The following is a 56,129-nucleotide window of genomic DNA, read 5'->3' as shown; positions in this document are numbered from 1 at the left end:
ACAGAGAAAAGCGGTCACCGACAGATGCCGGTGACCGGAAGGGGGCTTACCAGTGGATGCCTTTGAAGAGACGCGAAAAGGCTGCCTGTTCGCGGCGGATCTTCTTCGGTGAGCTTTCCTTGTCGCCCAGGGCCGCGGAGGAATCCGAGAATAACTTGTAGCCGGTATTCATGATGGTCTCGGTGACCTTGGGAGTCAGGAAGTGCATCACCTGACCCATCACGCCAAGGTTGGTGGCGATGCGCTTGGGCTGGCGCACGATGGCATCGCAGATCATGTCTGCTGCCTGGGCCGGGCTGATGGTGGGCACATGATTATAGATCTTGGTGGGCGCGATCATCGGGGTGCGCACCAGCGGCATGTTGATGGTGGTAAAGCGAATGCCCTCATGGGCCAGTTCGCTGGAGGCGCAGCGGGTGAACGCATCCAGGGCGGCTTTCGACGCCACATAGGCGGAGAAGCGCGGCGCATTGGTGAGTACGCCGATGCTGGAAATGTTGATCACGTGGCCGCCACCACGCTCAATCATGCCTGGCATCAGCTGCATGATCAGTCTCAGTGCACCGAAGTAATTGAGTTGCATGGTGCGTTCGTAATCGTGGAAGCGTTCAAAGGAATGCACTACGGAGCGACGGATGGAGCGGCCGGCATTATTGACCAGCACATCCACATGACCGTGGTCGGCGATCACCTGCTGAATCAGATCATCCACGCTGCTCAGGTCTGACACGTCGCAGCTGTAGGCCTGGGCGGTGCCGCCCAGCTGGTCGATTTCGTGCAAGGTCTCTTCCAGTTTTTCTGCTGTGCGGGCAATCACCAGCACGGTAGCGCCGGCGCGGGCCAGTTTCAGTGCGGTGGCCTTGCCGATGCCGGAGGTGGCGCCGGTGACCATCACTACCTTGCCGTCCACGCGCTCGGGCAGAGTGGGCAGAGGCTGCAGTTCATCCTTGCGATCGCCGCGATCCGGGTCCAGATGATTCTCCCAGAAATCCCACAGTTGCTGGATATAGCCTTCCAGGTCCGGTACCTGGATGTTGCTGTCGGCCAGGGCCTCCCGGGCTCGACGGTTGTCGTATTCGGTGGGGAAGGTAAGAAACTGCAGTGCCGACGGGGGAATATCCAGGTTCTCCAGCACTGTGTTGACCACCAGCTTCGGGGTCATGGCACTGACGCCTTTCTTGACGAAGCCGGGGACCACATTGAACAGGCTGTTATCCAGTTTCACCGGCCAGCGCGGGGCTTGAGCGGCACCGGCAATAATGTCCATCAGCTCGCCCAGGTTGTAGCTACGATCAGCGGTGAGATGGAAACACTGGCCATCGTGGTCCGGCTGGTGGGCAATGTGGTCCAGGGAGTCAGCGACAAAGTCTACCGGCACCACGTTGAAGTGGCCGCCTTCCACACCGATCAACGGCATCCAGTTGGGAAGCACATCCTTGAGCTTCTGGATCAGTTTGAACATGTAGTAGGGGCCGTCGACCTTGTCCATTTCGCCGGTCTCGGAATGGCCGACCACCATGGAGGGCCGGTAGATGCGCCACGGCAATTTGCTCTCCTGACGCACCAGTGCCTCGGACTCGTGCTTGGTGAGCAGGTAAGGGTCGTTAAGGCCGGTGGCCTCTTCGAACATGTCCTCGGTAAAGGTGCCGTTATAAAGCCCTGCGGCAGCAATGGAGGAGACATGGTGGAAACAGCCGGCCTGCAGTTTTTCCGCCAACTTAAGGGTTTGCCGGGTTCCTTCGATGTTGGTGTAGCGCTGGGTGTTTTCGTCAGCGGTCAGGTCATAGATGGCGGCCAGATGAAAGAAGTGATCCACCTGACCGGTCAGGTCATCCTGATCCCGCTTGCTGACACCCAGTAGTTTTTCGTTGATATCGCCCTGGATGGCCACCAGACGATCGGCATCCACACCCAGGCGACGGCGCAGAGCGTCCAGCTTGTATTCCGAGCCGGAGCGAACCAGGGCAAATACCCGGCTGTCCTCGCGCTTGAGCAGGCGACCAACCAGAAAACGACCAATAAAGCCGGTGGCACCGGTGACGAAGTAGTTCATTGCTTTCCCCTTTTGCTTCCCTGCTGCCCGCTGTAAGCGGGCAGTCTGTGTTGTAGCGCTAGTTGATGATGCGCCGTGAGATCGGTAAGAGCCAAATTTCTTGCCTTACAACTGTAAGGTGAATTCTCTTTCAGCTAACACTTGTTTGTCAAAGATTATTATGTAATCAGTATGTAGTTGCGCGATGAGCGGTATTCATGGGAATATTTAACTAACACTCGTTAGTGACAATGTTATGGCTGAAACCACACGACAGCGCCAGAAACGACAAACCCGGGAGCGCATTCTGGAAGCGGCCCGTACCCTGATGGCCGGCGGCCGGGGTCTGGATAGTCTGGGCCTGCGGGAAGTGGCCCGGGAGTCCGGCCTGGCCGCTACCTCGCTCTACAATCATTTTCCGGACATGGATGCTCTGGGGTTGGCACTGATCGACTCCTGCTGTTTCCGGCTGCGCTCGGCCATGGAATACGAGCGGCGCAGCATGATCGAAATCGGCCCGGCCCGGGCGGTGAAAGAGCTGGTAGGGCGCTTTGTGCGCTACCTGAACGACTATGAAAACGACTTCCGCCTTTTGGTGCAGCAGCGGCTGGGCAGCCATGACCGTTACCGGATGCGTATCCAGCGTGAACTGCAGCTACTGGTGGACGAGCTGGCCGAAGACGTGCGCCAGGCGGTGGCGTCCCAGGGGCGAGAACCGGTGCCGGCGGAGCAGGAAGCGGAAGCCGCCATTGCGATCATGTTCGGCGCTGGCATTTCCATGCTCGACAACACGGTAACCGCGCGCAGGGTGCTGGCGGACCATGCCTGCTTGCAGCTGGAAATGATGGCCCTGGGGGGGCGAATGATGGCTCAGGGCACGCGTCTTTAACTGCCTTCACCGGCTCTTTGAGGCGTGTAAAAAACAGGCAAATGTGACGTGATTCGTGGGTTTTTGACAAAAAATGCATAAAACTACTGACTCACATTCGCTTGATTGCCACAGGAGGTGGCGATGTCATTTGATCCCAGGGATCCCTACGACGCGGCAGCCCTGTATGACATGTGGCTCAATTGCAGCCGCTGTCCTGCCACCTTTGATTTCGAGCCCGGTGGTGACATCAATCTGGATTACTACCACCGCATCGGGCAGCAGGCGCGCCGCGACAAATGGGCGGTATTGCCTGCCCGCAGCAAAGGGGATGAGCTGGTGTTCAATGTGCTCTGCCCGGCCTGTGCGCGGCGTCTTGGCGTGGCTGGCTGCGATGGCCGCATGGAGCTTGCGGCCCCGGTGATTGACCAGATCTGTCAGGCCATGCGTGAGGCTTCCGGCGAAGCGGCCTGAGCGTTTCTGTCATCGTCGCCCTTTTCGTGTCTGGTTAGACTGGCGGGTAATTCAGAGGAGTTACCCATGAACGCCGATTCCATGTCCTTTTCCCATGCGCTTACCGAGCGCCGTTCCGTGCGCGGTTTTCTCGACAAGCCAGTCTCGCAATCAGAGCTTGAAGCGATTTTTTCGCTGGCCCAGCACGCCCCTTCCAACTGCAATATCCAGCCCTGGCAGGTATGGGTGGCCAGTGGTGAAACCCGTAACGCTTTACGTGAGCGTTTGGTGGACAAGGTCAGCCGGGGCGTCCCCTTTGCGCCGGACTATGAAAGCCTGCCTCGCTTCCAGGGGATCTATCGGGAGCGACAGGTGGATTGCGCCATGGCCCTCTACGGCAACATGGGCATCGCCCGGGAAGACCGGGAGGGCCGCCGTCGCGCGGAGCTGCGCAACTTCGAACTGTTCGATGCCCCCCATGTGGCCTTTGTCGGCATGGAGCGGGATTTCGGCGTTACCGTGGCCCTGGACGTAGGCATGTACGTGCAGTCTCTGCTGCTGGCCATGACCGCTCATGGGGTGGGTGCCTGTGCCCAGGGCAGCATGCGCTACTATCCGGATGATGTGCGTGAGCTGCTGGGCATTCCGGACAGCACCGCCATCGTGCTGGGCATCAGTTTCGGCTACGAAAACGCCGATGTGGCGGCCAACCGCACCCGGGTGGGGCGAGTGCCGCTGGGCGACTCGGTACGCTTCTGCGGCGGGGCCTGAGCGGACAGCAGGAGCGGGTTTGTGGTACAATGATCGTTTTCCCATCGCAATGGACCCCCATGATCATCGTCAAAGGCTCTTTCCCCGTGAAACAAGACCAGCAACCAGAGGCGCTGGAGCTGGTGCAGGCGTTGGCGAAATCCTCCCGGGGCGAACACGGCTGTCTGGCTTACGAGGTGTACCTGCAGGCGGATGAGCCGCGGGTGATCGTGGTCTGGCAGCAGTGGAGCGATCTGGATGCGCTGGAAATCCATTTTGGTTCCGAGCATGTGGATGCCTTTCTGGATGCGATCCCGGACATGATCGATGGCGATGTAACGTCCGCGCGCTTTGATGTAAGCAGCCTGGACGGTGAGCCTATTGTTGAAGAGGTGGCCGAGATCGCTCCGCTGGTGCTGGCGGACAATATTACCCTGCACTGAGCGTCGCGCCCCAGGTAACCTGCTGCATGCCTCATGCGTGCAGATGTCATTCCCGCCCCGCGCTTCCTGCGCTACCCTCTGGGTTCTGTTGCAGGAGCCTCCATGAAAACCCGTATTGATTCCGTCGAAGAGATTACTCGCAGTTTTGCCGGGCAGGGCTATATCTGTAGTGAACAGATTGCCCTGGCGATCTATCTTGCTGCGCAGTTGCACAAGCCGGTGCTGGTGGAGGGCCCGCCCGGGGTAGGCAAAACTGAACTGGCCAAAGCGGCGGCGGCGTTTCTTGAGGCGCCACTGATCCGCTTGCAGTGCTACGAAGGGCTGGATGAAAGCCGGGCCTTGTACGAGTGGAAGTATGGCAAGCAGCTGCTCTATACCCAATTGTTGCGTGACAAACTGGGGGGCATGCTTGCTGATACGGACAGTCTGGAAGCCAGCATGGAGCGGCTGGGGGATCTGGGCGAAGCCTTCTACAGCGATACCTTTCTGGAGCCGCGCCCCCTGTTGCATGCCCTGCGCAGTGACGAGCCGGCGGTGCTGCTCATTGATGAAATCGACAAGGCCGACCAGGAGTTCGAAGCCTTCCTGCTGGAGCTACTGTCTGACTTCCAGATTTCCATCCCCGAACTGGGGACGGTGAAAGCCAAGCACCAGCCGCTGGTGCTGCTCACCAGTAACGACCAGCGGGAGCTGTCCGATGCGCTCAAGCGTCGTTGCCTGCATCTCTATATCCCCTACCCGGCGGCGGAGCTGGAAGCGCAGATCGTCGCCACCCGGGTGCCGGATCTGGATGCGCGCCTGCGGGAACAGCTGGTGGCGTTTATCCAGCATCTGCGCGAACAGGACATGAAAAAACTGCCGGCCATTTCTGAAACCCTGGACTGGGCCCGGGCGCTGGTGCTGTTGCACGCGGACAGTCTGGAGCATGCCCAGGTGGCCGATACCCTCAATCTGGTGCTGAAGACCGAGCAGGATGTGACGTTGGCCCGGGAATTGTTGCCCGCCTGGCTGCGCAAGCTCGGTAAGCGCTAGGATTCAGGAACCGCTGATGCCAACTCGTCGCTTATCCGAATTTGTCCAGGCCCTGCGTGGGGCCGGGTTGCGGATTTCTCCGGATGAAGCCAGCCAGGCCATGGATGCGGCGGCCCTGGTGGGCTATGCCCGGCGGCAACGCTTTCATGATGCGCTGGCCGTTACCCTGGTCAAACAGCAACAGGACAGGCCCGCCTTTGAAGAAACCTTTGCCCGTTTCTTCGCGGCCGAGGATTCCGGTGTCGATCCGTCCGGGGACATGGAGCCGGCGATGCCGGCTCCCGCCGCCGATCCGGCTTCTGCGCAGACCCCTGAGGAACAGCAGGCAGAAGCCCTGCTCGCCAGTACGCCGGAGCAGCTGCAGCAACGTATGGCGCAAGCCGCTGCCGAGATGGACTTCACGCAGATGGAAGTGATTACCCAGCAAGGGCTCTATTCCCGCCGTTTGCTGATGAACATGGGAATGGGGGCAGTGGATGACCGGGTATTGCAGCTGGATCAGGGCAACCCGAGTCAGCAGGCACGGGCGGAGCAGTTGCGGCAGTGGCGAGCCCGGGTCCGTGAGCAGGCGGCTGGTCAGGTGCGGCGCCAGTTTCTGTTGCACGGTGTCGGCAAGGGCCGAGCCCTGCGTGAGCAGACCCTGCGGGCGGTGCCATTTCGTGATCTGCGCGAGTTTCGTGACGTGCAGGCGCTGGTGCGCAAGATGGCTCGGCGACTGGCCAGCCTGCATCAGCGACGCATGAAAACCAGCCGGCGGGGAATGCTGGATGCCCGTCGTACCATGGTGGCGAGTATCCGCCATGACGGCGTGCCAGCCAAACTGTTCTGGCGCCGTCGACCGCCCCGCAAGACGCGGGTGATGGTGATCTGTGATGTGTCCAGTTCGGTCAGCGATGCCGCCCGCTTTCTGCTGCAGTTTCTCTACGCCATGAACGACGTGTTGCCACGGGTGCGCAGCTTTGCCTTTGCGTCACGCTTTGACGAAATTACCGATGATTTTTCCCGTTATTCCCCCGAGGTGGCGGTGGGGCAGGTGCTGGATCGTCTGTCGGGTAGTGGCACTGATTATGCGGAGATGTTCCGGGCCTTTCAGGCGCGTTGCGAAAGGGAGCTGGATGCTCACACCACGGTGATCATTCTCGGTGATGCGCGTAACAATTACCTGCCCGATGGTGCTGAAACGCTGCAGGCCATCCGCCGCCGGGTCAAACAGGTCTGGTGGCTGAACCCGGAATCCCGGGGGCGCTGGAACAGCGGTGATGCGGTGATGGATCGCTACTTGCCTCACTGCCGCCTGGCCCGCCAGTGCGCCACCCTCAATGACCTGGAGCGGGTGGTGGATAGTTTGCTGGGGGCGTTGGATTAAGACGCCGCGGACCAGTCCGCGCAAATCGCTTGTCCCGCACTTAACGCAGAGGGCGCCAGGCGTTATCGCGAGCCCTTGCCCGGGTCGCGCAGTACCTGCTTCAGCGTCGCTAACAGGCGTGCCTTGTTGATGGGCTTGGCCAGGTGAGCCACCATGCCGGCATCGTGGCAGGCGTGGATCTTGTCCGGCACGGCGTGGGCGGTCAGGGCCACAATCGGAATCCAGGGCAGACGGCCTTCCTGTTGCAGTTTGATAATCGAGCGTGAGGTTTCGAAACCATCCATGTCCGGCATTTCGCAGTCCATCAGAATCAGATCAAACGACTGCTGAGTAGACATCAACACGGCAATGGCCTCCATGCCACTTTCCGCTACTTCCGTTTCATAGCCCAGTTTCTGGCATAGCCCTTCGGCGACCATCAGGTTGATATGGTTGTCATCCACGATCAGCAGTCGGCCGCCGGAGAGGCTGGGCAAGTCGCTGTCCTCACTTTGTGGCAGGTAGCCAGTATCGTTATGGGTGCCGGGTAGCGGCAGGCGGAACCAGAACCGTGAGCCTTCATTCTGCCGGCTGAAGACCCCGATTTCGCCGCCCATGATTTCCACCAGTTGTCGGCAAATTGCCAGCCCCAGCCCGGTGCCACCGTAGCGTCTGCTGGTGGAGCTGTCGCCTTGATGGAAATGATCAAACAGATGCTTGAGTTGCTCCGGGGCAATGCCGATACCGGAATCGGAGACTTCAAAGTAGACATAGTCCGGGTTGTTTTCATCCCGTTCAGCCATGACCGTGATAACACCGTTACTGGTGAATTTCACCGCATTGCCGATCAGGTTGACCAGAATCTGCCGCAGCCGCACCGGATCGCCCAGGCAGCGCTCACCCAGGTTGCGGTCAAGCTCGGTTTGCAGGGTATTGGAATGCACGTGGGCCTTGTGCTGAAACAGGGCCAGGGATTCGCTGACAAGATCTTCCAGGCTGAAGCTGGTCTGCTCAATGGGCATCTTGCCCGCTTCGATGCGCGAGTAATCGAGGATGTCGTTGATCAGGTTGAGCAGGCTGTTACCGGATTGCTCGATCACATTCAGATTGTGCTGCTGGTCGTCGTCCAGCGGCGTGCCCTTGAGCATGTCCACGGTGCCGATGATGCCGTTCAGCGGGGTGCGAATCTCATGGCTCATTACCGCCAGGAATTCGCTGCGCGCACTCAATGCGCTGTTCAGTTCCCGGGTGCGTTCATCCACGCGTTGTTCCAGCACCTCATTGGCCTCGCGCTGAATGCGGGCATTCTCGCTCTTCAATACCGTCATCCTGTGCGCCAGCGCGAAGGACAGCAGCACGGCTTCGGTGAAGGTGCCCAGCTGCATGGCATTTTCCAGTAGCCAGCCCCCTTCCATCAGCTGAAAGGTTTTCAGTACGTAAAGCACCGTGGCGGTGGCGACGGCGGTAAAGGCGAGCAGGAAATAACGTGCCGGGCTATAGCCCTTGAAGATCAGCCACAGGGACAGGGCGATGGCCACAAAAGGCCAGGGCATGACCACGGCGGTGGTGGCTTGAATGGAAAAATGAAAGTTCAGGAACGTCAGCGGCGTGGCGACCAGTAGAGCCATGGCGCTGAACAGCAACAGGCGGTGAATGCGCGGCGCCCGTTTCTTCAGCTCCAGAAACTGGCTGGCGAACAGCATGGAAAACGCCAGTGTCATCAGGTTCAGCACCGGCAGGGAGTAATGGTTCCACAGGGTGGCGTCGGGCCATAGCCATTGGTAGCTCAACCCTTCCCGGGTAAACAGGTTAAGGCCGAAGGTGCCGAGGTAAAGCACATAAAGCAGATAACTGGGATCGCGGATGGACAGGAAGATCAGCAGATTGAACAGGCACATGGCGACGATGGCGCCAAAATAGAGGCCGTAGAAAAGCGAAAACCGGTTGTCATGGGCGTTGAAGGCTGCCGGTGTCATCAGCGTGGCGGGCAGCTCGATCACGTTATTGCCCTGGGCGCGAAACAGCAGGTAATGCTTGCTGTTCGTGGCCAGTGTCAGCGGTGTCACCAGGTGGTAGTGGGACAGTTCTCGGCTATGGAAGGGTACCCGGTCACCCATGCGGGTGTGCTTGATTTGGTTGCCGTCCTTGTCAAAGACGTAGATGTCCAGGTAATCCAGATGGGGGCGCCCCACACGCAAAAACCAGTAGGGCAACGCGCTGTTGTTTTCCACGGAGATGAGGAACCACTGAAACCCGTCGCGAAACCCCAGGGAAGGATATGGCGTGTCCAGTTGCTGCCCCTGGCCTGCGAGCAGGGCCTGTAATGCCAGGGTCGGGCTGAGGGCGTGATTTTGATCTGTCAGCCACTGCATGCCGGCCGCAGCGTCGTAGCTATCGCGGTCATCCGACAGAGTAAGAGCGTGGCTGTGCAAAGATAGAAAAAATGCGCAAATAAACGCGGCCAGTCGCCCTGCGAAGACGGTTCCCTTTGTCATTCCCGATCCTGTTATCGCTGTTATCTGGATGCGGCATGCTTTCGACACATTTTACAGAGTTTACCGGATTACCCGGAACTGTGCGCCGGACAGCGTCTCGAAACTTGTGATTAAACGGAAAAGGAGAGTTGTATGAAAGTGATGATGCGTAATGTTCTGGTGGCGTCCTGCTCCCTGATCGCTGCCTCGGGTGCTTTTGCGGCTGGCCCATACGTTGGTGGTAACTACAGCCAGATTCAGTATGACAACGAGGAAATAGACAGCGATACTCTGAAAATTGATGCGGCCACGATTCGTGCCGGTTTCGAGTTTACCGACTTCCTGGCACTCGAGGCGCGGGGTGGCATGGGTTTCGACAAGGATTCGCGAGGCATTGTCGATTTCGAGATGGATCACCTTTACGGCGGCTACGTGAAACTGGGTGCGCCGGTGGGTGAAACCCTGCGCCCCTATGTGATCGGTGGCTACAGCAAGGTCAAGGGTGAAGTTTCCGCCAGCGGTTCGGTGGCGGGGGTCAATTATGCCTTCAGTGACACAGAGACTTTCGAGGATGAATCCTGGGGTGCCGGGCTTGATTTCAACCTGACCGATACCCTGGGTGCCAATCTGGAATACATGCGTTATGTGGACACCGATGAGGAAGAAATTTCCGGGGTCAGCGTCGGGTTGCGTTCCGCGTTTTAAGGCGGAGCCGGGCGTCAGCGGTCCGGCGTCACTTCCAATGCCCTTTCCAGGTTAGGTCGGAACGCGGTATTGACGCCCAGTTTCATCATCGTCCAGTAGTGGCCGCTGACCACTCGCTCAATCAGCAGGCTGCGTGAGGACGGCTGGAATTTCAGCATCTGATCCAGGGGCGTGCGTTTTACCTGGCGGAGGATGTCGGTGTGCAGTTCCGAGCGGCCAAAATCGTAGGGCTTGTCATCGAAGGCACGTAGCAGCAAGGCAATCCAGGTGGCATAGAACTGGCCGTTGACTTGGGTATCTTTTTTGCGAGCGCCCAGTTGCAGCAGCAGGGTATCCAGATGTTCCCATTGCTGGTTCAGCGCGCTACGGACGATGTTTCGCAGCAAGTCTGCATCCTGGGGAGGCAACCGTTTTACCGCACCGAAATCGTAAATCACGATGGTGCCATCCGGGCGAAAGGCAAAGTTGCCCGGGTGCGGATCACAGTGGACTGCCCGTAACTGGAAAATCTGCTGGCCCAGGGCGTCGAAAAGGCGCTCGCCAAGCAGGTTGCGGGTAGCCTGATCAAAGCCGTGATCGTCATCTACCTGGTCCAGCGCAATACCGGTTTCCTGGCTAAGGGTCAGTACCTTTTCGCTGGATAACTCATCGAACACCTGCGGGATGACCAGCCAGGGCTGGTCATGATGGAAATCCCGGAAGTGTTTCAGATTGCCGGCTTCCTGTCGGTAGTCCAGCTCTTCATGGAGCTGGTTGCGGATTTCCCGGAACACCGCATCGAGGGCGGCCTCGTCAACCTTGAGCAGGCTGCCCAGGCGCAGGATGCGACGCAGGTGTTTCATGTCGGAATCAATGGATTCCTTCACTGCCGGGTACTGAACCTTGACGACCACGTTGTCGCCATCATGGGTCGTGGCGCGGTGTACCTGGCCGATGGAGGCGGCGGCAAACGGCGTTTCCTCAAAATCGGCAAACAGCTGATCCAGGGTGCCGCCAAGCTCCCGCTCCAGTTGGCGGCGAATCACATGGAAGGGCATGGGCGCCGAGGCGTTCTGCAATACCTTGAGCTGATCGCTGATTTCCTTGGGCAGAATGTCCTGCATCTGCGAGGCGATCTGCCCCACCTTCATCACCGCGCCTTTCATCTCCCCGAGGGTGGCAGCCACCTCCCGACCGATATGCTGAAGCAGTTTTTCCCGGTCTGCGGCCTTGGCAATGTCGGACTGGAACAGCCCTTTGACCTGATGGCCGGCGACGCGGGTGGCAATGGAGGTGGTCATGCCGGTCAGCCGGAACAGGCGGCCGGTGGCAGTGGTGGGGCGCTTGCGACGACGGTCGTCAGCCATGGAGTCCTCGGGTAACGCTGTGGGATAGTCATTCTCGGCACGTTGTGACCGAGTCAGCAGGTGCTATCAGACTCTAGCGCTTGTCCGGCAGGGTGTACATGGTGGGATGAAGCCATAAAGAGGAGGGTGAGGGGTGGTTTTTCGCTAAATAGCAGGCAAAAGAAAGGGGCCCAAATCAGGCCCCAAAGGAGAGTACAACAGAATCAGGGAAACAGAATCAGCTACGTTTTTCCCCGGCAGAAACCAGTTCGTTGAACAGTTTCTCGCCTTCTTCACGTGCGGAGGCTACGGCGCCCAGGCCGGCCAGCACGAATTCGTTGGTTTCTTCAGCTTTCTCGCCGCGCTCTTTCTTGCCGGCTTCTACCAGTTTCTCGTAGAGGGCCTGACGCTTTTCCGGAGCGGTGTCCAGCAGCTGACGGGCAGCCAGCAGGGCGCCACGGCTGGCCAGCAGGGCCTTGGGCTTGCCTTCGGCGTCTTCACCAAAAGCTTCGGTGCCGGCTTCAACATACTTGTTCAGCAGCTCTTCAGAGCCTTCTTCAGCCTTCTCGTAAGCACCCAGGCCGGCCAGATACAGTTTGTTGCCCAGTTCTTTGGCACGGTTTACCAGAGTTTCGCTTTGTTCGCGCAGATCTTTCAGCTCGCCCATGATCAATGATTCCTTTACGTTGTCCGGTGTAAAAAAGAATTTGTTGCAGCGGCTACGTGCGCTGCGTGGGATAAAGAGTAAGGATTCAGGGAGAAGAGAGGGCGGCTAACTGTCCAACAATTGGACATCTACTCAGAGGGAAGGAACCTTCAGGATGTGATATCCATCAAAGTCAGTACGCCAAACTCCGCATGGTCGTGCTTTATTCTCATGCGTACACTGGCTAAAAAGACTGTACCGGCAAGAGAGAACATAATGATAGAAAAATTCATCGCCAAAGTGCCCTCGCGGATCTGGGCTGATGGTCGACCGGCTCGTGCCCGCCAGTGGGAAGCGGAATTCAACGTGGCCTCCTGGGTCCGTATTGCCGGGGCCGCAGGCAAGGTGCAGTTGGTAGTGCGTTACATGGACAGCAAGGCCGACCGGGCTGTGCTGGTGGATACTGCTGACGTTGGGGGCGAGGGTAGTGCCCTGTTGTCCGGGAGTATTCGCCTGAAGCTGACCGCGGATGTGGAGCAGGTGCAGATCTCCCTGCGGCTCAGCGAGCCGGCCATGACCCATGTGGTGGAAGAGCTGTTCATGCAGCGTCGTGGCGCCGCACTGAAATCGTCCGATAAGCTGATTTCCAACTACTGATCAGACAGGAAGATGGATAAGTTGGCTGCTCCGGGCCGATGGCCGTGGCGGCCTTGTGCTGTGTTGGCTGTAGCCAAAAAATAAACGCGTCAGCCCTGCCGGCTGACGCGCTGCGGAAAATCCAGCCTGCCCTCCAGGTCGTCCTGTTCCGTGGACGCCGTGCCGTCACGGTTCACCAGGGACTCCGGCAAGCTCTGAAAATCCAGACCGGTGAGCCGGTTCAGGTTTTCCAGTGCCGTTGTCGGGCGCAGTTTTCGTAATCTCAGAATCTTGCTCATGGCATGTTCTCTCTCGCTTGGAGTTAGCAAAGCGAGAACCGTGCCAGCATTGTGAAAATATTTTTATTGTTTTTGCTCAAAGGGTTACGGAGGAAATGTGAAAAAAGTCACGGTGAAATGGGCGGAACCCGGCAGCAAGTGACAATTTTGGTAACCCTCCTTTCCTGTCAATCCAGAAAGAAATCCGGCAATAGCTTGTCATCGTCCAGATCCGGGTCCACCCGATAGCCGCTGAGATCGCTGATGCCGGCATCGCGTAGTACCTCCTCATCAATAAAGAAGTGCCCGCTAGCGTCGGCTACCGGTCTGGTGAGGATGGCCCAGGCCGCATCGGCCATGATCGATGGCTGGCGAGCAGCCTTGACGGTGGGCGCGCCGCCCAGCTGGTTCTGTACTGCAGCGGTATTGATGACGGTTTTCGGCCACAGGGCATTTACCGCTACCTTGCCGGCGTATTCGTCGGCCATCCCCAGTACACACAGGCTCATGCCGTACTTGGCCATGGTGTAGGCCACGTGGCGGCCAAACCAGTGGGGTGCCATGTTCAGTGGCGGGGCCAGGTTGAGGATGTGCGGGTTGGCGGCTTTCTTCAGATGGGGCAGGCACAGCTTGCTGGCCATGAAGGTGCCGCGACTGTTGATCTGATGCATCAGGTCGTAGGACTTCATGGTGGTGGCTTCGGTGCCGGTCAGGGAGATGGCACTGGCATTGTTGACCAGAATGTCGATGCCGCCAAAGGTGTCTACGGCCTGGTCCACGGCGGCCTGCAGCTGTTCCTCGTAGCGAATATCCCCCACGCAGGGCAGGGCTGTGCCACCCGCCTCGCGGATTTCCTCGGCCGCGGTATAGATGGTGCCCGGTAGTTTGGGGTGGGGCTCTGTGGTTTTCGCAAACAGGACGACGTTGGCGCCGTCACGGGCCGCGCGCAAGGCAATCGCCTTGCCGATGCCACGGCTGGCGCCGGTGATAAACAGGGTTTTGCCTTTGAGGTTGGCGGTGGACATGGTGCTCTCCCGGGGTTGGCGCCATCAAGTGAACGAGAGTTACTTGTCAGCGGCAGGGCGTAACGTTATGGTTGCTTCTTTCGGTCATTTGGGGCCATAGACGGCATCAGCAGGAAACAGCCATGACAATACTAAAAATGGACCCTGCGGAGTACTCGGTCTCCGCCGAATACCTGGCCCTTTTTCTGGATGTGATGTCCAGACGGGGCATTGCCAATGAGGTATTGCTGTCCGACACCGCCATTGAGCCCGGTTGCTGGCGCGATCCAAAGGCGCGGGTAACCGCCCAGGATTTTGAAAGGGTCGTGATGCGCGGTATCCAGCTTAGCGGTGAACCCTGGCTGGGCTGGGAGTTGGGCGCCGCCATGACGATTTCCTCCCACGGGTTTCTTGGTTATGCCGCCATGAGCAGTGCCACCCTCGGCGAGGCCATGGAGCTGGCGGTGAAATACTTCCGTACCCGCAGCACCCTGGTACAGCTGGATATTTTCACCGATGGCGACATGGCGGTGATGCAGATCGATGAGTTGCTGGCGCTGGGTGGGTTGGCGCCGGTAATGATGGAAAGCCTGTTCGCCAGTTTTCACTTCATGGGCCAGAAGTTGTTGCCGGACATGGAGATTATTGGCGAGCTGCGTTTTACCTACCCGGAACCGGAGTACTTTGCGCGCATGCGCCCGGTGATGCCGGTGCCGGTCTATTTCGATTGTGCCTACAATCAAATGCGCTTTCCGGTGGAGCGTCTGGACTATGAGCTGCAGTTTGCCGACCCGCGCCTGGCGCGCATGGCAGCGGACCAGTGTGAGCAGGAGATGGCCTCCATCAAGGCGCCGCCGGCGCTGCTTGGCCAGGTGCGGCGGATCATTCTGGGCGGTGGTGGGCGTTTTCCCGGGGTGGAAGAGGTGGCCAGTGAGCTACATATGTCTTCACGGACCCTAAAGCGCAAGCTGCAGCAATTGGGTACCAGTTACCAGGAGGTGCTGGATGGTTTGCGCAAGGGCCTGGCGGTGGAGTACCTGACCCAGACAGATAAGACCGTGGACGAGATTGCCATGAGTCTGGGTTATTCCGATGCCTCCAATTTTGCCCGGGCGTTTCGGCGCTGGACTCTGCGCAGCCCTTCAGATTATCGATAAGAAACGCTGCATGTTTCACGCAGGGAGTTGCGTGAAGCGTGTTGCGCGTTGTTGTCCATCAAGGAGACATCATGGCCACACTGCATCCCCGTCTTGCTGCTGATACCCGTGACCTGGGGGAAACCGACTTGTGCTGGCTGCGCTGGATGAATGACCGGCGCTTTGCCTGGCTGATCGTGGTGCCCAAGCGTGATGGTCTGCGCGAATGGCATCATTTGCCCAGGACGGAGCAGCAGTTGCTACTGCAACAGGTCAATGGCCTGGCGGCGGAGCTGGAGCGGGTGACCGGGGCGGACAAGATCAATATCGGCGCTCTGGGCAATATGGTGCCGCAACTGCATATTCATATCATCGCCCGCTTTGAGGGAGATCCCTGCTGGCCCGGTCCGGTCTGGGGTCAGGGCCAGCCTGAACCCTGGGCAGAAGGGGAGGCGCCGCAGTGGCTGCAGGGGCTGACCATCGCGGAGGGGGGCTAGCTTATGGCGGGACTGGTACCGGTGACCGTGCAATGCCCTCATTGCTGGGAGCCCATCGAGGTGCTGATTGATACGTCGGTGGCGGAGCAGGAATACGTGGAAGACTGTCAGGTGTGCTGCCAGCCGTTGCTGTTTACGGTGGCGGTGCCGTTCGACAGTGAAGAGCCGCAAGTAGATGTGCGGCCGGAGAATGAATAGCCCGCCCCTGTGAGGTTGACCCGGCGTTGCCGTAGGAGCGTCGCTGGCGGCGCGATAGCCAGGATCATGTTGGCCTGAGCTGTTTCGAAGCTGCTGTAGGAGCTCCTACAGCAGCGTTGTAGAAAGTGTTTTGCGGCGCTGGTTATCGCGTTGTCCGCGACGCTCAGTGGAGTAGTGGGTATCAGGCGTCCTTGCGATCAATATGCCCCAGCTCCCGCTCCGGGCAGACCACATCCCGCACCCGTCGCTTCAACTCGGTAATGTCCGGAAAACCGCCATCTGTCTTGCGTTCCCAGATCGGCTGGCCATTAGCTTCGATGCGAAACGTTCCGCCAGTGCCCGGTTGCAGGGCCACTTCATCCAGTTCGTCGCTGAAGGTGGTCAGCAATTCCTGCGCGTACCAGGCGCTGCGCAGCAGCCAGTTGCACTGGCTGCAATAGTGGATGGCAACACGGTTAGCGGACATCAGGGCTGATCGTTACCCGCCAGAAATGCCAGCATTTCCGGATCCTTGAGCAGGCGGTTGATGGCGCCACTGAGAATGTCGTTAACCATCTGTTGGTTGCGACTGGCCGAGGGGGTCAGAGGCAGGTCATGAACCACACTGCTTTTGTAGGTGCCGGTGTGAAGCACGTCGCCGCGGCTGGCTTCGGCCAGCAGGGTGAGAGTCAGGGTCACTTCATTGACCACTGAGCCTTCTTCGGGCACATAGTCCAGCTGTTCCAGGCGAACCTCCAGGCGAGTGGCATTTTCGCCGGGGTTGAAGGCATTGAAGCCCTGGGTTTGCAGCCCTTTGCGAATGGCATCTTCGATAGCGCTTTTTACATCATTGGCGGGGCGCACCAGGGCGGTGTTTTTATACACGCCGCCGCGGGTGCCGAAGGCTTCCTGGTCACGGGAATCCACCGCCAGAACCTGCACGGGCTGATTCTGGCCAACATTGGTGGCCTCCACATCGGCAACCGGTTTGACGTCAATCATCTGCGGGCTGAGGGCGCAGCCGGCAAAGGTGGCACTCAGGGCAAGAACTAGCACAGCGCGTAACATAGGGACTCCTTGGTGACAGGTTGAGCCAACACGCGGCGCATCAATATTTCGTGCAGCGTGTTGCCTGTTGCGGTTTTCAATAGGTCCGCTTGAGAGATTCTTCCGCCAGGGTGAACAGGGTCTCCTTGTAAGGGGAGGCCGGCACCGCAGCGATGGCGTCCAGGGCCAGGCGCGTATGCTCGGCGGCCTTGTCCACCGTATATTGCAGACCACCGCTGGCCTGAACGGTTTCAATAATATGCTGCAGATGGTCCAGGCCGCCGTTGCGAATGGCATCCTTGATCAGTTTGGCCTGCTCCGCACTGCCGTTGGCGATGGTGTAGATCAGCGGCAGGGTGGGTTTGCCCTCGGCCAGGTCGTCGCCCACATTCTTGCCCAGCTCGTTGGCTTCGCCCTGGTAGTCCAGCACATCGTCGATAAGCTGAAAGGCAATGCCCAGATGGCGGCCGTAGGCGGCGAAGGCATCCACGAAGTCAGTGTTTTCGTCGGCCCCCAGAACGGCGCCGGTTTCCGCCGCCGATTCAAACATCTTGGCGGTCTTGTGGTGGATCACCCGCATGTAGTTGTCTTCGCTGGTGTTGGGGTCGCGCACATTGATCAGCTGCAGCACCTCACCCTCGGAGATGGTATTGGTGCTCTGGGAGAAAATATCCAGCAACCGCGAGTGCCTGAGGCCCACCATTAGCTGCAGGGCGCGTGAAATCAGGAAATCGCCCACCAGTACACTGGCGGCATTGCCCCATACGGCGTTGACCGTGGGGCGTCCGCGACGCAGGTTGGACTCGTCCACCACGTCGTCGTGGAGCAGGGTCGCGGTATGCAGGAACTCGATAATGGCGGCCACATCCACATGGCGCTCGCCATGATAGCCCGAGGCGCGGGCACACAGGATGGACACCAGCGGACGCAGGCGTTTGCCACCGGACTGGACGATATAATCCCCCACCTCGCGGATCAGCGGGACATTGGAATCCAGGTGGTGGTTGATAAACTGGTTCACCGCCGCGAAGTCATCTTCGACGACAGCATAAATGGCCTTGAAATCCATGCACTTGTGTCCAGACAGAAGGTGGGCGCAACAGCGGGCAATGCTAGCAGTGGCTGGCGGCTAGTCAAGGAAAGCCCATTCCCTGTGAAGGCCGCGGCAGCGGGCAGAATCAGGGCTTGTTCAGGGGCGGTGTTTCACGTACACTTCGCGACCCAATTTCATCCTCTGCCTGGCCTGCAAGTGACGATGCTTCTGAACTGGAGTCGTCCGCCTGAGTGGAGTCGTGCTGGAGCACATGCATGTACGCAGTAATTAAAACCGGTGGCAAGCAGTATCGCGTTGAAGAAGGCGATGTTGTGCGCATCGAGAAAATTGAAGTGGCCACCGGCGAATCCGTGGATTTCGACCAGGTGCTGCTGGTTGCCAACGGCGATGACGTGAAAGTCGGCCAGCCGATGCTGGATGGCGCCAAGGTAACCGCTGAAGTGCTGGAGCAGGGCCGTCACAAGAAGATCAAGATTGTGAAGTTCCGTCGCCGCAAGCACTCCCGCAAGACTCAAGGTCATCGCCAGTGGTACACGGCGGTGAAAATCACCGGGATCCAGGGCTGATCCTTAGACATTTGAAGAGAGGATTGAGACATGGCACATAAGAAAGCCGGTGGTAGTACTAAGAACGGACGCGATTCGGAAAGTAAACGCCTTGGCGTGAAACGCTATGGCGGTCAAGTGGTTAGCGCTGGTGAAATCATCGTTCGCCAGCGTGGCACCAAATTCCACGCTGGTGGTAACACCGGCATGGGCAAAGACCACACCATCTTTGCCAAGGAAGCTGGTCGCGTTAAGTTCGAAACCAAGGGTCCGCTGAGCCGCAAGTTTGTGGTGATCGAGCCCGTGGCCTGATCCGAAAGGGTCAGAAAAAGCCCCGCGAGGCTCCTGCCCGCGGGGCTTTTTTGTGTCAGGCTGCCTGCAGGCGGCGTGGGCAAAAGCGCGCGAACAGATCCAGGACATTGTGGTTAGTGGCCCGTGTGCTGCCCTACAATGGCATCCATCCAGTAATAGAGTGTCCCCCAATGCAATTTGTCGATGAAGCCACCATTGAAGTTCACGCCGGTAAGGGCGGTGATGGCTGTCTGAGTTTCCGGCGCGAAAAATACGTGGAATTCGGCGGCCCGGATGGTGGCGACGGCGGTGCCGGCGGCAGTGTGCTGGTGAAGGCGGACACCAATCTGAATACCCTGGTGGATTACCGTTACGACCGCAATTTCAAAGCCCGTAACGGCGAGGGCGGCAAGGGCCGGCAGATGACCGGCAAATCCGCCGACGACGTCGTGTTGCTGGTGCCGGTGGGTACCACCATCGTCGATGTGGATACTGATGAGGTGCTGGCGGATCTGACCGATCCGGAAAAACCGGTGATGATTGCTCTGGGTGGTCGCGGCGGTCTGGGTAACATCCATTTCAAGAGCAGTACCAATCAGGCGCCGCGCAAGATCACCAAGGGCAAGCCGGGTGAATCCCGTCGCCTGCGCCTGGAATTGAAAGTGCTGGCGGATGTGGGGCTGCTGGGCATGCCCAATGCGGGCAAGAGCACCCTGATCCGGGCCATTTCTGCCGCCAAACCCAAGGTGGCGGATTATCCGTTTACCACCCTGGTGCCCAATCTTGGCGTGGTGAAGGCGGATCGCCATCGCAGTTTTGTGGTCGCTGATATTCCCGGCCTGATCGAAGGGGCCGCAGAAGGGGCGGGTTTGGGGATTCGTTTCCTCAAGCATCTGGCGCGCACCCGCTTGCTGCTGCACGTGGTGGATTTGGCGCCAATGGATGGCAGTAGTCCGGCAGATCACATTGATGCCATTGCCGACGAGCTGGACCGCTTTTCTCCTGCTCTGGCCGAACAGGAGCGCTGGCTGGTGTTCAACAAGATTGATCTGCTGGCGGATGATGAAGCGCAGGCGCAGGCGGATGCCATCGTTGAGGAGCTGGGCTGGCAGGGTCCGGTGTTCCGCATTTCTGCTGCTGCGGGGGTGGGCTGCGAAGACCTGGTCTACGCCCTGATGAACGCCATTGAGGATCGTCGCCGGCTGGAGCAGGAAGACCCGGATTATGCCGCTGCTCAGCAGGATCTGCGCGCCCGCCTGGAAGAAGAGGCCCGGGAGAAGGTGCAGGAGCTCAAGGCGGATGCGCGTCGAGCTCGCCAGAATGATAGCGACGATGACGATGATGATGACCACGATGTGGAAGTGGTTTACGAACCCTGATCAGGTGTGATTAAGGAGCGGGTGTGGCGGATCGCCAGCGTTGGGTAATCAAGATAGGCAGTGCCCTGCTGACCAATGACGGCAAGGGGCTGGATTGTGCGTTGATGCAGTCCTGGGTGGACCGCATGGTGGCGCTGCGTGAGCAGGGCATCGAAGTGGTGATTGTATCCTCCGGTGCCGTTGCAGAAGGGATGACCCGGCTGGGCTGGGCCTCCCGTCCGGATTCCGTGCACGAGTTGCAGGCCGCGGCTGCGGTGGGCCAGATGGGGCTGGTGCAGGCCTGGGAGTCGCGCTTTCAGAAGCACAATCTGCACACCGCCCAGGTGCTGCTCACCCATGATGACTTGTCTGATCGCAAGCGCTATCTCAATGCCCGCTCCACGTTGCTGACCCTGTTGGGTTTTTCGGTGGTGCCGGTGGTGAACGAGAACGACACCGTGGTCACCGATGAAATTCGCTTTGGCGACAACGATACCCTGGCGGCGCTGGTGGCGAATCTGATCGAGGCGGACCGGCTGGTGATCCTTACCGATCAGGATGGCCTCTTCGATGCCGACCCTCGCAGCAACCCCGGTGCCAAATTGATCCGCGAAGCGCGGGCGTCGGACCCGGATATTGCCCGCGTCGCTGGCGGTGGCGGATTATTGGGGCGTGGCGGCATGGCCACCAAGGTGCGTGCCGCCAAGCTGGCTGCCCGCTCCGGGGCGTCGACAACCATTGCCTCCGGCCGCAGCCCGCAGGTATTGGCAGAGCTGGCCCAGGGGCAAGGGCCCGGCACCACCTTGCTGCCGGATACCTCGCCCATGAATGCCCGCAAGCAGTGGCTGGCCGGGCATCTGCAGATGCGTGGTCGTGTGGTGCTGGATGCCGGGGCGGTGCGCCGTATCCGGGATGGCGGCTCCAGCCTGCTGCCGGTGGGTGTGGTGGATGTGTTCGGCCAGTTCTCCCGAGGAGAAATGGTGGCCTGTGAAAGCGAGCAGGGCGAGCGTATCGGCTGTGGTCTGGCCAATTATGATGCTGCCGACGCCCGTCGAATTTGTGGCAAGAAAAGCGCAGAGATTGCCGATGTGCTGGGCTTCATGAATGAAGAGGAGCTGATCCACCGGGATAATATGGTGGTGTTTGACGCCGGCTGACGTGGTGGAAGTGAGAGGCAACGAGGAGCGGCAGGCAAAACCAAAACCGGTATGGATTGTTGAAACTGGCTCCTTGCAGCTCGCCACTGATTTTTGGGCATAAAAAAACCGGCCAATGGCCGGTTTTTTTAACGCGAGCGCGTCAGACTCAGGCAGCCATCGCCTTGATCTTGGCGTTCAGGCGGCTCTTGTGGCGAGCGGCCTTGTTCGGGTGAAACTTACCCTTGCGGGTGGCTTTATCCAGCACAGACACCGCCTGGGTATAAGCTTCCTGAGCGCTGCCTTGGTCGCCGGACGCAATAGCCGCGTTCACCTTTTTCAGGTATGTGCGCACCATGGAGCGCATCGCTGCGTTGTGCTGACGGCGGTTTTCCGCCTGACGCGCACGCTTGCGTGCTTGCGGTGAGTTAGCCAAGGTCCTGCTCCTATACTTTAAATTCGAAGGTCAAATTCGGGTTGTGACACTGGCCGCTGAGGCCGACCCTACCTGTTGTGATCAAAAAACACGCGGGTCATGGTCTAAAGACGCGCAACTATGCCGATCCGGCGGCCCGATGTCAATGGTATGTGGGGGCGGAAATCATCATTCTGGCGGTTTGGGCAGCCTTTGTTTACTCTTGCCCGGTTTGCTGGAGGCATCATGACCGAACCCACAGAAAAGACCCCGAAAAAAGCCGGTTTAATGGCCTCCACCGCCCTGGTGGCGACCATGACCATGCTGTCGCGGGTGCTCGGGCTGGTTCGGGATGTGGTGATCGCCCGTATGCTGGGGGCTTCCGCCGGGGCCGATGCCTTCTTCGTTGCCCTGAAAATCCCTAATTTCTTCCGTCGTCTTTTTGCCGAAGGGGCCTTTAACCAGGCGTTTGTGCCGGTGCTCAGCGAGTATCGCAGCAGAGGCAGCATGGCGGCCACCAAGCTGTTGGTGGACCGGGTAGCCGGGACCCTGGGAACCGTGGTGGCGTTGATCACGCTGGTGGGGATGCTGGCGGCGGCAGGGGTGGTCTGGCTGTTCGCTCCGGGTTTTGGCGATGACCCGGTGAAACGGGCGCTGACCGTGGAAATGCTGCGGCTGACCTTTCCTTATCTATTCTTTATTTCCCTGACCGCCTTTGCCGGCGGCATTCTCAATTCCTGGAACCGCTTTGCAGTGCCGGCCTTTACGCCGGTGTTGTTGAACTTGAGCCTGATCGGTTGCGCCCTGTTCCTGGCGCCGCAGTTTGCCGAAGATCGGATGGCGGTGGCGCTGGCCTGGGGGGTGTTGATCGCCGGGGTGGCGCAGTTGTTGTTCCAGCTACCGTTTCTGGCGCGGTTGAACCTGATGCCGGTGCCGCGTATGGGCTGGTCGGACCCGGGGGTGCGCAAGATCATGACATTGATGATCCCGGCCCTGTTCGGGGCGTCGGTCTATCAGCTCAACTCCCTGGTCAATACAGTGCTGGCATCGCTGCTGGAAACCGGGTCGGTGACCTGGCTCTACTATACCGACCGGCTGATCGAGCTGCCGCTGGGCATTTTCGCGGTGGCCATCGGCACGGTGATCCTGCCCAGCCTGTCCAGCAAACATGTGGATGCTTCTGGTGAGGCGTTTTCCCGCACCCTGGACTGGGCGATTCGCATGGTGCTGTTGATTGGTCTGCCGGCGGCATTGGCGTTGGCGGTACTGGCTGAGCCGTTGTTGTCCACGCTGTTCCAGTACGGCGAATTCACCGCCTTTGATGTGGCGAAAACCGCGGAGTCTCTGCGTGCGTATAGTACCGGCCTGTTGGCGGCCATGCTGATCAAGGTGCTGGCGCCGGGCTTTTATGCTCGTCAGGATACCCGCACCCCGGTGAAGATCGGCGTGATCGCCATGCTGGCGAATATGGCGTTTGGCGCCATGCTGGTGTGGGAGTGGCGCCATGTGGGGCTGGCCACGGCCATGGCGCTATCGGCCTGGCTCAACGCCGGGTTGTTATACCTGGGGCTGCGCCGGGCCGGAGTGTATCAGCCGCTCAAGGGCTGGCTGTTGCTCTGGGCTCGGATAATCTTTGCCGGTACGGCCATGGCGGCGGTCACGTACTGGCTGTCGTTGCAGACCCAGGCCTGGACCGAGGCCGGGGTGTGGAACCGGGTCGGCTGGCTCAGCTTGATCGTGGCTTCAGGGCTGGCGATTTACGGGATTAGCCTGCTGCTCCTGGGGCTGCGCCCACGTCATTTGCGCCGCTGATTTCCGGCAAGAGGTGCAAAGGGCGCTGTCTTTACTCCCTGTGAGTGCCATGTCTTTGCCGGTTAACCGTTTTTCCCGCCGGTCGCTGTCACGGGCGCATACAAAACCATGGGCGAGCCTGTATAATCGGGCGTCTTTTGAGACGAGGATGAGATGCGACTGATTCGCGGCATTCACAATCTGCGCGACAGGCATCGCGGCTGCGTGGCCACCATTGGCAATTTCGATGGGGTGCATCAGGGGCATCAGCGGATTCTGGATCAGGTGATCTCAGAAGCCCGCCGCCGTGGCCTGAAGGCCACGGTGATGCTGTTCGAGCCGCAACCTCAGGAATTTTTTGCGCCGCAGCAGGCGCCGGCCCGGCTCATGTCCCTGCGCGACAAGCTGATTGCCCTGCGTGACGCGGGGGTGGATCAGGTGCTGTGTGTGCGGTTCAACGAGCGGTTTCGCTCCCTGACCGCCGAGGCCTTTGTGAAATCCCTGCTGGTGGACGGACTGGGAGTGGAATACCTGGTGGTGGGGGATGATTTCCGTTTCGGCTGTGGCCGCGACGGGGATTTCGCCTACCTGCAGCAGGCCGGCGAGCAGTTCGGTTTCGCTGTGACCGACACCGCCACCTGCGAAATCCACGGCGAGCGGGTGTCCAGCACCCGGGTTCGCGCGGCGCTCAGTGCCGGTGATTTTGCCCTGGCGGAAACCTTACTGGGTCGCCCCTTTGCCATCAGTGGTCGGGTGCGTCATGGCGACAAGATCGGTCGCACCCTGGATCTGCCCACGGTGAATCTGGCGCTCAAGCGTCTGCACTCGCCGCTGGCGGGGGTATTTGCGGTGACGGTCAGTGGCGCCGGGCTAACGAGTCAGGTCGGCGCCGCCAACATGGGCGATCGGCCCACGGTGAACGGCACGGAAAATCGCCTGGAAGTGCATCTGCTCGACTACAGCGACGCGGGTGTTGGCAAGGACAGTCTGTACGGCAAGCATTTGACGGTTGCCTTTCGCCATTACGTTCGGGCGGAAGAGAAATTCGCGGATCTGGATCAGCTCAAGACTGCCATCTGGCAGGACGTGCAAGCGGTCCGGGACTACTTTGAAAAGACGGGATTATCTAAGACGGGACTATGACGGACTACAAGGCAACGCTTAATCTTCCCCAAACCGACTTTCCCATGAAAGCCGGCTTGTCCCAGCGCGAACCGGCGCGTCTGAAAGAGTGGCAGCAAAAGCAGCTCTACCAGAAGATCCGTGAGGCCTTTGCCGGCCGTCCCAAGTTCATTCTTCACGATGGCCCTCCGTACGCCAACGGCGACATTCATATCGGCCATGCGGTGAACAAGATCCTCAAGGACATGATCGTCAAGTCCCGCACCCTGGCCGGCTTTGACGCCCCCTATGTGCCGGGCTGGGATTGTCATGGTCTGCCCATCGAGCTGATGGTGGAAAAGAAGGTCGGCAAGGCCGGCCACAAGGTGGATGCCGGTACCTTCCGCAAGAAGTGTCGCGAATACGCGAGCAAGCAGGTGAATGGCCAGAAGGCGGACTTCATGCGCCTGGGTGTGTTCGGTGACTGGGACAATCCCTACCTGACCATGGATTACGCCTTCGAGGCGAACATCATCCGTTCCCTGGGCAAGATCGTTGACAACGGCCACCTGCAGCAGGGCTTCAAGCCGGTGCACTGGTGCCTGGATTGCGCCTCCGCCCTGGCGGAAGCGGAAGTGGAATACTACGACAAGACTTCCCCGGCCATCGATGTGGCGTTCAGCGTGGTGGACGTGGCGGACTTTGCCGCCCGCTCTGGCATCGAGGCCACCGCGCCGGCGCTGGTGATCTGGACCACCACGCCCTGGACCATACCCGCGAACCGGGCGGTGGCGGTGCATCCGCAGCTGGACTATGTGCTGCTCAGCGGCGAGCTGGATGGCCAGCATCGTGAGCTGCTGGTGGCCGAGGCGCTGGCGGACGATCTGGTGGAGCGCTGGGGCATGGAAAGCGTGTCCCGCTCTGCCACCGTGCAAGGCGACAAGCTGGAAATGCTGGCTTTGCAGCATCCGTTCCTGGGCGCCCAGGTGCCGGTGATTCTCGGTGAGCACGTGACCACCGATGCCGGTACCGGCCTGGTGCACACGGCGCCCGGCCACGGTGCGGACGACTTTGTGGTGGGCCAGCAATACGATCTGGACCCGATCAGCCCGGTGCTGGACAGCGGCCTGTTCCGTGACGACCTGCCGGTGGTCGGTGGCGTGCATGTGAGCAAGGCCAACGAGCCGGTGATCGAGGCATTGCAGGCAAGCGGTGCCCTGGTGAAGCTGGCAAAAATCGAGCACAGCTACCCGCATTGCTGGCGCCACAAGACGCCACTGATCTTCCGCGCCACCGCCCAGTGGTTCGTTTCCATGGACAAGGCCGGGCTATTGCCTCGCGCCCGTCAGGAAATCGACAAGGTGCAGTGGCTGCCGGAGTGGGGCAAGGCGCGCATCGAAGGCATGCTCACCGATCGCCCGGATTGGTGTATCTCCCGCCAGCGCACCTGGGGCGTGCCCATTGCGCTGTTCGTGAACAAGGAAACCGGTGAACTGCACCCGGATACCCCGGCACTGATCGAACAGGTGGCTCAGCGGGTGGAACAGGAAGGCATTGATGCCTGGTTCGATCTGGCGCCCGCCGAGCTGCTCGGCGAGCAGGCGGACCAGTACAGCAAGGTCACCGATACCCTGGATGTGTGGTTTGATTCCGGCGTCACCCATTACTGCGTGCTGGATCAGCGCCCACAGCTGGAAACACCGGCGGACCTGTATCTGGAAGGCTCCGACCAGCACCGTGGCTGGTTCCAGTCGTCCTTGCTGACCAGCCTGGCGGTTCGCGATGCGGCACCTTACAAAACCGTGCTGACCCATGGCTTCACCGTGGACGAGCAGGGCCGCAAGATGTCCAAATCCGTCGGCAATGTGATCGCGCCCCAGGAAGTGTGGAATGATCTGGGCGCCGATATCCTGCGCCTGTGGGTGGCGGCCACCGATTATCGTGGTGAGATGTCCGTGTCCAAGGACATCCTCAAGCAGATGGGCGACAGCTATCGCCGTATCCGTAACACCAGCCGTTTCCTGCTCTCCAACCTGAGCGGTTTCGACCCGGCTGCCGATGCGCTTGAGCCGGAGCAGATGCTGGCGCTGGATCGCTATATCGTCGATCGCGCCCTGCAACTGCAGGAAGAGATTCAGGGGTTGTACGACGGCTACCATTTCCATCAGGTCTACCAGAAGCTGCACAATTTCTGCGCCCTGGATCTGGGTGGCTTCTACCTGGATATCATCAAGGATCGCCAGTACACCACCCAGGCGGATTCCGTGGCGCGTCGCTCCTGCCAGACGGCCCTTTATCATATCGCCCAGGCGCTGGTGCGCTGGATGGCGCCGGTGCTCAGTTTCACCGCCGAGGAAATCTACGAAAACCTGCCCGGCGAGCGTCTCGATTCCGTGTTCCTGGCGGAGTGGTATACGGGGCTTTTCGCCCTTACCGATGCGGATATGGATCGCGCCTTCTGGCAGCAGGTGCAGGACGTGAAGCAGGCGGTGAACAAGGCCATCGAGAATGCCCGCCGCGACAAGCTGATCAAGGGCGGGCTCGGTGCCGAGGTGGTGCTCTATGTGGATGATGGGCAGCGGACCCTGCTGAATCGTCTCGGTGATGAGCTGCGCTTTGTCACCATCACCTCTGCGGCCACCCTCAAGTCTCTGGGCGAGGCGCCTGCCGAGCTGGAAGACACGGCGGTGAGCGGCTTGAAGGTGCAGGTGCTGGCCAGTGAGTATGGCAAGTGCGCGCGTTGCTGGCACCACCAGCCGGATGTGGGCTCCCATGCGGAGCATCCGGAGTTGTGTGGCCGTTGCGTGACGAACGTGGATGGCGAGGGTGAGGTGCGACGTTATGCCTAAGGCGGCAGATACCTCATCTTCTGAAAGCAGCAAGCGGCTGCTGCCGGGGCAGCTGATCTGGTTGTGGCTCACCGGTGTGGTGATTGCCCTGGACCAGATCACCAAGCATATGGTGGTCGCCCGGTTTGATCTCTACGAGCGGCTGGAAGTGATGCCGTTCTTTAATCTGACTCTGGCCTATAACCCCGGTGCGGCATTCAGCTTTCTGGCGGATGCGGGGGGCTGGCAGCGCTGGTTCTTTACGGCCATTGCGTTGGGTGCCTCGGTACTGATCCTGGTCTGGCTGACCCGCCTCACTGCTGCCGAGAAACTGCAGGGCGTAGCGCTGGCGCTTATTCTGGGCGGGGCCCTGGGTAATTTCTACGACCGGCTGGTGCTGGGGCATGTGGTGGATTTTCTGGATTTCTACTGGGGTAACAGTCACTTCCCGGCCTTCAATATCGCCGATACCGCCATTACCATCGGCGCCGGCCTGATACTGCTGGATATGCTCCTGGGAGCGAAAAAGCATGACTGAGATTCTCCGCGCGGGCCCGGAAACCCGTATCACTCTGCACTTTGCGGTGCGTCTGATGGATGGCACCGAGCTGGATTCCACCTTCGGCGGTGAGCCGGCGGCCTTTGTCTGGGGTGACGAATCCCTGCTGCCAGGCTTTGAGAATGCCTTGCGCGGCCTCAAGGTCGGTGATCGCCGAAGCGTTTTCCTGGAGGCGAACAAGGCTTTCGGCGATTACAACGACGACAATGTGCAGCATTTCACCCGGGATACCTTTGCCCAGTACGACACCCTCGAGCCGGGCATGGTGCTCAGCTTTGCCGATGCCGCCGGTGGAGAGTTGCCGGGGGTGATCAGCAAGGAGGAGGATGGCTGGGTCTATGTGGACTTCAACCACCCTCTGGCCGGGCGGGATCTAACCTTTGAGGTGGAGATCATCGCTGTGGAACGCTATGCGCCGGAGCAACCCGTTACTCTGAATTGATGCCGGACGGGGAGGGGCTGGTCTGCTGGATGGCATTGGCCATGGTCGCAGATCGAGGTCTTTCCCGGTTACAATGGTCGCATCAGTTACGCAGGACTCCCTATGCAAATCCGACTCGCCAACCCCCGTGGCTTCTGTGCCGGGGTGGATCGCGCCATCGATATCGTCAACCGGGCGCTGGAAGTGTTCGGACCGCCGATCTATGTGCGCCACGAGGTGGTCCACAACCGTTATGTGGTGGACGATCTGCGTCAGCGCGGGGCGGTGTTTGTGGAAGAGCTCCACGAAGTGCCGGATGACGCCATCGTCATCTTCAGCGCCCATGGCGTATCCCAGGCCGTGCAGCAGGAAGCAGAGCGCCGCCAGTTGAAGGTGTTCGACGCTACATGCCCGTTGGTCACCAAGGTCCATATGGAAGTGATCCGCTACGCCCGCGAAGGCCGCGAGAGCATTCTCATTGGCCATGCCGGCCACCCGGAAGTGGAAGGCACCATGGGTCAGTACGACAAGGCCAATGGCGGCGATATCTATCTGGTGGAAGACGAGGCGGATGTGGCGACGCTTCAGGTCCGTGACCCGGACACCCTGGCCTTCGTGACCCAGACCACCCTCAGCGTGGATGATACCGCCCGGGTCATCGATGCCCTGCGCCAGCGGTTTCCCAATATCCTTGGTCCCAAGCGTGAGGATATCTGCTACGCCACCACCAACCGTCAGGACGCCGTGCGCCAGCTGGCCCTGGAATGCGGCCTGGTGCTGGTAGTGGGCTCGGTGAACAGCTCCAACTCCAACCGTCTGCGGGAGCTGGCCGAGCGCTGCGGCGCCGAAGCCCACCTGCTCGACGACCCCTCCCAGATCGACCCTGCCTGGCTCAAGGGCAAAACCGCCGTCGGCGTCACCGCTGGCGCCAGCGCTCCTGAAGAGCTGGTCCAGCAGGTCATCACCACCCTCAAATCCCTGGGCGGCTCCGACGCCGAGGAAATCCCCGGCCGCGAAGAGAACATTCGTTTCTCCATGCCCAAGGCGCTGCGCTCTTAGGTACGACCGCTCGCGCTATTCGCTCTGCCTGAAGCCTTGAGCATCAGTGTCTCCGACTCTGCACCGTGAGTGACCTCAGGAGTCGGTGCTTCCTTGCTGTCCTTCCGCGCTTCCTTTGGTTTTGCAGGTGTGTCCTCGCAATGTCCGTTGGCCGTTTGTGTGGTGTGCCGGTACGCCGGTCCCGGTTTTCCTGCCGTTCGATGCCGTTTATGCGCATGACCTTTTTTTCTTGGTCTTAATCCCTTTCTGGCTAGTATTAAAGTGTGAGAGATATCACACCAGAAAGTACCAAAAACTATTATTTTTCAGCGGCTTATACCGTTCATTACCGACGAAGCTCCGTTAGTCCCCAGTGCACTTGTTTGCGTGAGTGGGGGGGCTAAAGTGAACCGGTAAATGGAATGGGAGCAAACTGCTGTGCCGGCTTTCAGAGATAGGCAACGAGGATTCACATTGATTGAACTCATGATCACGATTGCCGTGGTTGCCGTTGTGGTGGGGTTTGCGATGCCGCAACTCGGGAGCATGATCCGCAATGGCCAGATGGTGAGTCAGGGCAACAGTCTGCTGGGGGGGGTGCAATACGCCCGCGGTGAGGCCTTAGCCAGGGGGCAGATCGTGAGAATGTGCGGTAGCAGTGACGGTGTCAGCTGTGATGGTGAATGGGGTCGAGGCTGGATCGTTTTCGCGGATGAAGATGCAGATGGTTCTCTGGATGCCGGTGAGGTTTTGCGTACAGACACTTCTGATACGGCAATAGATTCGTCTACGGCAGGACATTTCGTGTTCACGCATCAGGGGCGGCGAGGTGGCGGATTGGAAACGCTCACCATAAAGCGCAGCGATTGTGGTAGCGAGGGCTCGCGAACCTTGAGCGTTACCGCAGGTGGCCGAACCTCAATGAATTCAGGGGGCTGCTGATGATGACGCGCAATAGCGGTTTCAGTTTGATTGAAGTGTTGGTGGCGTTGCTCATCCTGTCTGTTGGGCTATTAGGCATTGCGGGTATGCAGACGTTGAGCGTGCAGATGAATGTCAGTGCCAGACAGTCCTCTCAGGCCACCTACCTGGCCTATGAAATTATTGATCGCATGAGGGCAAATCGGCAGGCGGCGCTGGCGGGCGACTACAACCATGACAGTGATGGCTGCCAGGACATTCCCGGAGGTAATAGCGTGGCTGATACCGATCTGGCGGCCTGGCTGAATGTTCTTTGCGGCATGACGGATGATGGCAATACAGCTCCTGCAATGCTGCCACAGGATGCGGCAGCTGGAACAGGGGCGTCGGTTGATGTTGATGATGGCATCGCTACGGTCACTGTCAGCTGGTACGACGAGCGCTGGGAAGATGATGAAAATAGTGACCCGGTGCGGACTGTGACCGTGCAGGTTGAATTATAGGAGCAGCTCCAGATGTTGATGCAGCCAAACAGACAGAAAGGGATTGGCCTGGTCGAAATTATGGTGGCCCTGGTGGTCAGCTCCCTGCTGGTGGCCGGTGTAGTGCAGATCTTTATCAGTAACCGTCAGGCCTATCAGCTGCAAAGTGAGCTGGCCGAATTGCAGGAAAATGGTCGCTTTTCTTTTCAGTTCCTCACCCAAGACCTTCGTATGGCAGGTTATATGGGGTGTAGCCGTAACCTGGAAGTAAGAAACAATCTCAATAACCCGGACCAATATGCCTATAACCTGGGAGGGGAGGCGATTACCGGTTTATACGTTGATGGAGCTGGAACTTTGTCCGGCGTTATTCCTCTAGGACTTGATCTGGGTGATCTGACGCCTAATACGGATGTAGTCATGCTTCGCAGGGCCGGTGACGGCTCTGTAGATTTGCGTCCGCCATTTCGAGACCAGGCAAACCCTGCGAACACCCTGGTTTTGAAAGACCATGATCTGAAGAAAGAAGACATTGTGGTGGTGTCCGATTGCACAAACGCCACTATTGTCCAGCTCTCCAGCTCGCCCGGAGGAAATAACACTTCCATTACTCACAATACGGGCGGAAGTGTTTCGCCGGGCAACAGCACTAAAGATCTGGGTAGCAATTATGGCCAGGGCGCAACAGTTTCGCGAATGATGAACATTATCTACTACGTTGCAGAAGGTGTGGATGGTGCGCCTGCTTTATTCCGCAAACTGGGCACGGACCCGGGTGAGGAATTGCTGGGTGGGGTGGAGCAATTCCGCCTTACCTATGGCGCAGATATTGATGGCGATGGTGATCTGGATGGCGCCTACCAAACTGCCCAGCAGATTGATGCCAACGCAGCGATTGGTTGGGAAAATGTGATTGCTGTGCGAGTGGATATGCTGATGCGTGGCGATAGTGATGCCTTGGTGGATTCAGATGCTGGACAAAACCTGGTTTTCAATGGAACGGTTGAAAACTTCACCGATGGTTTTCTGCGCCAGGGAATGAGTAGCACTGTGACCGTTCGCAATCGGGTGCCGTAAGGAAAAGTTATGACTTATTTTTCGTTTTCTCATTTTTCCAGACAGCGCCAGCAAGGTGCAGCTTTGCTGATGGGGCTGGTGTTATTGCTGATCATGACGTTGTTGGGTATCAGTTCTATGCGAAGCACTACCCTGCAGGAACGAATGGCGGGGGCCATGCATGACCAGAATCTGGCATTGCAGACTGCCGAGAGTGCTTTGCGGGCAGGTGAGCAGGATCTGGTTGGTACCGTGACCCTGGATTTCACCCAGACCGGTTGGTACGACAGCAACGAAAGCGAGGATCGGCCTGACTGGAAGAACAATGCAACTGATACTAGTCATGTTGGAAAGAAAGGCGTGGTAACCCATGAACCGAATGATGTGAACTGGACAAATCCTCCACAGTTTTTCGTAGAACGAATTCCTGTTGTGGCGGCTGATAGCAGCCAGGGTGGCTCCATGGCCTTGGGAGACGGCACCGTAAATACAGAGTACGACATGTATCGAATTGTGGCGCGAGGTTTTGGCAACAATACTCGCTCAGTTGTTGTTGTGGAAAGCACCTATCGACGCTAAAGCCTGGCCAGAAAGAAGTGGTTGGACCGTGTCTATAGTTTGGTTTTGGATGTTAACAGTAGCGGAATTTTAGGCGTTTCATGCCTTCGTGATTCATTGAAGGTAATGAGACCAAAAGACTCAAAACTCCTTGTAGGGGGTGGAGGTTGTGATGATGGGAAAAAGGGTGATCAAGCGCATGCAATACCCTGTAAAGTTAGTGTTTCTTGCGCTTTGCTGTTTGCTGTCAAGCGGTAGAGTGATGGCTGTCAGTCTGGCGGACTCTCCGCTCTTTATCGGTGCGGGCGCAGAGCCAAATATCATGTTTGTCTTTGATGATTCCGGGTCCATGCGCTGGGGGTTTATGCCGGACTCTCTGGATAATCATTTCAACGTGGGCAATTGTAGTAATAGCAATCAAGGCTGGTATGCCGGAGAATATCTGTGCTTTTACTTCAGTAATAATAATCGCCAATTTTTGGCTTCAAATTATCTGAACAAGCAGTATTATGATCCTTCCCAGCAGTATCTGCCGCCTCCTAAAGGTGATGGAAGTGACTATCCTTCGGTGAGTTTTATTGATGCGCCGGTAAATGGTTACGACAACAATTCCCCCAAGTTAAATCTCTCCAATAATTATCGGGCAATCATCGACGATTATTTCTATACAAGTCAGGGTGGCTTTACGCTCAGTCATAACGCCCAGGCGGAGCCTGCATTCTATTTTGAATTTATTGATACGGTTTCAGGCTGTGTGGCTGACCCTTACTCTGGCGGCTGTTATTCAAAAGTGAATGTTGCCAATCAAAGTGCAGAGCAAAAGCAGAATTTTGCAAACTGGTTTTCCTATTACCGAACGCGGACCATGTCTGCCAAGGCTGGCATTGGTAAAGCATTTGACTCCGTCAAATCAGATGTGCGTGTCGGTTACGGAAGATTGAACAAAGACGGGACGCTGGTAAAAGGGGTGTCCCCCTTCCAGGTGGATAGCAACCGCAATAGTTTCTTTTCCTGGCTCTACGGTGTCGATCCCAGTGGTAGTACGCCATTGAGAAAGTCGCTGGATGATGTCGGTAAATATTATTCTCTCACTGATGACAAAGGCCCCTATAGCTCTACGCCTGGAGAGGATGGAGGGAGCAATTACGAGTGCCGTTCCAGCTACTCGGTTCTTATGACAGATGGATACTGGGGAGGGGATAGCCCCGGCGTGGGTAACCAGGATGGGGAGTCTGGAAAAGAATACACCGATGAAGATGGTCAGGTGTTCGGTTATACGAAAGAAAATCCATTTAGTGATGATCATTCCAATACGCTGGCCGATGTGGCGATGAAGTATTGGAAAAATGATCTTCAGCCGGATTTGGCAAATAAAGTTGCCGCTTCGGAACGAAATCCGGCTTTCTGGCAACATATGGTGACTTATGGTGTTGGTCTCGGGGTGACTGGTTCGATCGATCCGGATACCGCATTTAAAGCCATTGTGGATCCCTCTATTCCCATAGCTTGGGGTGACCCGGCAAATAATAGCGAAGCCAAAATTGACGACCTGCTTCATGCAGGGGTTAACAGTCGTGGTGGTTTTTTCAGTGCCGCTGAGCCGGCGGCATTCGCCAAAGAGCTCTCCAATACTTTGAAGGATATCGTAGATCGCGGGGCATCCTCGTCTGCGTCTATCGTTGCAAACTCCACTCGCCTTGATACAGACAGCCTTGTCTATCAGGCGCGTTTCAATCCGGAAAGATGGAGTGGTGATTTGCTGGCATTCGCCCTTGAAAAAAACGGCGATGTCAAAACCAGACCGAAATGGAGTGCCGCCGACAAGCTGGATGCCATGGCGCTTGTAGACCGGAATTTGCTGGTAGGAACGGCAGCCGGCCTGGAAAAGTTTGATGCGAGCTTCGTGGGAGGCAATTCCGAACTGGCTGCCTGGTTGAGAGGTGATAGACGTCAGGAGCAGGCCAATGGCGGAAAGTTCCGGGACAGAGATACGCGTCTTGGCGACATCGTCAATTCTAACCCGGCTTATAGTGGTCGTCAGGGGTATGGGTATCAACACCTGGGCGATACCGTCCAGGCTCCTAAATACAACGTTTTCAAATCTACTCAGAACAGCCGTAGAGAAGTGGTTCTCGTGGCTGCGAACGACGGCATGCTGCATGGCTTTGACGCAGACACGGGCGACGAGCTATTCGCTTATATTCCCGGTTTTGTTCTGGATGAGCTGCCTCAGCTGGCCGATGTGAACTATAACCACAAGTACTTTCTCGATGGCTCTGTGATTGTTACCGATGCATGGGTCGGTGATGCAGATACTGGCGGATGGCGGACTCTGGCGGTAGGAACCTCTGGTGCCGGCGGTCGGGATATTTATGTGCTGGACATTACTGATCCGGTAAATCCCGAGTTGTTATGGGAGCGAAGTGATAATGCCGGTGGGCAGTTGGGTGAGGGTATTAATGAGGTTTCGGTGATACCGACTCTGATTCCTGCCAGCGGTAATAATCCTGCAGAAATTAACTGGGTTCTGGCCATGGGTAATGGCTACAACTCCAGTGATGAGACAGCCCGGCTCCTGTTGTTCGATTTGGACGATGGCTCCCTCGAGGCGACGGTGCCGGTTGGCGTGCCAGGGGGTAATGGATTGTCCGGTATTACTGCGATCAATGCTTCCGGTAAAAAACCGGTTGCCGACACGATTTATGGCGGCGACCTGAATGGGGACTTGTGGAAGTTTGACCAGGATAAAAATGGTGACTGGAAAGTGGCTATTCAGTCGGGGAAAAATGCTGTGCCCCTGTTTGATGGTGAGCCCAGCCAACCGATTACCAGTCGGCCGGACCTTGCCAAGGTGGAGTTTGAGGAAGATGAAGACCGGGTCACCATGGTGTATTTCGGTACAGGTAAGTATCTGGAGCTTAATGATGTTACCGACGCCAGTATTCAGGTGCTTTACGGCATAAAAGATACTTCCACCACCGTTGCTAAGGATGACTTGCTGGAGCAAACCATTGAGTTCCAGACAGAACTCAATGTTGATGGGCGCTCGGTGCCGATACGGGTTGTGTCAGACAATATTCCCTCAGATAAGGACAACAGCGATGACGCTGGTTGGTCCATGGAACTGATTTACAACAATAATGCTGAAGGTGAACGCTCGGTGGTTCGTCCTGTTATTCACGAAACTGCGGTGCTTTTCACGACACTCATCCCCAGTAGCGATCCTTGCTCCGGTGGTGGCAATAGTTGGGTCATGGCCCTGGATAAGGGTACTGGTGGACGTATTGCAGAGGGGGTCTTTGACCTGAATGATGACGGCGTTGTTGATGAGGATGACTTTGTCGGCGTTAATCAGGACAAGATTCCACCCAGCGGCTTTGGTTCCGACAAGCTTCTCACCCGCCCCAATATTCTTGGTGGCCCTGGCGGAGTCGATGTGGTGCACTCCAGTGATTCCAGTGGCGATGTGACCCGTTTCAATATCAAGGGTTCCGGCGAGCTGATCGGTAGACACTCCTGGCGCCAGCTGCGCTGATTGAATGAATAACTCAGCGCGGTGAAAGCCGCGCTGTTGGAGGCAATAGTGGGTAACGGATTTTTCAGACAGCAAGGTGTAACGCTTGTTGAATTAATGATTGTGGTTCTGATTATCGGGATATTGTCAGTTGTTGCGTACCCCAACTATCAGAATCATGTAGAGCGTGGCCGGGTTTCTGAGGCAAGGGTTGCGCTGACCAGCGCGGCCAACCTGATGGAGCGTTGTTATTCGACTCGTGGCACCTATGCAGATTGTCCGGCATTGGACTCGCCGATCATGTCAGACACAGGTTTCTATTCTGTTGATGACTCTTCGGCTGATGCTAATAGCTTCACGCTGCAAGCGACACGAGCTAAAGCAACGAGTGGCAACCAATGCGGAAATTTGACGCTGACACAGAGCGGTGCGACCGATGTCACGGGAACGGCTCCCTGGGGGGCAGATCGTTGCTGGGGTAAATAATTCGTCGCCCTTTTGAATAAAAGCTACGTGACGCTAAAGCACAGTTTGCGATGAGCGAGCTGTGCTTTTTTTATGTGGGTTATTTCGCCATTGTTGTCAGCTTTTCGCCTATAGAAAAAAGGTAATTTATAGCGTCGTTTTGACGTTATCGCCTCTGCCTTCTGATTTCCTCTGCCTTCATTCTGGTTTTCCATTCAGGCGTGGGGAGCTCAGATGCATGGGAAATATCAGCATGGAGTGACATTGCTGGAGGCGTTGATTGCACTGGTACTGATGGCGCTTCTTGTGTCAGGGGCTGTAAGCAGTGTTTCTTCCTTGCTGGCAAGGCATCGTTTAATTACCTTTCAGCATGATATCTATCATGCTTTGATATTGGCTCGTCATCATGCTGTTAGTCATGGCAGGTGGGTGGTCATATGTCCGGTATCTGATCAAGGAGGATGCGCTCTTCCCAAGGGTGACTGGAATCGTGGCTGGCGTGTGTTTGAAACTACCGGCAGTTATGACTGCAAGATTGAAAGCACTGGTCTGTGCAGTCATGGAGGGCGCGTATTGCTGGAGCATGGCCCGGTGCATGGTGAGTTTCGTGTTGAAGTGAATAGCCACCTGGCCCGGCGCGCCAGATTCAACGCCATGGGTTTTAGTCATGGCTACAACGGCCGTATAACCGTTTGCTCCCGGCAATCGGGGTCGTCATTGGGGTTGGTTGTTGCGCAAAGCGGTCGGGTGCGCAAGGCTCGAGCTGATGAAGTGCTGCCTTGTAATTCTGGCCATTAATAAGACTGCCAAAATATCGTGTTTATAGCCTCTATGGTATGGTTGTCCGCCCTGATTAAACAGACATGGCGGAAGCATGCGAGGGCGCAATAAAGCGGATATAACCATCGTTGGTGCCGGTATTCTTGGCTTGCTTGGTGCGTTAGAGCTGGTCCAGCGGGGGGTGTCTGTCACCATTGTCGATGATGCTGCGCGACGGCCTGCTTCCTGGGCGGGCGGCGGTATCCTTTCGCCTCTGTATGCCTGGCGTTACTCCGAGGCCATGAATCAGCTTGCCCGAGAGGCGGTTCCCCGTTATCAAACTATTGTGGCGCTTTTATCCGCGGCAGGTTTGCCGGTGGATGGCTTGTTGTACCAAAGCGGTATGTGGGTGGCTACCCGCCCTGTAGAGCAAGAGATGGCGTTGCAGTGGGCCGCATCACAGAGCTGGGAAGCCCGGCCATGCCTGGCGGAGCGGGTCATGTCGGGTAGCCCCGCTGGGGACGGAGTCTTTTTCCCACATCTGGGTAGTATCCGCAATCCCCGATTGTTGCGCCAGCTGAGGGCTTATCTGCGCCGCTCCGGGGTGACCTTCGTGAATGCCAGGGTGACGGCACTGCATCCTGAAGATAGAGGGGGGCGTTTGATCCTTCAGGATGGTCAGGTGTTGGTGGCGGAGACGGTTTTGCTCTGTGCCGGAGCCTGGAATGATCGGCTGCTGGCTGAATTGGGGCCGTCACCTGCACTTTTTCCGGCTAAGGGAGAGATGCTGTTGTACCAGCTGCCAGCGGGGAGGGTGCCTTCGATCATGCTGACCGAGGAGGGTTACCTCATCCCGCGCAGTGATGGCGCTGTGCTGGTTGGTTCAACATTACGTCGGGGTGATGCCAGTGATTACCCGTCGGTAAATGGTCGCTATCGGCTGGAATCGCTTGCCAGCCATTTGCTGCCTGAACTTGCTTTGCACAAACCGGCGTTTCACTGGTCCGGTGTGCGCCCGGGTTGTGATCGCGACCACCCCTGGCTGGGTGCTATTCCCGGCCGGAAAGGCTGGTTCGCAGCAGCAGGTTGTTATCGAAATGGCTTGGTGGCAGCTCCCGCCTGTGCCGCCCTGTTGGCACAGCTGATTTGCGAAGAGCCGACTGAGCTGGATTCTCAGTTATACGCCTTTTGAATGTGCGATATAGCTTTTACGTAAAGAAGCAAAGGGGGAAGGTTTACTCTTCTTCCCGGTCCAGCTCCAGCTTCTTGAGCCGGTAACGCAGAGACCGGAATGTCATGCCCAGCTTTTTCGCGGCAGCAGTCCGGTTCCAGTGCGTTGCATCCAGAGCCTTGAGAATTTCCTGTTTTTCTATGTCTTGAAGAAAGTCTTCCAGCGGTTGATGCAGGGGGCGATCGGGGGTGGTGTGGGTTTCCGGTGCGTGGGCGGTGGTGGACGCAGGTAGCGTATCTGCTTGCAGGCGAAGATGCTCTTCATGGATTTCCGCGCCGTCACACAGAGTCAGGGCTCGCTCCAGAGTGTTTTCCAGCTCCCGCACATTGCCCGGGTAAGCGTACTGCTCCAGGGTTTTCATTGCCGTTGTGCTGACTATCGGGGGCGAGATTTCCCAGGCTTCGCTGAGGCGCTTGAGAATATGGCCGACCAGAGCAGGGATATCTTCCTGACGTTCACGCAACGGGGGAACATGGGCTTCAATGACATTCAGCCGATAGAAAAGATCCTGCCGGAAGCGCCCTTCCGCCATTTCATGAGCCAGGTCCTTGTGGGTAGCGCAAAGGATACGAAGGTTGACCTGAAATTCCCGGGTCTCACCCACCGGGCGAACGGATTTTTCCTGAATGGCTCGTAGCAGTTTGACCTGCATGTGCAAGGGCAGGTCAGCCACTTCATCCAGAAACAGGGTGCCGCCATCGGCTTCGCGGAACAGGCCCTTGCGGTCTTCCACGGCCCCGGTGAACGCCCCTTTGCGATGGCCAAAAAACTCGCTTTCCATCAACTCCGACGGAATGGCGCCGCAGTTGACGGCGACAAAGGGTTTTTCCCGCCGAGAGCCCAGATTGTGTATCAGGCGGGCAATACGCTCCTTGCCGCTGCCGGATTCGCCGCTGATGTAGATTGGCGCCTGGCTGCGTGCCAGTTTGCGGACCTGAGCTTTCAGGGCGCGCATGCTCGGCGCTTCGCCGATCAGGTTGTCCTCTTCCTCGTGGTGGTCTTCCACTTCGTTGATGTCCAGCCCGTCTTCAATCAGCTGGCGCAGTCGATCCAATGCCACAGGCTTGGCAATAAAGTCATAGGCCCCGTACTTCATGGCATCGGTGGCGGTTTCCATGCTGCCATAAGCCGTAATGACGGCGGTGGGCATTTCCGGGCAATGCCGGGCAATAAACTGCAGCAGCTCGAGCCCGGTGCCATCGCCCAGATTCATATCCGTCAGACAAAGGTCGAATCTGCTATCGGCAAGGGCTGCTTTGGCTGCGCCGAGCGATTCGGCGGCTGTGGCCTTGAGCTTCATGCGCCCAAGGGTGATGACAAGCAGTTCGCGCAGATCGGCTTCGTCGTCTACAACCAGTACGTGTGGGGTGTCAGCACTCATAATAAGATCGTGTTATTGAAATTGTCGGTGCGGGTGAGCAAAGGTTATCACAAAGCTGGCCCCGTTCGCGGTGTCTTCCAGATCCAGGGCTGCCTGGTTGGCCTGGCAAAGCTCCCGGCAAAGATAGAGCCCCAGTCCATTGCCGTCATTGGCTGTTGTGTAGAAGGGCTCAAAAAGGTGCCGGGCGGTCTCGGCGGGGATGCCATTGCCGTTATCCCGGATTCTGAGCCAGGGGAGCCCTGTTTGTTCATGACAGCCACATTCCAGCTCAACCTTGCACTCTTCGCCGCCATGCTGAAAGGCATTGCGGATCAGGTTGTCGACGACCTGGGTCAACTGGTTGCGATCAAAGCGCACTTCTACATCGGACTGGCAGGCTTGGTTCAGCCTGTGGCCCGCGTAGCCCCGCAGCGCCCATTGCTCACATAATTCGTTGAGATAGGGTGCCAGGCTAAAGCGCTCAGCCTGCCCCTTGCCCCGTCGAGAGAGATCGAGCACATCGTGAATGATGCCATTCACCCGGCCTACATGGTTGCGGATGATGCCGAGCAAATGCTGGTCTTCTTCGCTGGCAGTGCCGTCCAGAAGCAGCTCGGTGGCATGGTTGATCGCGCTTAACGGATTGCGTATCTCATGGGCAAGGGTGGCGGACAGTCGCCCCAGTGATGCCAGGTTCATCTGTTGCGCTTCCTGAGCGACGCGGGCGCTGTCTTCCAGAAATAATAGAGTGAGCAGCTCATGGTCCGTCTCCAGGGGAGCAAACCGGGGGCTGAGTAGCGGTGATTGTTCTGAGGTTCTCAGCGTAGCCAGGGGCAATAGTGGGTTGTCCTGCCATCGCTGGTAGCGGCTGACCAATTGCTTTGGCAACTGGTTGCCTAGCATGGGGGTGCCAAAGAGACTATTGGCTGCCTGGTTGGCCATCAGAATCCGGAAGGATTGGTCAAATACCACCACGCCGGTGCGCATGCGCTGCACAATTTGCTGGTTAAGCGCTTCCAGGCGTTCGATGGCCACGCGTTGGCGTTGAGCAATCCGCTCGCTTTGCTGCAGCCGCTGGGTTATCTGCTGGATAATCAGCGACACCATGAAGAAGGCGATACCCAGCAGGCCGGATTCGGTCAGCAGGAAAGGGGAATCGGACATGGCCTGCATGGAAAAGTAGAACTGCTCGAACATCATGGCCAGCGTGGCCAGGGCTGCGATCAAAAAACCAAGACGTCCGCGCAACAGAATGTTGCCGGCGGCCACCGTTACCAGAAGCAGTACCGCCAGGCCGCCCTCAAGACCACCATTGGCGTGGACAACCAGGGAGAGCATGGTCAAATCGGTAATGAGTGAGGCAGGTTGCGCCCAGGCCGGGTAAGCGCGTTTCTCGGCTCGAAAATCCAGAGTGGCGGATGCCAGTGTCAGTCCCAGGTAGACGAAAAGCGTGGTTTCAAACAGCAGCGGTAAGTGATTGCCAATCAGGGCTTTGTCGGGCCCAAAATGCAGCAGCATCAGGCTGCAAGCAATGGCAATCCGATAGACATTGTAGATGCGGGCAGGCGTCCACCCCTGACTAGTGGTCATGGTGCTCCAGATACAGGCGTTGGTGCTCCTGGGAGCAAAAGTGCCGGCCGTTGTGAGTGAAGGCTTCCGGGGCAGGAACATGCACGCCACACTGGGCACATTTGAGCATGGCCTGGGCATCCTGACCGCTACCGGGGGCGGAATTGTCGCGACGGTTCGCCTGCGAGAGCAGGTTTTTCACCACCCGCCAGGCCAGGTAGATCAGGGCGGCAATAACGAGCAGGCGAATCAGGCCCATCTTGTTCTCCTTGTTTGTCATGATGCGTTCATCGATTGCCGGCTAAAGAGTACAATCAGCGCTCACTTGAGGAAAGGCCGGTTAATCATGCGGATTATTATGGCCCAGCAGAATGCGCTGGTGGGCGACATTGAGGGCAATGCCCAGCGGGTGATCGATGCGGCAGACGAGGCTCGACGTCTGCTGGGTGCGGATCTGGTGCTGTTTCCGGAATTGATGCTGACGGGCTATCCGCCGGAGGATCTGCTGTTGCGCCCCAGTCTCAACAGTCGTGTGGATGCTGCGCTGGAGGCCATTGGTGAGCAGATCACGGTGCCGGTTGTGATTGGTTACCCTGCCGTGCGCAATGGCCAGCGTCGCAACACGGCCGGGGTAGTATTTCCTGGCGAGAGTCGACCCCGCCATGAATATTTCAAGCAGCACCTGCCCAATTACCGTGTGTTTGACGAAAAACGCTATTTTCAACCGGGTTCCGAGGCCTGCACCTTTGAGCTGGATGGCTGGACCCTGGGCCTGACGATCTGCGAGGACATCTGGCATAGCGGGCCCGCAGCCCAGCTACAACAGCAAGATGTGGATCTGGTTCTGAACCTGAATGCATCTCCATTCCGGGCCAACAAGTTTCAGGAGCGTCTGGAGCAGGTAGAGGCCCGCAGCCGCGAAACCGGCCTGCCAATCCTTTATTGCAACCTGGTGGGCGGCCAGGACGAGCTGATTTTTGATGGTGCGTCTTTTGTATGTGACAGCCAGGGGCGCCGTTGCGTGCAGGCTGCCAGCTTTACCGAAGCGCTGGTTCCGGTGGACCTGCAGTGCAGTGATGGACACTGCGAGCCAGTGGGCGAGCAGCTTCCGCTTCCCGGGCTGGAAGAAAGCCTTTATCAGGCGCTGGTGCTGGCAACCCGGGATTACGTGAACAAGAACGGTTTCAAGGGGGCTCTGCTGGGCCTGTCCGGTGGGATTGATTCAGCATTGACCCTGGCGGTGGCAGTGGATGCCCTCGGCCCGGATAGGGTAGAGGCGGTGATGATGCCATTCCGCTACACCTCCGCCATGAGCCTGGAGGACGCAGAGAAGCAGGCTCGGACCCTGCGTGTGCATTATCGGGTGCTGCCCATCGAGTCTGCGTTTAATGGGTTCATGGATATTCTCAGTGAAGCATTTGCCGGGCAGGAGAAAGATACCACCGAGGAGAACCTGCAGGCGCGCTGCCGTGGGGTCCTGCTTATGGCGCTATCCAACAAGAACGGGTCCGTGGTGCTGACAACCGGCAACAAGAGCGAGATGGCAGTGGGCTATGCCACGCTCTACGGGGATATGGCGGGTGGTTTCTCGGTGCTCAAAGATGTGTTCAAGACCATGGTTTACCGCCTCGCTACCTGGCGCAACCAGCAGGCTGGCGTGGAAATTATCCCGGAGCGGGTGATCACGCGCCCGCCATCAGCAGAGCTGGCACCCGACCAGGTAGACAGTGATTCCTTGCCGGGTTACGACGAACTGGATGCGATTCTCGAGCGCTATGTGGAGCAGGACATGAGCGCTGAAGCGGTGATACGTGACGGCTTTGATCGAGAGAATGTCTACCGGGTCGTCAAGCTCACCGACCGCAACGAATACAAACGCCGGCAGGCTGCGGTGGGTCCCCGCGTCAGCCGCCGGGCTTTCGGCAAGGATCGCCGTTACCCGATCACCAATGGCTGGCGACCGGGGGACTGAGAGCAGTTACAAGCTACAAGCAGCAAGCTACAAGGAAAAGCAAAGTGAAAAAAAGGGTGGCTCCGAATATTAGTCGGTGCCACCCTTTTTTAGCTAGAAGCTAGAAGCTAGAAGCTAGAAGCTAGAAGCTAGAAGCTAGAAGCTTACAGAAGGTCAAACGTCAACAGACTCAGCAGCCCGTCATCCTCGTCTGGCCACCATGCCAGATCGACCTGCTTGTCATTGTCGAGAAATTTACTGTCCGGCCAGTTCAGAGCCAGTACATCACGACTTTTCTCTGCCAGTTCTGGTTGCTTCAGGCGCTGGTAGCCTTTCGCCATGATGGCCAGGGCTTCGGGTACAGCGGGGGTCTGTTGGTAGTGCTTGACCACATACTGGGCCCGGTTGATGGATGCGATGATGGCGCCGCGACGAGCATAGTAGCGGGCCACATGCAGTTCCTGGCGGGCCAGCTGGTTACGAATGTGGACCATGCGTGAGCGGGCATCCGGCGCGTATTCACTGTCCGGGAATCGATTCACCAGGCGCTCGAAATCCCGGAATGCGTCCTTGGCGGCGCCCATGTCCTTGCTGGACTTGTCGGAGCTCACCATATTGTCGAACAGGCCTTTCTCCATATTGAAATTGGCCAGCCCGCGCATGTACAGCGCGTAGTCCATGCGCGGATGGGCCGGGTAATTGCGCATGAAACGCTGGGCCGCGACTACAGTGGCCGGGTAATCCACCGCCCGATACTGGGCGTAGATCAGATCCAGGGCTGCCTGCTCGGCAAAATCACCGTAGGGAAAGCGGGCTTCCAGCTCCTTGAGCTGATCGATAGCGGTCAGATAATTCCTGGATTCCAGCGACTCGCTGGCTTCCCGGTACTGGTCCACCTCGGTAAGCTCCGGGCGCTCCTTGTTGCTGGCACAGCCGGCGAGTAGCAGCAGGCCAAGCAATGGCCATAAAAGACGTGGCATTCTTCCCTCGTTAAACGGTTACAATGACGGGCTAGGTATTTTAGATACGGCATTTAAACACAGGTTGCACTATGGGACATCTTGGCGGCGAGAAAATTCAGCGTAGCGAGCAGGTGCGCGCAGATCAGGTGGGGCAGCGGGTCGATCAGGCCGCCGCCGAGCTGTTCGAGGGGTTTTCCCGTTCACGGCTGCAGGGCTGGATCAAGGACGGAGTGCTGACGGTCAATGGTGCCAAAGCCAGGCCCAAGGACAAGCTGATCGGTAATGAGTGCCTGGCCCTGGAGGTAGAGATCGCGCCGGAACTGGACGACCAGCCCCAGTCCATTGAGCTGGATGTGGTCTACCAGGATGACGACCTGATCGTGATCAACAAACCCACCGGCCTGGTGGTACACCCGGCAGCGGGGCATGCGGATGGCACCTTGCTGAATGGTCTGCTGCATCTCGATGAGCGCCTTAACAGTCTGCCTCGAGCGGGTATCGTCCACCGGCTGGATCGGGATACCACCGGCCTGATGGTGGTGGCTCGCTCACTGGAAGCCCACCAGAGCCTGGTGGCCCAGCTGCAGGATAAGAGTCTGTTCCGTCAGTACGAAGCCATTGCCGTAGGTGTGATGACCGGCGGTGGCAAGGTGGATGCGCCAATGGGACGCCACCCGGTGGATCGCAAGAAGCAGGCGGTGGTGAAAACCGGGGGCAAGAACGCGGTTACCCATTACCGCGTACTGGACCGTTACCGGGCCCACACCCGCATCAAGGTGCAGTTGGAAACCGGCCGGACCCATCAGATTCGGGTGCACATGGCTCATCGTAATTACCCCCTGGTGGGCGATCCGCTCTATGGCGGTCGCCTCAAACAGCCCGCTGGCGCCAGCGAAGCCCTGCGTGAGGCCCTGCGGCGTTTCCCCCGGCAGGCTCTGCATGCCCGCAAGCTTGGCTTGATTCACCCGGCCACGGGCGAATACTGTGAATTCGAAGCGCCGCTGCCGGAAGATATGCAGGAGCTGATTCGGGTGCTGGAACAGGATGCTCGACCCGACGAGCAGTAATACTTCAAGGACGAAGTCGAATGATGAAAACCGTTAATTCAGGGGCGGCTTTGCTGTCCCTTTTATTGTCGGGCTGTATCAGTACCTACCATGCCTGGGATGGCACAAAAGGGTATCAGGAGGAGCAGCTTGATGAGCGTCAGTTCAAGGTAAGCTATGCTGCGGATCAGTCCACCCGTTGGAGCTGGCTGGATGGTTACCTTGAACGGCGTTGCCAGGAGCTGGCAGGTCCGCAAGTGTCGCAAGTGACAGACATTAAACACGATACTCAAACGGTTACTGCAATGTCTTCGGTCCAAGTAGGGGCGCCAATGCTCCCTGTGGACCGAGATCATGGCGCTGTGGTGATGCCTGCAACGTTGGCACCACATGAAGTCGTCTTTAATCTGAAAAAAGCCGAAGGACATTGCTCTTTCTGAGTGACGAGGAGTGCCGGATGACCCTACCCGCCCGATCCCAATGGCTGTGGCCCAGCTGGCAGCCGCACCCTGACGTGCGTGTGGCTGTGACCACCCGGGCCGGCAGTCATTCCCCGGCCCCGTGGGGTGGCTTCAATCTGGGTATGAACTGCGGCGATCAGCCTGCGCGTGTGGAGCAGGCCAGGCATCACGTGGAAAAACTGCTTCAGGCAGATCATCCGGTGGCCTGGCTGACGCAGGTCCATGGCAAGCGGGTTATCCGGGCAGATGACGCTGATGACGAAGCCGATGGTGTTTGGACCGACCAGCAGCGCTGGCCCTGTGTGGTGCTCACTGCAGACTGTCTGCCGGTACTGCTGGCGCGAACCGATGGCAGCGCTGTGGCAGCAGTCCATGCGGGCTGGCGAGGCCTGCAGGCTGGTATTGTCGCTGAAGGAGTGAAGAGTATAGCTCCGGATGGTGAGCCAGTCAGTGCCTGGTTGGGGCCGGCCATCTGCGGGAAATGCTACCAGGTGGGTGATGAGGTCTACCGGGCTTTTGTTGATGCCCACGCCGATTTCAAAGCCGCCTTTCATGCGGATGCCACGCCTCATCACTGGCGCTTTTCCGTCGCTCAGGCGGCCATGATAGAGCTGGCCCGTCTGGGCGTAGAGGATGTTCAGGGGGGCGAGCTCTGTACCGCCTGTGATCTCAAGCGCTTTTACTCCTTCCGCAAGGAAGGCGACACGGGCCGGTTTGCGTCTCTGATCTGGCTCGACGAATAAAAGAGCAGTGAATAGTTAATAGTGAACAGTGAATAGTTCGCGTCCGGGGTGAATCGATTCTGAAACGCAAGAGGCCGCGCTCATGGTTTGGGCGCGGCCTCTTGCGTTTCAGAAACAGACAAGCCGCCTCGCGTCGCTGTTAACTGTTCACTATTAACTCTTCATTGCTCTTGAATCTGGCCCAATCGGACCCATTTATAGGCCAGATGATTAATAACCGGTGATCGTGGCTGGCTTGCCGACAGGGGGCCGGAATGCGGATCACAACCGGATAGGAGAGCCCAAATGCGAATGGATAAACTCACTGCCCGCCTGCAGCAAGCGCTGTCTGACGCGCAATCCCTGGCCGTGGGGCAGGGCAACAGCACGATTGAACCGGTCCACCTGATGCTGGCGCTGATGCAGCAGCAGGGTGGGGCGGCCCGCCCTTTACTGGAAAAAACCGGTGCCAACAGTGGCGATGTGATCACCGCCTTGAATATGGCCGTGGACAAGCTGCCCACGGTGGGTGATTTCAATGGTGATGTGCAGATGGGGCAGGCCACTGGCCGCCTTCTTAACATGGCAGACCGCGAGGCTCAGCAGCGTGGTGACCAGTATCTGTCCACAGAAGTGGTATTGCTGGCGGCCTGTGACGATAACGGCGAACTTGGCAAGCTGATGAAGAACGCCGGTGTCACCAAAAAGGTGCTGGCGGCGAAGATCGCCGAGGTGCGAGGCGGAGAGGCTGTGGACGACCCCAATGCGGAGGACAAGCGCGAGGCGCTGGACAAGTACACGGTGAATCTGACCGAACGGGCCGAGTCCGGCAAGCTGGACCCGGTGATCGGCCGTGACGACGAAATTCGCCGCACTATCCAGGTATTGCAGCGCCGCACCAAGAACAACCCGGTACTGATTGGCGAACCCGGGGTGGGCAAGACCGCCATTGTCGAAGGGTTGGCCCAGCGGATCGTCAATGGTGAAGTACCGGAAGGTCTGAAGGACAAGCAGGTGCTGTCCCTGGATATGGCGGCACTGATTGCCGGCGCCAAATACCGGGGCGAATTCGAGGAGCGACTCAAGGCCGTTCTCAATGAACTTTCCAAGCAGGAAGGGCGCATCATCCTGTTTATTGATGAGCTGCATACCATGGTCGGCGCTGGCAAGGGCGAGGGCTCCATGGATGCCGGCAATATGTTGAAGCCTGCCCTGGCTCGCGGTGAGCTGCACTGCGTGGGTGCGACGACGCTGGATGAATATCGTAAGTACATCGAGAAGGATGCGGCCCTGGAGCGCCGCTTCCAGAAGGTGCAAGTGGATGAGCCCACCGTGGAAGACACCATTGCCATCCTGCGTGGTCTGAAAGAGCGCTACGAGGTTCACCATGGTGTAGACATCAGCGACGGCGCCATTATCGCGGCAGCAAAGCTCAGCCATCGCTATATCACCGACCGGCAATTGCCGGATAAGGCCATCGATCTGATTGATGAGGCGGGTAGCCGTATCCGCATGGAAATCGATTCCATGCCGGAAGAAATGGATCGACTGGACCGCCGCCTTATCCAGCTCAAGATGGAGCGCGAGGCGCTGCGCAAGGAGGAGGATGAGGCCAGCAAGAAACGGCTGGAAAAGCTGGAAGACGATATTGACGAACTGGAAAAGCAGTACGCGGATCTGGAGGAAATCTGGCAGGCCGAAAAAGCCGCCTTGCAGGGTGCTCAAGAGTACAAGGCCGAGCTGGAGCAGGCCCGCGTCGAACTGGAACAGGCCCGTCGTGCCGGGGATCTGAGTCGCATGTCCGAGCTGCAGTATGGGGTGATTCCTGAACTGGAGAAAAAGGTCCTGGCCGCCCAGGATCAGGAAGAGCAGCACTCTCAGACCGAAAATCAGTTGCTGCGCAACAAGGTGACCGACGAGGAAATCGCCGAGGTGGTATCCAAGTGGACCGGAATTCCGGTCGCCAAGATGCTGGAAGGCGAGAAGGACAAGCTACTGCGCATGGAAGAGGCCCTGCACCAGCGGGTAGTGGGCCAGGCAGAAGCGGTGGAAGCGGTGGCCAATGCGGTTCGCCGTTCCCGGGCTGGGCTGTCCGATCCGAACCGCCCCAATGGCAGCTTCCTGTTCCTCGGCCCTACCGGGGTGGGCAAGACCGAGTTGTGCAAGGCGCTGGCGAACTTCCTGTTCGATACCGAAGAGGCCATGGTGCGTATCGACATGTCCGAGTTCATGGAGAAACACTCCGTGGCGCGGCTGGTGGGTGCGCCTCCGGGCTATGTGGGTTACGAAGAGGGGGGCTACCTGACCGAAGCTGTGCGCCGCAAGCCGTACTCGGTGGTGTTGCTGGATGAGGTGGAAAAGGCGCACCCGGATGTGTTCAACATCTTGTTGCAGGTGCTGGACGATGGTCGCTTGACCGATGGTCAGGGTCGTACCGTGGATTTTCGCAACACCGTGGTGGTGATGACCTCAAATCTGGGCTCCGACCTGATCCAGAAACTGGCCGGAGACAACGATTATGAGGCCATGAAAGCGGCGGTCATGGAGGTAGTGGGCAATCACTTTCGTCCGGAATTCATCAACCGGGTGGACGAGACCGTGGTGTTCCATCCGTTGGCCAAGGACCAGCTCAAGGGGATTGCTGCCATTCAGCTGGATTATCTGCGCAAGCGGTTGGCTGAACGGGAAATTCGCCTTGAGCTAAGCGATGCGGCCCTGGATAAACTGGTGGAAGCCGGCTTCGACCCGGTTTACGGTGCCCGGCCGCTGAAGCGGGCCATTCAGCAGCAGCTGGAAAACCCGTTGGCTCAGTCCCTGCTCAGAGGGGAGTTCGGTCAGGGAGATACCATCTCGATAGATGTGGACGAGGGCCGGTTCAAATTTGATCATTGATCCGGGTTTCGCCAACACAAAAAAGCCGCAGGGTAATCTGCGGCTTTTTTTGTGCGTCCCTGGCAGGCAGTGCTATGACGCTTCGCACTGCTCAAGCGCTTTGCGGGTTTTTTCCAGGATGGCTTCCCGCTTGTCCTGGTCAATCACTTCCATTTCACCGGTTTCCGGGTTTTCCTGGCGAACCGTCGGTTTGTTGATGAGGATGTCGAGATTCTTGCGATACTGCTCGCAACGCTCCTGCTGGACCGCATCGGGTTCGGTTTTTTCCCGTCGTGCCTCTTCCGCTGCTTTTTCGGCTTTTTCTCGCTCTTTTTCGGCCTTGTCACGTTTTTCCTGCAGCGATTCCAGGGCCCGATCCTGATCCGAGCTGGCATTGGCGCGGGTGTTCACTTCTGAGGATGTCGTGCCCTGCGGCGGGTTGGCCCCGTAGTGAGTCACCCCCTGATCGTCGACCCACTTATAAAATTTGGCCGCCGAGCTGGCGCTGGCGAGGATGAGCAGGGCGCTACCAAGCAACAGGCTGAATTTGGTCATAATGTCGGTCTTCTTATTGGGTTGTCTTCAACTCTCGTACTTTAGCATGACGGGTGAAGGGGATTTTCTGCAACCCAAACCCGACCAAGGGCTTTGATTCATCGCACATTTCTGACAAAATTAGACCTTTCCGGAGATCGGGACCCGCATTCGCTTACCGGCGTGTGTGAGGCCGGGACCCGGGGCACCGTTACCGCGATGTCCTGCCAGCAGTATCACTGCACTCTCGTCCCGCTGTGGGAGCCTCCGGAGGTTTCTCATTCCTATAAAGCGGGAGTAATCCCTCTTCAGGTCTGCATTGCCTCCGCGTTGCCCTCCCGGCCTGTGTTCGTGTCGGCCACCTCCGACAGGACCCCAGAGCACCCACATACGGTGCTTTATCCACAGGCAGCAAGTTGTAAACCCCGTCCCGCTGCGAGGCAGTGGGTTGTATGCATTCTGATTTGAGGTAGCAACCGTGGAAATGTTATCCGGCGCGGAGATGGTGGTCCGTGCGCTGCAAGACGAGGGAGTGGAGTACATCTTCGGGTATCCCGGAGGGTCTGTACTGCACATTTATGATGCATTGTTCCAGCAGGACTCTGTCAGCCACATTCTGGTTCGCCACGAGCAGGCTGCCACCCATGCGGCGGACGGTTATGCCCGTGCCACCGGCAAGCCCGGTGTGGTCATGGTGACCTCCGGCCCTGGCGCCACCAATGCCATTACCGGTCTTGCCACCGCCTTCATGGATTCCATTCCCATGATCGTGCTGTCTGGTCAGGTGCGCTCCGACTGGATTGGCGATGACGCCTTCCAGGAAACCGACATGATCGGCGTGTCCCGTCCGGTGGTGAAGCACAGCTTCATGGTCCGCGATGCCAAAGACATTCCCGAGATCATGAAAAAGGCGTTCTACATTGCCACTACCGGCCGTCCCGGCCCGGTACTGATCGATATTCCCAAAGATCAGACCGCGCCGAATGTGAAGAACCCCTACGAATACCCGAAAAAGGTCAAGATGCGCTCCTACGCGCCGGTCAGCCGTGGTCATTCCGGCCAGATCCGCAAGGCCGTGGAAGAGCTGATGAAAGCCAAGCGCCCGGTGATCTATGCCGGCGGCGGCGTGATTCAGGGAGAGGGAAGTGAGCTGCTCACCAAGCTGGCCCATCGCCTGAATTTCCCGGTGACCAATACCCTGATGGGGTTGGGTTGTTTCCCGGGGACTGACCCGCAGAATGTGGGCATGCTGGGCATGCATGGCACCTATGAAGCCAATATGACCATGCATAGTTCCGACGTTATTCTTGCCGTGGGGGCTCGCCTGGACGACCGGGTGACCAACAACGTGAAGAAATTCTGCCCGGGTGCCAAGATCATCCACATCGATATCGACCCGGCGACTATCTCCAAGAACATCATGGCGCATATTCCCATTGTGGGCCCGGTGCATCAGGTGCTGGAGGAGATGCTGTCAGCTCTTGACGAGCACGGTGGCGAGCCGGACCAGAAGGCGCTGGAGCGTTGGTGGGAAGAGATTGAAGGTTGGCGCAAGGTTCACGGCATGCGCTATGAGACCAATGAGAACGGTCCCATGAAGCCTCAGCAGGTTGTGCAGGCGCTGTATAAGGCCACCAAGGGCGATGCCTATGTAACCTCGGACGTAGGTCAGCACCAGATGTTTGCCGCCCAGTACTACCAGTACGACAAGCCCCGTCGCTGGATCAACTCCGGGGGGCTGGGCACCATGGGCTTCGGTCTGCCGGCGGCCATGGGCGTGCAGTTTGCATTCCCCGACGCCACCGTGGCCTGTGTGACTGGTGAAGGCTCCATCCAGATGAATATCCAGGAGCTGTCCACCTGCCTGCAGTATGGTCTGCCGGTGAAGATCATCAATATCAACAACCAGGCCCTGGGCATGGTGCGTCAGTGGCAGGACATGCAATACGGTGGCCGCCACAGCCAGTCCTACATGGAATCCCTGCCGGATTTCGTGGCCCTGGCCGAGGCCTATGGTCATGTGGGCATGAAGATTACCAAGATCGAGGATCTGGAAGGGGCCATGAACGAAGCCTTCGCCCTGAAAGATCGCCTGGTATTCATGGATATCTATGTGGACCCCACCGAGCACGTGTACCCGATGCAGATTGCAGACGGCTCCATGCGTGATATGTGGCTGAGCAAGACGGAGCGGACCTGATGCGTCGAATTATCTCTATTCTGATGGAAAACGAGCCGGGCGCACTGAGCCGGGTAATCGGTCTGTTCTCCCAGCGTGGTTACAACATCGAAAGCTTGTCGGTGGCCCCCACCGAGGACAGCACCCTGTCCCGCCTCACCCTGACCACCTTCGGTAATGATCTGAAGATCGAGCAGATCACCAAGCATCTCAACAAGCTGATCGAAGTGGTCAAGCTGGTGGATCTCACCGAGGGTGCCCACATTGAGCGCGAGCTGATGCTGATCAAGGTGAAAGCCACCGGTGCCCAGCGTGCCGAGGTAAAGCGTAGTGTGGACATCTTCCGCGGCCAGATCGTGGATGTGACCAGCACCGTCTATACCGTTCAGCTCACCGGTGCTTCCGACAAGCTGGACGCCTTTATCGGTGCCATTGGGGAAACCCAGGTACTGGAAGTGGTGCGTTCCGGCGTGTCCGGGATCTCCCGGGGCGAGAAGGTGCTGAGCCTGTAAGAACGCTCGACGCCTGATGCCAGCAAAAAAGCCGCTCTTCGGAGCGGTTTTTTTATGTCCTGTATTCTGGTGCAGGAGTGCCGTTGGCGGCGCGCTCCCTGGTGCTGGGTTACCGCGCCGCTAGAGAAAGAACTATTCCGGTAGCTGCGACCAGAAGGCTTGAATCAACGGCTCTTCCCGCCGCCTCTCCTGCGTAAACAGGCCCACCTCGTAGGGCGCAAGCGCAGGCTGCACATCCAGGGGCCGGGTGCGACCGGCCAGGGGGCTGTTGTCCAGCACGATCTTCGGCACGATGCCCACCCCGAACCCCAGGCTGACCATGCTGACGATGGCCTCATTGCCTCCCACCTGGGCGTAGATGTGCGGCTTCACTCCCAGTTGTCGAAACCAGCGATCCACCCGCTCCCGGGCCAGGCCCTCCTCGGAAAGAATCATGGGAACCTCTTCCCAGGCCGTTTTGCTGGCGGTGCCGCTGAGCCGCTCAGCCAGCTGGGCCTGGCCGGCCTGAGCAATAAACAGCAGCGGGGAGCGGGCGATGGGGCGGAAGGCGATACCGGCGGGCAGGTGATCCGGGCGGGCGCCGATGGCGATATCTTCCTCGCCATGCTGGATCCGTTGTACTGCCTGTGCCGGGTCACCGGTGTGCAGCTTCAGCTCAATGCGTGGGTACTGGTGGCGAAAGCTGCTGAGGATGTCGTAGAGAAAACTGTAGCTGGCGGTCACTGAGCAGTACAGGCTCAGCTCCCCCTGTAGTACACGCCGGTCTTCCTGCAGGGCGTGGCGCAGATTGTCCCAGCGCATCAGGGTGTCGCGGGCGTATTCCTGGAAACGTTGGCCTTCCCGGGTCAGGGTGACGCTGCGATTGTCCCGGTAGAACAGCGGCACGCCCAGCTCGTCCTCCAGTTGCTGGATGGTTCGGCTGAGTGTGGAGGGACTCACATGGCACATGGTGCTGGTGCGGCCGAAGTGCAGGGTGTCCGCCAGGGTCAGGAACAGGCGCAGGGGTTTGGTATCCATGACTCTCTCGTTGTTGCAGTAATCGCAATGCAATGTTTCAAATATATCATTTTACGCAATGAGGCGGATAGCCTAGAGTGGCGGGCCTGTCCGGGTGGGCTCCTTGAGAGCCTGCCTGTCACCGATTTCCGTTATCTGAAAGAGCCAGAGCTATGAGCATGCAAGTGTATTACGACAAGGATTGCGATCTTTCCATCATCCAGGGCAAGAAAGTGGCCATCATTGGCTATGGTTCCCAGGGGCACGCCCACGCCTGCAACCTGAATGATTCCGGTGTAGACGTGACTGTCGGTCTGCGCTCCGGTTCTTCTTCCATCGCCAAGGCCGAAGCCCATGGTCTGAAGGTTAGCGACGTACCGGCTGCAGTGGCTGCTGCTGATGTGGTCATGATCCTGACCCCGGACGAGTTCCAGTCCCAGCTGTACCGTGACGAAATCGAGCCGAACCTGAAAAAAGGCGCGACCCTGGCGTTCGCCCATGGTTTTGCCATCCATTACAACCAGATCGTGCCGCGCGCGGATCTGGACGTGATCATGATCGCTCCCAAGGCGCCGGGTCACACCGTTCGCACCGAGTTCACCAAGGGCGGCGGTATTCCTGACCTGATCGCCATCTTCCAGGATGCCTCCGGCAACGCCAAAAACGTGGCTCTGTCCTACGCCTCCGGCGTGGGTGGCGGCCGTACCGGTATCATTGAAACCACCTTCAAGGACGAAACCGAAACCGACCTGTTCGGTGAGCAGGCAGTCCTGTGTGGCGGTGCGGTAGAGCTGGTTAAAGCCGGTTTCGAAACCCTGACCGAAGCGGGTTATGCCCCGGAAATGGCCTACTTCGAGTGTCTCCACGAGCTCAAGCTGATCGTTGACCTGATGTACGAAGGCGGCATCGCCAACATGAACTACTCCATCTCCAACAATGCGGAGTACGGTGAGTACGTGACTGGCCCTGAAGTCATCAACGACGAATCCCGTGCGGCCATGCGTAACGCGCTGAAGCGTATCCAGAGCGGTGAGTACGCCAAGCAGTTCATCTCCGAAGGCGCGCTGAACTATCCGTCCATGACGGCGGCCCGTCGTAACAACGCGGCTCACCCCATCGAGCAGGTGGGTGAGAAGCTGCGCGGCATGATGCCGTGGATCCAGGCAAACCAGATCGTCGACAAGAGCAAGAACTAAGAGCTTGTTTCGATCATCAAAAAACGCGGCTTCGGCCGCGTTTTTTGTTTGCGGTCACTGAGTTAGACTAGTCACACCCAATTTGGATGGACCTCCCCATGCAGGATAACGACAAGACAACCACCCCGGAGCAGCCCGACACCTTTGAGGTGGTGGAAGCCGAGCACCGTACCGGCGCCCGCCACAAGGGGGTTTATCTGCTGCCTAATCTGTTTACCACCGGTGCCCTGTTCGCCGGCTTCTATGCCATCGTGGCGGCCATGAACGGCCTGTTCGAGCACGCTGCAATCGGCATTATCGTGGCCGGCATCCTGGATGGTCTGGATGGCGGGGTGGCCAGGCTCACCAATACCCAGAGCAAGTTCGGGGCGGAGTATGACTCCCTGTCCGACTGTGTGGCCTTTGGGGTGGCGCCGGGGCTGGTGGCCTATTCCTGGGGATTGACCGAGCTGGGCAAGTTTGGCTGGATGGCCGCCTTTATCTATGTGGCCTGTGCCGCCTTGCGTCTGGCGCGCTTCAATGTGCAGGCGGAGAGCACCGACAAGCGCTTCTTTATCGGCCTGCCAAGCCCCACAGGGGCCGGGCTGGTAGCGACGCTGGTGTGGCTGGGGGCCAGTCGCGGCATGGACGGCAACGAGATCTCCTGGGTTGTGGCGTTGGTGGTCGCTGGCGCCGGTCTGCTGATGGTGTCTTCGGTGAAGTATCACTCCTTCAAGGAATTCCATATTGGCCGGGTTCCCTTCAAGGTGCTGCTGGGTGTCATTGTGGCGTTTGCCATTGTCTTTCTGGATCCGCCTCTGGTGTTGCTCACCGTAGCCATCGTTTATGTGACAGCGGGGCTATTGATGAGCCTCTGGCGATTGCGTAAAGGGGGCTGATCTCGCAAAACGTTTCCGAAGGGCGCCATGATGGCGCCTTTTTTCGTTCCTGTGCCAGGACGGAATGCCAAGAAGGCGCTATTTTTTGCGTATAGCGAGTCCAGGGTGAGGATTTATTGCCTCCGGGCGTAGAGAAAAAGGCGTGAATCAGCGGATTCCTTTCCTGTGGTCGTCCTGAAGATGTATCGCTAAGCAAATGAATCTGCTCAAGAAACCACCGTATATGGGGGTTTTCGATGGTTTTTTGCCCGTGATGCCTAAAAGGTGACCGTTTGATAAAAAAGTGATGAAAAAAGTGTTGACGGTCCCCCGGAAATCTCTAGAATGCGCCTCCACAGACACGGCGGACACGGCAACACGCCAAGGACGCAGTGAAGGAAGCCAAGGCTTCCAAGCTCTTTAACAATCAGGCAAGCAAACGTGTGGGACCTGTTCGGGACGATGTCTTTACAGATAATCAGTTCTGAACGAGTCAACAAAGTTTTTGTTAATTCAGATGATGAACTGAGCATGGTTTAAGT

Annotated in this window: 54 protein-coding genes; 38 read left to right on the top strand and 16 right to left on the bottom strand. The window is 58.1% G+C overall.

Features of this window, described 5'->3' with window-relative positions; translation table 11 throughout:
• Positions 1-46: 46 nt before the first annotated feature.
• Entirely contained in the window at positions 47-2,053 is a 2,007-nt protein-coding gene (locus Q0Y02_RS08030) for an SDR family oxidoreductase (protein WP_297766800.1), read from the bottom strand.
• A gap of 235 nt (positions 2,054-2,288) precedes the next feature.
• Here Q0Y02_RS08030 and Q0Y02_RS08025 point away from each other — a divergent pair, with 235 nt between their 5' ends.
• The 6 genes from Q0Y02_RS08025 to Q0Y02_RS08000 all read left to right on the top strand — a co-directional run bounded on the left by Q0Y02_RS08025 (position 2,289) and on the right by Q0Y02_RS08000 (position 6,944).
• A complete protein-coding gene (locus Q0Y02_RS08025; RefSeq protein ID WP_272962254.1) occupies positions 2,289-2,921 on the top strand; it encodes a TetR family transcriptional regulator in 633 nt (210 codons plus the stop codon).
• Positions 2,922-3,044: 123 nt separating this feature from the next.
• A complete protein-coding gene (locus Q0Y02_RS08020) occupies positions 3,045-3,374 on the top strand; it encodes a hypothetical protein (protein ID WP_272962253.1) in 330 nt (109 codons plus the stop codon).
• A gap of 66 nt (positions 3,375-3,440) precedes the next feature.
• Positions 3,441-4,124 carry a nitroreductase gene (locus tag Q0Y02_RS08015; protein ID WP_297766797.1) on the top strand — a complete coding sequence of 228 codons (684 nt, stop codon included), beginning with the start codon at positions 3,441-3,443 and terminating at the stop codon, positions 4,122-4,124.
• A 29-nt stretch (positions 4,125-4,153) separates the two neighbouring features.
• Positions 4,154-4,546, top strand: coding sequence for a putative quinol monooxygenase (locus tag Q0Y02_RS08010; protein WP_297766795.1), 393 nt, complete (start codon positions 4,154-4,156; stop codon positions 4,544-4,546).
• Positions 4,547-4,648: 102 nt separating this feature from the next.
• Positions 4,649-5,578 (top strand): MoxR family ATPase, encoded by a 930-nt coding sequence (locus Q0Y02_RS08005; protein WP_035249998.1) that lies wholly within the window; start codon positions 4,649-4,651, stop codon positions 5,576-5,578.
• A gap of 16 nt (positions 5,579-5,594) precedes the next feature.
• Positions 5,595-6,944: a VWA domain-containing protein gene (locus tag Q0Y02_RS08000; RefSeq protein WP_272962078.1), complete on the top strand. Its 1,350-nt coding sequence runs from the start codon at positions 5,595-5,597 to the stop codon at positions 6,942-6,944.
• A gap of 62 nt (positions 6,945-7,006) precedes the next feature.
• Here Q0Y02_RS08000 and Q0Y02_RS07995 read toward each other — a convergent pair whose 3' ends face one another.
• The gene (locus Q0Y02_RS07995) at positions 7,007-9,418 is read right to left on the bottom strand and encodes a hybrid sensor histidine kinase/response regulator (RefSeq protein WP_297766792.1); all 2,412 of its coding nucleotides are present in this window, start codon (positions 9,416-9,418) and stop codon (positions 7,007-7,009) included.
• Positions 9,419-9,550: 132 nt separating this feature from the next.
• Here Q0Y02_RS07995 and Q0Y02_RS07990 point away from each other — a divergent pair, with 132 nt between their 5' ends.
• Positions 9,551-10,102: a porin family protein gene (locus Q0Y02_RS07990; RefSeq protein WP_273010081.1), complete on the top strand. Its 552-nt coding sequence runs from the start codon at positions 9,551-9,553 to the stop codon at positions 10,100-10,102.
• A gap of 14 nt (positions 10,103-10,116) precedes the next feature.
• Here the strand turns inward: Q0Y02_RS07990 and Q0Y02_RS07985 are convergent, their stop codons facing one another.
• Complete coding sequence (locus tag Q0Y02_RS07985) at positions 10,117-11,448, bottom strand: AarF/ABC1/UbiB kinase family protein (protein ID WP_297766789.1); 1,332 nt, start codon at positions 11,446-11,448, stop codon at positions 10,117-10,119.
• 217 nt (positions 11,449-11,665) lie between these two features.
• The gene (locus tag Q0Y02_RS07980; protein ID WP_272961451.1) at positions 11,666-12,094 is read right to left on the bottom strand and encodes a hypothetical protein; all 429 of its coding nucleotides are present in this window, start codon (positions 12,092-12,094) and stop codon (positions 11,666-11,668) included.
• 255 nt (positions 12,095-12,349) lie between these two features.
• On the opposite strand from Q0Y02_RS07980, the gene Q0Y02_RS07975 reads away from it, so the two are divergent.
• On the top strand, positions 12,350-12,730 hold the full coding sequence (locus Q0Y02_RS07975) for a hypothetical protein (RefSeq protein WP_035250009.1): 381 nt from the start codon (positions 12,350-12,352) through the stop codon (positions 12,728-12,730).
• Positions 12,731-12,819: 89 nt separating this feature from the next.
• Here the strand turns inward: Q0Y02_RS07975 and Q0Y02_RS07970 are convergent, their stop codons facing one another.
• Together Q0Y02_RS07970 and Q0Y02_RS07965 are read right to left on the bottom strand one after the other, a co-directional pair.
• Positions 12,820-13,008, bottom strand: coding sequence for a hypothetical protein (locus Q0Y02_RS07970; protein ID WP_035250012.1), 189 nt, complete (start codon positions 13,006-13,008; stop codon positions 12,820-12,822).
• Between the two features lie 167 nt (positions 13,009-13,175).
• Positions 13,176-14,012 carry an NAD(P)-dependent oxidoreductase gene (locus Q0Y02_RS07965; RefSeq protein WP_272961453.1) on the bottom strand — a complete coding sequence of 279 codons (837 nt, stop codon included), beginning with the start codon at positions 14,010-14,012 and terminating at the stop codon, positions 13,176-13,178.
• A gap of 122 nt (positions 14,013-14,134) precedes the next feature.
• On the opposite strand from Q0Y02_RS07965, the gene Q0Y02_RS07960 reads away from it, so the two are divergent.
• The 3 genes from Q0Y02_RS07960 to Q0Y02_RS07950 all read left to right on the top strand — a co-directional run bounded on the left by Q0Y02_RS07960 (position 14,135) and on the right by Q0Y02_RS07950 (position 15,822).
• Positions 14,135-15,148 (top strand): AraC family transcriptional regulator, encoded by a 1,014-nt coding sequence (locus tag Q0Y02_RS07960; protein WP_035250015.1) that lies wholly within the window; start codon positions 14,135-14,137, stop codon positions 15,146-15,148.
• Positions 15,149-15,219: 71 nt separating this feature from the next.
• Positions 15,220-15,624: an HIT family protein gene (locus tag Q0Y02_RS07955; RefSeq protein ID WP_297766786.1), complete on the top strand. Its 405-nt coding sequence runs from the start codon at positions 15,220-15,222 to the stop codon at positions 15,622-15,624.
• Between the two features lie 3 nt (positions 15,625-15,627).
• Positions 15,628-15,822, top strand: coding sequence for a CPXCG motif-containing cysteine-rich protein (locus Q0Y02_RS07950; protein WP_035250019.1), 195 nt, complete (start codon positions 15,628-15,630; stop codon positions 15,820-15,822).
• Positions 15,823-16,003: 181 nt separating this feature from the next.
• On the opposite strand, the gene Q0Y02_RS07945 is transcribed toward Q0Y02_RS07950, so the two are convergent.
• The 3 genes from Q0Y02_RS07945 to Q0Y02_RS07935 form a co-directional block, all read right to left on the bottom strand.
• Positions 16,004-16,288 carry a SelT/SelW/SelH family protein gene (locus tag Q0Y02_RS07945; protein ID WP_297766783.1) on the bottom strand — a complete coding sequence of 95 codons (285 nt, stop codon included), beginning with the start codon at positions 16,286-16,288 and terminating at the stop codon, positions 16,004-16,006.
• Complete coding sequence (locus tag Q0Y02_RS07940) at positions 16,288-16,869, bottom strand: YajG family lipoprotein (RefSeq protein WP_297766782.1); 582 nt, start codon at positions 16,867-16,869, stop codon at positions 16,288-16,290. The genes Q0Y02_RS07945 and Q0Y02_RS07940 overlap by 1 nt, the downstream gene beginning before the upstream one ends.
• 76 nt (positions 16,870-16,945) lie before the next feature.
• A complete protein-coding gene (locus Q0Y02_RS07935; protein WP_297766781.1) occupies positions 16,946-17,917 on the bottom strand; it encodes a polyprenyl synthetase family protein in 972 nt (323 codons plus the stop codon).
• A 239-nt stretch (positions 17,918-18,156) separates the two neighbouring features.
• Between Q0Y02_RS07935 and rplU the strand changes: the two genes are divergently transcribed.
• The 4 genes from rplU (at position 18,157) to proB (ending at position 21,253) form a co-directional block, all read left to right on the top strand.
• Complete coding sequence (gene rplU / locus Q0Y02_RS07930) at positions 18,157-18,468, top strand: 50S ribosomal protein L21 (protein ID WP_297766779.1); 312 nt, start codon at positions 18,157-18,159, stop codon at positions 18,466-18,468.
• A gap of 30 nt (positions 18,469-18,498) precedes the next feature.
• Positions 18,499-18,759, top strand: a complete 261-nt coding sequence (gene rpmA / locus Q0Y02_RS07925) for a 50S ribosomal protein L27 (protein WP_297766777.1) — start codon at positions 18,499-18,501, stop codon at positions 18,757-18,759.
• Positions 18,760-18,929: 170 nt separating this feature from the next.
• Entirely contained in the window at positions 18,930-20,117 is a 1,188-nt protein-coding gene (gene cgtA / locus Q0Y02_RS07920) for an Obg family GTPase CgtA (protein WP_297766775.1), read from the top strand.
• Positions 20,118-20,140: 23 nt separating this feature from the next.
• Positions 20,141-21,253 (top strand): glutamate 5-kinase, encoded by a 1,113-nt coding sequence (gene proB / locus Q0Y02_RS07915; protein ID WP_297766773.1) that lies wholly within the window; start codon positions 20,141-20,143, stop codon positions 21,251-21,253.
• 148 nt (positions 21,254-21,401) lie between these two features.
• On the opposite strand, the gene rpsT is transcribed toward proB, so the two are convergent.
• A complete protein-coding gene (rpsT, locus tag Q0Y02_RS07910; protein WP_035250031.1) occupies positions 21,402-21,668 on the bottom strand; it encodes a 30S ribosomal protein S20 in 267 nt (88 codons plus the stop codon).
• Positions 21,669-21,893: 225 nt separating this feature from the next.
• Between rpsT and murJ the strand changes: the two genes are divergently transcribed.
• The 14 genes from murJ to Q0Y02_RS07840 all read left to right on the top strand — a co-directional run bounded on the left by murJ (position 21,894) and on the right by Q0Y02_RS07840 (position 38,332).
• On the top strand, positions 21,894-23,459 hold the full coding sequence (gene murJ, locus Q0Y02_RS07905) for a murein biosynthesis integral membrane protein MurJ (RefSeq protein ID WP_297766770.1): 1,566 nt from the start codon (positions 21,894-21,896) through the stop codon (positions 23,457-23,459).
• Positions 23,460-23,612: 153 nt separating this feature from the next.
• Positions 23,613-24,581 (top strand): bifunctional riboflavin kinase/FAD synthetase, encoded by a 969-nt coding sequence (gene ribF / locus Q0Y02_RS07900; protein WP_297766768.1) that lies wholly within the window; start codon positions 23,613-23,615, stop codon positions 24,579-24,581.
• Positions 24,578-27,388 carry an isoleucine--tRNA ligase gene (gene ileS / locus Q0Y02_RS07895; RefSeq protein WP_297766766.1) on the top strand — a complete coding sequence of 937 codons (2,811 nt, stop codon included), beginning with the start codon at positions 24,578-24,580 and terminating at the stop codon, positions 27,386-27,388. The genes ribF and ileS overlap by 4 nt, the downstream gene beginning before the upstream one ends.
• The gene (gene lspA / locus Q0Y02_RS07890; protein ID WP_297766764.1) at positions 27,381-27,905 is read left to right on the top strand and encodes a signal peptidase II; all 525 of its coding nucleotides are present in this window, start codon (positions 27,381-27,383) and stop codon (positions 27,903-27,905) included. The genes ileS and lspA overlap by 8 nt, the downstream gene beginning before the upstream one ends.
• Entirely contained in the window at positions 27,898-28,368 is a 471-nt protein-coding gene (locus tag Q0Y02_RS07885; protein WP_297766763.1) for a peptidylprolyl isomerase, read from the top strand. Before lspA ends, Q0Y02_RS07885 begins: the two co-directional genes overlap by 8 nt.
• Before the next feature lie 102 nt (positions 28,369-28,470).
• Positions 28,471-29,406 carry a 4-hydroxy-3-methylbut-2-enyl diphosphate reductase gene (ispH, locus tag Q0Y02_RS07880; protein WP_297766762.1) on the top strand — a complete coding sequence of 312 codons (936 nt, stop codon included), beginning with the start codon at positions 28,471-28,473 and terminating at the stop codon, positions 29,404-29,406.
• Between the two features lie 396 nt (positions 29,407-29,802).
• On the top strand, positions 29,803-30,327 hold the full coding sequence (locus Q0Y02_RS07875; RefSeq protein ID WP_297766761.1) for a GspH/FimT family pseudopilin: 525 nt from the start codon (positions 29,803-29,805) through the stop codon (positions 30,325-30,327).
• A complete protein-coding gene (gene pilV, locus Q0Y02_RS07870) occupies positions 30,327-30,809 on the top strand; it encodes a type IV pilus modification protein PilV (RefSeq protein ID WP_297766759.1) in 483 nt (160 codons plus the stop codon). Before Q0Y02_RS07875 ends, pilV begins: the two co-directional genes overlap by 1 nt.
• 12 nt (positions 30,810-30,821) lie before the next feature.
• Positions 30,822-31,865 carry a PilW family protein gene (locus Q0Y02_RS07865; RefSeq protein ID WP_297766757.1) on the top strand — a complete coding sequence of 348 codons (1,044 nt, stop codon included), beginning with the start codon at positions 30,822-30,824 and terminating at the stop codon, positions 31,863-31,865.
• A 9-nt stretch (positions 31,866-31,874) separates the two neighbouring features.
• Positions 31,875-32,423 carry a PilX N-terminal domain-containing pilus assembly protein gene (locus Q0Y02_RS07860; RefSeq protein ID WP_297766755.1) on the top strand — a complete coding sequence of 183 codons (549 nt, stop codon included), beginning with the start codon at positions 31,875-31,877 and terminating at the stop codon, positions 32,421-32,423.
• A gap of 151 nt (positions 32,424-32,574) precedes the next feature.
• On the top strand, positions 32,575-35,937 hold the full coding sequence (locus tag Q0Y02_RS07855) for a PilC/PilY family type IV pilus protein (RefSeq protein ID WP_297766753.1): 3,363 nt from the start codon (positions 32,575-32,577) through the stop codon (positions 35,935-35,937).
• 48 nt (positions 35,938-35,985) lie between these two features.
• Positions 35,986-36,402, top strand: a complete 417-nt coding sequence (locus Q0Y02_RS07850) for a type IV pilin protein (RefSeq protein WP_297766752.1) — start codon at positions 35,986-35,988, stop codon at positions 36,400-36,402.
• Between the two features lie 213 nt (positions 36,403-36,615).
• Positions 36,616-37,179, top strand: a complete 564-nt coding sequence (locus tag Q0Y02_RS07845; RefSeq protein ID WP_297766750.1) for a GspH/FimT family pseudopilin — start codon at positions 36,616-36,618, stop codon at positions 37,177-37,179.
• Positions 37,180-37,255: 76 nt separating this feature from the next.
• Positions 37,256-38,332 carry an FAD-dependent oxidoreductase gene (locus Q0Y02_RS07840; RefSeq protein ID WP_297766749.1) on the top strand — a complete coding sequence of 359 codons (1,077 nt, stop codon included), beginning with the start codon at positions 37,256-37,258 and terminating at the stop codon, positions 38,330-38,332.
• 43 nt (positions 38,333-38,375) lie between these two features.
• On the opposite strand, the gene Q0Y02_RS07835 is transcribed toward Q0Y02_RS07840, so the two are convergent.
• From Q0Y02_RS07835 to Q0Y02_RS07825, 3 genes are read right to left on the bottom strand one after another with little or no spacing between them, the layout of a single operon-like run.
• On the bottom strand, positions 38,376-39,752 hold the full coding sequence (locus Q0Y02_RS07835) for a sigma-54 dependent transcriptional regulator (protein WP_297766747.1): 1,377 nt from the start codon (positions 39,750-39,752) through the stop codon (positions 38,376-38,378).
• Between the two features lie 12 nt (positions 39,753-39,764).
• On the bottom strand, positions 39,765-41,321 hold the full coding sequence (locus tag Q0Y02_RS07830) for a HAMP domain-containing sensor histidine kinase (protein ID WP_297766745.1): 1,557 nt from the start codon (positions 41,319-41,321) through the stop codon (positions 39,765-39,767).
• Positions 41,311-41,580 carry a PP0621 family protein gene (locus Q0Y02_RS07825; RefSeq protein ID WP_297766744.1) on the bottom strand — a complete coding sequence of 90 codons (270 nt, stop codon included), beginning with the start codon at positions 41,578-41,580 and terminating at the stop codon, positions 41,311-41,313. The genes Q0Y02_RS07830 and Q0Y02_RS07825 overlap by 11 nt, the downstream gene beginning before the upstream one ends.
• Before the next feature lie 66 nt (positions 41,581-41,646).
• Here Q0Y02_RS07825 and Q0Y02_RS07820 point away from each other — a divergent pair, with 66 nt between their 5' ends.
• Positions 41,647-43,272 (top strand): NAD+ synthase, encoded by a 1,626-nt coding sequence (locus Q0Y02_RS07820; protein ID WP_297766742.1) that lies wholly within the window; start codon positions 41,647-41,649, stop codon positions 43,270-43,272.
• Between the two features lie 143 nt (positions 43,273-43,415).
• Here Q0Y02_RS07820 and Q0Y02_RS07815 read toward each other — a convergent pair whose 3' ends face one another.
• Positions 43,416-44,231, bottom strand: coding sequence for an outer membrane protein assembly factor BamD (locus Q0Y02_RS07815; RefSeq protein WP_035250059.1), 816 nt, complete (start codon positions 44,229-44,231; stop codon positions 43,416-43,418).
• A gap of 71 nt (positions 44,232-44,302) precedes the next feature.
• Here Q0Y02_RS07815 and rluD point away from each other — a divergent pair, with 71 nt between their 5' ends.
• From rluD to clpB, 4 genes are all read left to right on the top strand, one after another.
• The gene (gene rluD / locus Q0Y02_RS07810) at positions 44,303-45,280 is read left to right on the top strand and encodes a 23S rRNA pseudouridine(1911/1915/1917) synthase RluD (RefSeq protein ID WP_297766740.1); all 978 of its coding nucleotides are present in this window, start codon (positions 44,303-44,305) and stop codon (positions 45,278-45,280) included.
• A gap of 20 nt (positions 45,281-45,300) precedes the next feature.
• Positions 45,301-45,699: a hypothetical protein gene (locus tag Q0Y02_RS07805; RefSeq protein ID WP_297766738.1), complete on the top strand. Its 399-nt coding sequence runs from the start codon at positions 45,301-45,303 to the stop codon at positions 45,697-45,699.
• A 17-nt stretch (positions 45,700-45,716) separates the two neighbouring features.
• The gene (pgeF, locus tag Q0Y02_RS07800; RefSeq protein WP_297766736.1) at positions 45,717-46,463 is read left to right on the top strand and encodes a peptidoglycan editing factor PgeF; all 747 of its coding nucleotides are present in this window, start codon (positions 45,717-45,719) and stop codon (positions 46,461-46,463) included.
• A gap of 285 nt (positions 46,464-46,748) precedes the next feature.
• On the top strand, positions 46,749-49,334 hold the full coding sequence (gene clpB / locus Q0Y02_RS07795) for an ATP-dependent chaperone ClpB (RefSeq protein WP_297766734.1): 2,586 nt from the start codon (positions 46,749-46,751) through the stop codon (positions 49,332-49,334).
• Positions 49,335-49,406: 72 nt separating this feature from the next.
• On the opposite strand, the gene Q0Y02_RS07790 is transcribed toward clpB, so the two are convergent.
• Positions 49,407-49,868, bottom strand: coding sequence for a DUF4124 domain-containing protein (locus tag Q0Y02_RS07790; RefSeq protein ID WP_297766732.1), 462 nt, complete (start codon positions 49,866-49,868; stop codon positions 49,407-49,409).
• A gap of 457 nt (positions 49,869-50,325) precedes the next feature.
• On the opposite strand from Q0Y02_RS07790, the gene Q0Y02_RS07785 reads away from it, so the two are divergent.
• Together Q0Y02_RS07785 and ilvN are read left to right on the top strand one after the other, a co-directional pair.
• Positions 50,326-52,047, top strand: a complete 1,722-nt coding sequence (locus tag Q0Y02_RS07785; RefSeq protein WP_297766730.1) for an acetolactate synthase 3 large subunit — start codon at positions 50,326-50,328, stop codon at positions 52,045-52,047.
• On the top strand, positions 52,047-52,538 hold the full coding sequence (ilvN, locus tag Q0Y02_RS07780; RefSeq protein ID WP_035250069.1) for an acetolactate synthase small subunit: 492 nt from the start codon (positions 52,047-52,049) through the stop codon (positions 52,536-52,538). The genes Q0Y02_RS07785 and ilvN overlap by 1 nt, the downstream gene beginning before the upstream one ends.
• Before the next feature lie 132 nt (positions 52,539-52,670).
• On the opposite strand, the gene ilvY is transcribed toward ilvN, so the two are convergent.
• Positions 52,671-53,555, bottom strand: coding sequence for an HTH-type transcriptional activator IlvY (ilvY, locus tag Q0Y02_RS07775; protein ID WP_297766728.1), 885 nt, complete (start codon positions 53,553-53,555; stop codon positions 52,671-52,673).
• A gap of 158 nt (positions 53,556-53,713) precedes the next feature.
• On the opposite strand from ilvY, the gene ilvC reads away from it, so the two are divergent.
• Both ilvC and pssA read left to right on the top strand, forming a co-directional pair.
• Positions 53,714-54,730: a ketol-acid reductoisomerase gene (gene ilvC, locus Q0Y02_RS07770; RefSeq protein ID WP_297766844.1), complete on the top strand. Its 1,017-nt coding sequence runs from the start codon at positions 53,714-53,716 to the stop codon at positions 54,728-54,730.
• A 98-nt stretch (positions 54,731-54,828) separates the two neighbouring features.
• Positions 54,829-55,608: a CDP-diacylglycerol--serine O-phosphatidyltransferase gene (gene pssA / locus Q0Y02_RS07765; RefSeq protein WP_297766726.1), complete on the top strand. Its 780-nt coding sequence runs from the start codon at positions 54,829-54,831 to the stop codon at positions 55,606-55,608.
• The last annotated feature ends 521 nt before the right edge of the window (positions 55,609-56,129 follow it).

The organism is uncultured Alcanivorax sp. (assembly GCF_947258575.1).
In the GTDB taxonomy this organism is placed as follows: Bacteria; Pseudomonadota; Gammaproteobacteria; order Pseudomonadales; family Alcanivoracaceae; genus Alcanivorax.
The sequence above is the reverse complement of the archived record's forward strand: the minus strand, read 5'-3'. Positions and strand labels throughout refer to the sequence as shown.

Coding starts and splice junctions, on each gene's coding strand:
- Q0Y02_RS07860 (WP_297766755.1), top strand. CDS start 31,875: ATGACTTATTTTTCGTTTTCTCATTTTTCCAGACAGCGCCAGCAAGGT.
- Q0Y02_RS07855 (WP_297766753.1), top strand. CDS start 32,575: ATGATGGGAAAAAGGGTGATCAAGCGCATGCAATACCCTGTAAAGTTA.
- Q0Y02_RS08030 (WP_297766800.1), bottom strand. CDS start 2,053: ATGAACTACTTCGTCACCGGTGCCACCGGCTTTATTGGTCGTTTTCTG.
- ilvN (WP_035250069.1), top strand. CDS start 52,047: ATGCGTCGAATTATCTCTATTCTGATGGAAAACGAGCCGGGCGCACTG.
- pilV (WP_297766759.1), top strand. CDS start 30,327: ATGATGACGCGCAATAGCGGTTTCAGTTTGATTGAAGTGTTGGTGGCG.
- Q0Y02_RS07955 (WP_297766786.1), top strand. CDS start 15,220: ATGGCCACACTGCATCCCCGTCTTGCTGCTGATACCCGTGACCTGGGG.
- Q0Y02_RS07975 (WP_035250009.1), top strand. CDS start 12,350: ATGATAGAAAAATTCATCGCCAAAGTGCCCTCGCGGATCTGGGCTGAT.
- Q0Y02_RS08010 (WP_297766795.1), top strand. CDS start 4,154: ATGATCGTTTTCCCATCGCAATGGACCCCCATGATCATCGTCAAAGGC.
- ribF (WP_297766768.1), top strand. CDS start 23,613: ATGCGACTGATTCGCGGCATTCACAATCTGCGCGACAGGCATCGCGGC.
- Q0Y02_RS07990 (WP_273010081.1), top strand. CDS start 9,551: ATGAAAGTGATGATGCGTAATGTTCTGGTGGCGTCCTGCTCCCTGATC.
- Q0Y02_RS08005 (WP_035249998.1), top strand. CDS start 4,649: ATGAAAACCCGTATTGATTCCGTCGAAGAGATTACTCGCAGTTTTGCC.
- rplU (WP_297766779.1), top strand. CDS start 18,157: ATGTACGCAGTAATTAAAACCGGTGGCAAGCAGTATCGCGTTGAAGAA.
- clpB (WP_297766734.1), top strand. CDS start 46,749: ATGCGAATGGATAAACTCACTGCCCGCCTGCAGCAAGCGCTGTCTGAC.
- rpmA (WP_297766777.1), top strand. CDS start 18,499: ATGGCACATAAGAAAGCCGGTGGTAGTACTAAGAACGGACGCGATTCG.
- Q0Y02_RS08015 (WP_297766797.1), top strand. CDS start 3,441: ATGAACGCCGATTCCATGTCCTTTTCCCATGCGCTTACCGAGCGCCGT.
- cgtA (WP_297766775.1), top strand. CDS start 18,930: ATGCAATTTGTCGATGAAGCCACCATTGAAGTTCACGCCGGTAAGGGC.
- ispH (WP_297766762.1), top strand. CDS start 28,471: ATGCAAATCCGACTCGCCAACCCCCGTGGCTTCTGTGCCGGGGTGGAT.
- Q0Y02_RS07940 (WP_297766782.1), bottom strand. CDS start 16,869: ATGTTACGCGCTGTGCTAGTTCTTGCCCTGAGTGCCACCTTTGCCGGC.
- Q0Y02_RS07840 (WP_297766749.1), top strand. CDS start 37,256: ATGCGAGGGCGCAATAAAGCGGATATAACCATCGTTGGTGCCGGTATT.
- Q0Y02_RS07790 (WP_297766732.1), bottom strand. CDS start 49,868: ATGACCAAATTCAGCCTGTTGCTTGGTAGCGCCCTGCTCATCCTCGCC.
- ileS (WP_297766766.1), top strand. CDS start 24,578: ATGACGGACTACAAGGCAACGCTTAATCTTCCCCAAACCGACTTTCCC.
- Q0Y02_RS08025 (WP_272962254.1), top strand. CDS start 2,289: ATGGCTGAAACCACACGACAGCGCCAGAAACGACAAACCCGGGAGCGC.
- Q0Y02_RS07970 (WP_035250012.1), bottom strand. CDS start 13,008: ATGAGCAAGATTCTGAGATTACGAAAACTGCGCCCGACAACGGCACTG.
- Q0Y02_RS07805 (WP_297766738.1), top strand. CDS start 45,301: ATGATGAAAACCGTTAATTCAGGGGCGGCTTTGCTGTCCCTTTTATTG.
- Q0Y02_RS07985 (WP_297766789.1), bottom strand. CDS start 11,448: ATGGCTGACGACCGTCGTCGCAAGCGCCCCACCACTGCCACCGGCCGC.
- Q0Y02_RS07980 (WP_272961451.1), bottom strand. CDS start 12,094: ATGGGCGAGCTGAAAGATCTGCGCGAACAAAGCGAAACTCTGGTAAAC.
- Q0Y02_RS07965 (WP_272961453.1), bottom strand. CDS start 14,012: ATGTCCACCGCCAACCTCAAAGGCAAAACCCTGTTTATCACCGGCGCC.
- Q0Y02_RS07885 (WP_297766763.1), top strand. CDS start 27,898: ATGACTGAGATTCTCCGCGCGGGCCCGGAAACCCGTATCACTCTGCAC.
- Q0Y02_RS07815 (WP_035250059.1), bottom strand. CDS start 44,231: ATGCCACGTCTTTTATGGCCATTGCTTGGCCTGCTGCTACTCGCCGGC.
- Q0Y02_RS07945 (WP_297766783.1), bottom strand. CDS start 16,288: ATGTCCGCTAACCGTGTTGCCATCCACTATTGCAGCCAGTGCAACTGG.
- Q0Y02_RS07830 (WP_297766745.1), bottom strand. CDS start 41,321: ATGACCACTAGTCAGGGGTGGACGCCTGCCCGCATCTACAATGTCTAT.
- Q0Y02_RS07960 (WP_035250015.1), top strand. CDS start 14,135: ATGACAATACTAAAAATGGACCCTGCGGAGTACTCGGTCTCCGCCGAA.
- ilvC (WP_297766844.1), top strand. CDS start 53,714: ATGCAAGTGTATTACGACAAGGATTGCGATCTTTCCATCATCCAGGGC.
- Q0Y02_RS08020 (WP_272962253.1), top strand. CDS start 3,045: ATGTCATTTGATCCCAGGGATCCCTACGACGCGGCAGCCCTGTATGAC.
- pgeF (WP_297766736.1), top strand. CDS start 45,717: ATGACCCTACCCGCCCGATCCCAATGGCTGTGGCCCAGCTGGCAGCCG.
- ilvY (WP_297766728.1), bottom strand. CDS start 53,555: ATGGATACCAAACCCCTGCGCCTGTTCCTGACCCTGGCGGACACCCTG.
- pssA (WP_297766726.1), top strand. CDS start 54,829: ATGCAGGATAACGACAAGACAACCACCCCGGAGCAGCCCGACACCTTT.
- Q0Y02_RS07875 (WP_297766761.1), top strand. CDS start 29,803: ATGGAATGGGAGCAAACTGCTGTGCCGGCTTTCAGAGATAGGCAACGA.
- Q0Y02_RS08000 (WP_272962078.1), top strand. CDS start 5,595: ATGCCAACTCGTCGCTTATCCGAATTTGTCCAGGCCCTGCGTGGGGCC.
- Q0Y02_RS07845 (WP_297766750.1), top strand. CDS start 36,616: ATGCATGGGAAATATCAGCATGGAGTGACATTGCTGGAGGCGTTGATT.
- Q0Y02_RS07935 (WP_297766781.1), bottom strand. CDS start 17,917: ATGGATTTCAAGGCCATTTATGCTGTCGTCGAAGATGACTTCGCGGCG.
- Q0Y02_RS07825 (WP_297766744.1), bottom strand. CDS start 41,580: ATGACAAACAAGGAGAACAAGATGGGCCTGATTCGCCTGCTCGTTATT.
- Q0Y02_RS07865 (WP_297766757.1), top strand. CDS start 30,822: ATGTTGATGCAGCCAAACAGACAGAAAGGGATTGGCCTGGTCGAAATT.
- lspA (WP_297766764.1), top strand. CDS start 27,381: ATGCCTAAGGCGGCAGATACCTCATCTTCTGAAAGCAGCAAGCGGCTG.
- Q0Y02_RS07835 (WP_297766747.1), bottom strand. CDS start 39,752: ATGAGTGCTGACACCCCACACGTACTGGTTGTAGACGACGAAGCCGAT.
- murJ (WP_297766770.1), top strand. CDS start 21,894: ATGACCGAACCCACAGAAAAGACCCCGAAAAAAGCCGGTTTAATGGCC.
- rluD (WP_297766740.1), top strand. CDS start 44,303: ATGGGACATCTTGGCGGCGAGAAAATTCAGCGTAGCGAGCAGGTGCGC.
- Q0Y02_RS07950 (WP_035250019.1), top strand. CDS start 15,628: ATGGCGGGACTGGTACCGGTGACCGTGCAATGCCCTCATTGCTGGGAG.
- Q0Y02_RS07995 (WP_297766792.1), bottom strand. CDS start 9,418: ATGACAAAGGGAACCGTCTTCGCAGGGCGACTGGCCGCGTTTATTTGC.
- Q0Y02_RS07820 (WP_297766742.1), top strand. CDS start 41,647: ATGCGGATTATTATGGCCCAGCAGAATGCGCTGGTGGGCGACATTGAG.